Below are 56,572 nucleotides of genomic sequence, written 5' to 3' on the forward strand. Positions count from 1 at the left end.
CGATGCCCAACAAACTGATGCCACCGAGTGCGACGTGTATCGAGCTCTTGTTGGGCATCGCTGCGCTCACCCCAACCTACGGGACCGCGCTCACCCCAACCTACGGGACCGCGCTCACCCCAACCTACGGGGCCGCGCTCACCCCGAACAACGGGGCGTACGCTGTGGGTCAGGCTTTCAGCAGTACCTGTCCTTTCTCGATCTTCACTTCGAAGCTGCGTGTGCAGCCGACGTCCGGTGCGACGGCGTCGCCCGAGTCAAGCTGTATCTTCCAGCTGTGCAGCGGGCAGGTGACGGTGTTGCCATGCACGATGCCCTGCGAGAGCGGGCCGCCCTTGTGCGGACACTTGTCGTGCACTGCGAACACCGCGCTGTCATTGCGGAAGATGGCGATGTCACCGGTGTCGCTGCGCACGACGCGCGAGCCCAGGTGAGGTATGTCTTCGAGCGCGCAGACCGGCGCCCAGGTGGAGGTTTCGATGCTCATGAGGGTTCCTGTATGTGTATCTGGAGGGGCTGGGGGCTAGGGGTGAGGGGCTAGGGAACAGGCGCGGCTTTGCCGCGCGAGAGGTGGTGCTGTTGCCAGCCCCCAGCCTCTGGCCCCTCATCCCTTAATCAAGCCGTCATCGCCTGCTTGATGGCGATGCTGCGGAATTCGCGGCCCAGTTCGGAGTTCGCATCGGCCTGCGCGCGTTCCAGCCACGGGTCCTTGTAGTCCTGCAATGCGAACAGCAGCCGCTCGTACAGTGCCTTGCGGCTCTCCGCGTCGTCGACCACCTTGCCCTTCACGTAATCGAGGCCGACGCGGTCGATGTAGTGCACCGTGCGTTCGAGGTACCAGCCTTCTTCGCGATACAGCTGCAGGAAGGCGCCGGAGTACTCCATCACCTCGTCGTCGCTGGCCACCTTGCAGAAGAACTGCGCGACTTCGGTCTTGATGCCGCCGTTGCCGGCGACATAGATTTCATAGCCGGATTCCACACCGATGACGCCCACGTCCTTGATGCCGGCTTCGGCGCAGTTGCGCGGGCAGCCGGACACGGCCAGCTTCACCTTGTGCGGGCTGTACATGCCGAACAGCATCTTTTCGAGCTTGACGCCCAGACCCATCGACAGCTGGGTGCCGAAGCGGCAGTGCTCGGCGCCGACGCAGGTCTTCACGGTGCGCAGGCTCTTGCCGTAGGCGTGGCCCGACACCATGCCGGCCTGTGCGAGGTCGGCCCACATGGCGGGCAGGTCGTCCTTCTTCACGCCCAGCAGGTCGATGCGCTGGCCGCCGGTCACCTTGACGGTCGGCACCTGATACTTCTCGGCCGCGTCGGCGATGGCGCGCAACTCATTCGGCGTGGTGAGTCCGCCCCACATGCGCGGCACCACCGAATAGGTACCGTCCTTCTGGATGTTGGCGTGCGCCCGTTCGTTGATGTAGCGGCTCTGCGGATCGTCCTTCGCTTCGTGCGGCCAGCTCGACTGCACGTAGTAGTTGAGCGCCGGCCGACAGCTGGCGCAGCCGTTGGGCGTTTTCCACTGCAGTTCGCGCATCACGGTCGGGATTTCGATGTAATGGCGGTCGCGGATCGCGGCGCGCACGTCGCCGTGGTTCATGTCGGTGCAGCCGCACATCGGCTTCGAGGTGGAACTGGCGGGCGTGTAGGCGCCGCCGATGCACGAGGCGAGGATCTGTTCGACCAGGCCGGTGCATGAGCCGCAGGAACTTGACGCCTTGGTGTGCTTGCGTACGTCGTCCAGCGAGAACAGGCCCTTTTCCTTGATCGCCTTGACGATGGTGCCCTTGCACACGCCGTTGCAGCCGCACACTTCGGCCGTGTCCGGCATCGACGCGGCCTGGGTCTGGCCCTTGTGGCCGACGTCGCCCAGATGGTTCTGGCCGAACATCAGGTGGTCACGCACCGCGTGGATGTCCTGGCCGTCCTTGATCAGCTGGAAGTACCAGGCGCCATCCGCCGTGTCGCCGTACAGGCAGGCGCCGACCAGACGTTCGCCTTCCAGCACGAGCCGCTTGTAGACGCCACCCGACGGGTCGTGCAGCACGATGTCGTCGCAACCCGGGCCGCCGGTGAAGTTGCCGGCCGAAAACACGTCGATGCCGGTCACCTTCAGCTTGGTCGAGGTGACCGAACCCTTGTAGGTGCCGATACCGTATTGAGCGAGGTGATTGGCACACACCTTGGCCTGTTCGAACAGCGGTGCAACCAGACCGTAGGCGATGCCGCGATGGCTGACGCATTCGCCGACCGCATAGATCTTCGGGTCATAGGTCTGCATCGTGTCGTTGGCGACGATGCCGCGGTTGCAGTGAATGCCGGCCGATTCGGCCAGCGTGGTGTTCGGGCGGATTCCCGCCGCCATCACGACCAGATCGGCCGGAATCGTTTCGCCGCTCTTGAAGCGCACGGCTGATACGCGGCCGTCCGGTCCGGCAATCAGCGACTCGGTCTGTTTCTCCAGCAGGAAGGCCAGCCCCTTTTTTTCCAGCGAGGCCTGCAGCATGTCGGCCGACGGCCGGTCGAGCTGGCGCTCCATGATCCACGCGCCCAGATGCACCACAGTCACGTGCATGCCGCGCAGCGCCAGGCCGTTGGCCGCTTCAAGACCGAGCAGGCCAGCGCCGATCACGACCGCGTGCCGGTGGCTCGCCGCCGCCTCGATCATCGCATCGGTGTCGGCGATGTCGCGATAGGCGATCACGCCCGGCAAGTCCTTGCCCGACACCGGCAGGATGAAGGGATTGGAGCCGGTCGCAAGGAGCAGGCGGTCGTATTCGGCCTCGGTGCCGTCTTCCGCCACCACCTTGCGTGCGATGCGGTCGATCTTCACGACCTTCTTGCCCGCGTGCAGCGTGATGCCGTTGTCACGGTACCAATCCCAGTCGTTCAGGATGATGTCCTGCACCGTCATTTCACCGGCCAGCACCGGTGACAGCAAGATGCGGTTGTAGTTGGGATGTGGTTCCGCGCCGAACACCGTGATGTCGTACATCCCCGGCGCAATCTTGATCAGCTCTTCCAGCGTGCGACAGCCCGCCATCCCGTTGCCCACCATCACAAGACGTTTCTTTTGCATTGTTCGATTCCTGCAGAAAACCGACCGCAAATCGTGCGGTCTGCGATCCCGACGCGGCGCCGCACGTCTCTGGCCGACATTTCCCGACCGCAAGGACGTGCGAAGACCCGCGCCTGCAACATTGCTGGCACCGTCGGGCATTTCGTTTTTCAGGGCCGGATCACGCCGGTCAGCGATTTTTCTGCCGGTGAAAACCCGTCATTGGGCGTCCGAACCGGTTACTGCGAGATTGCGATGGGGGCGCTGGGCGTCCCATCGCACGATCGATAGACACCGATCCGGCCCGGATACGGTGCGTTACGGGTGCGGGCAAAGCCGCTGTTTCGAGTTCTGGCCTGTCTCGATCAACCCGCACCAGCCCGGGCACGATGCGGCGTTGCATCGTGTGTGCGCGGGCTGTTCAGAAAGGCTGCCGACCGTTGAGCCGTGCCGAAGCCTTCTTGAATGTGCGGGTTCGATGCAGACCCGTTGCGTGTCGACCGCGTCACGCGGTCCGACTCGTCTCCAATCGTGAAGCAAGAACGTTGCCAGTTGGGGCAGGTGCTGCGGGGGTGCAGAGCCGACTTGCAAGTCTCCGATTTTAAAAAGGTAATTGGTTCTCGGCTTTTCGCAGGTACTGCTCCGCGCGAGGCTGACATGCATTTATGCACGATTTCGGTGCGTAAATTCTTGGTGCAGGTGCGTCAAGGAAAAATGCCCGATGCCGTTAAGTTCAACATGAACGGCCAGACAAGCATCAGCCCTCATCACCGCTGCAGCACGCGCCGACATGTGCTCGCCTGGTGCCTGCTGGCTGGCTGGCTGCTTTCGGCCGGCGGCCTCCTGCTGACGCACATGCAGCAGAACCCTGCCGGCGTTTGCGTAACGCGAAGCTGAGTTTCCGCATCTCACCGGAGCCACAAATGAACGATCAGATACTCCATTCATTCAACGTCAGCGCCGACAAGGTCATGCTTGCCTCGGCCGGGCTCGGCGCGCTCGTGTGCGTCGCGGTCGGCGCCACAACCGGTCATCTGTTCACCTCGCTGCTGGTGGGCATACCGGCCAGTCTGATCCCGTTCGCGCTTTACAAGTTGTTGCCGGGGTCGCTTGTATCGAGACTGGCGTGCGCCAGTTCGTTCATGGTGCTGGCGGCGCTGTTGATCCAGATCACGGGCGGCATGGCGGAAGCGCATTTCAGCATCTTCGTGCTCCTCGCCTTTCTGCTTTATTACCGCGACTGGAGGCCCGTCGTGATGGCAGCCGCGCTGATCGCGGTGCATCATCTTGCCTTCAACTTCATGCAGGCTGCCGGTCTGGGCGTATCCGTCTTCAGCGACGGCGCCAGTTTCAACACGGTTCTGGTGCACGCCGCCTTCGTCGTCGTCGAGGCGGGCCTGCTCGTCTACATGTCGGTCGGCCTGCGCCGGGAAGCCATACAGGCGGCCCGTGTAGGCGAGGCCGCCGAACGCATCGGGTCGGGCGATCTGGCGTCGGCCATCGTGCCCGACGCCGGCATGCCGCTGCTGGCCAGAATGGAAAGCATGCGCAACCGTCTGGCCCAGACCGTCAGTCTGCTCGTGACCGAGTCGGCCAGTGCGCAGAAAGTCGCCGACGCGTTGCTGGTGAATGCAGAAAACGTAACCGCAGCGACCGGCCAGCAAAGCGAGGCGACACAGCGCATGGCATCGGCGGTGCAGGAACTGACGGCATCGATCCAGCAGATTGCGCAGAATGCCGAGGACGCGAGCGACCGCGTTCAGCGCAGCGGGCAATCGGCCGATCGTGGCGTGGCCGTGATGGACGAACTCGCCGGCGAAATACGTCAGACAGGCACGGCGATTCTCGAGGTCGAAACCAGCATGCAGCAGATCGGTTCACAGTTCGAGAGCGTGAAAGCCATCGTTGCACTGATCAAGGACATTGCTGATCAGACCAATCTGCTCGCGCTCAATGCCGCCATCGAGGCGGCTCGGGCTGGCGAACAGGGCCGAGGGTTTGCAGTGGTGGCAGACGAAGTGCGAAAGCTCGCGGAACGCACACGTCTGGCAACAGAAGATATCGCGCGCACGGTCGTCAGCATGCAGGCGAGCAAGGACTGTGCGCTGTCCAGCGTGGCCAACACGGTGAGCACCGCGAAACGCGGTGTCGACCGGGTGGGGGAAGTCGGCGTGTCGATTGCATCTGTCTCGACCGACATCAGTGAAATGATGTCCATCGTGATCGGCATTTCCGAATCGATGAAGGAGCAGACTCAGGCGGCTGCGGATATCGCGGCAGGGGTCGAACAGGTTGCCGCTCTGGCGGACAGCACGGCATCCACCGCAGCGGAAGACCGCGCCACCGCGGCACAGCTGAACACCATGGCGCAGGCGCTGGTCGCCGCGGGCAGTCAGTTCAGGGTGCGTTGAGCACCTCGCGTCCCCGGGGCGCCGTTGCCAGCGTCAGGCAGGCCTCGAACTGGGCGCGCAGCGACTCCGGCAACGGCAGTCGTCCATGCAAAAGATCGGACACCTGACGTGCATTGGCCTCGGCCTCTATGCCGTCTTCGGGCTGGGTCGGCGCGACGCCTGCGTCCTGCGCATCGCAAAGCACCCGTACCTCGCCATCGAAGAAGCCGGTCATCGGCGGCCGGCGCGCCGGATTGGCATAGGCCTCGCCTTCGGTTCCGCGCAGCAGCATCGAATGGCCGCCATCCAGACGCAGGAACTGCGTCATCTTGTCCAGATACTCCGGATGCGTCACCGGCACGACGCGCACGCTGCGTCCAGGCAGCGGATCGATCATCTTGGTCATCGAATGCGCCGAATTGCGCACGCCCAGCTGCGGCCGCAGCGACAGCAGCGCGTCCAGCCCCGGACTGAGTTTTGCGACCTGGATGCAGGCGATGCGCCCGTGCGCGAGCAACTCGCCTGCGTGTGCGGCGCTGTCGGCCAGCGGCAGGTCGAGCGCGGCCAGCAGCGCAAACGGATCGGCCCGGCTGTCGAAGTCGAAGTGGCCGTGGATCAGCACCGGCACCCCTTCGCGCGCCAGCATCATGGCCAGCAGCGGCATCAGGTTGGGACGGCGGCGCGCGCCGTTGTAGGTCGGCAGCACCACGGTACGCGGGCCGGGCGGGGCGTCGATGCGCGTCAGGCGCGCGTCGAGCGCGGCTTTGAAACCCAGCAACTCGTCCACTGATTCGCTCTTGATGCGCATCGCGAGCACGATGGCGCCAAGCTGCAGCGGGGGCACGCGACCGTCGAGCATGTCGCCGAACAGCGCCTGTGCGTCTTGGTGCGACAGCGCGCGCGCGCCCTTTGCGCCGCGGCCGATTTCCTTGATCTGTTTCGTGTAGTCCATGGGCCGGATTATGCCCGCGCGGGCGCTGCGGTCGGCTGCGTTATAGTCGTCAGTCCCTGCAGCGCCGGTACAGTCGCGCACAACGAATCGAGGAGAACAGCATGAAGATTGGTTTCATCGGACTGGGACTGATGGGGCGGCCGATGGCCGGCCACCTTGCTGCGGGCGGCCACAGCCTGCATCTGTGGGCACGACGTCCGGAGTCGCTGGCGCCGTTCCGCGACAGCGCTGCGACGCTGCACACGTCGATCGCCGAAGTGGCGCGCGAGGCCGACATCGTATTTTCGATGGTCGCCGACGCGCCCGACGTCGAAGCGGTCGCGCTCGGCCCGCAGGGTGTGGCCGAAGGTGCGGCCGGGCGTACGGATATGATCTTCGTCGACATGAGCACCATCGCGCCCGACGCCGCGCGCTCGATCGCGGCACGGCTGGCGGCCAAGGGCGTGGCGATGATCGACGCACCGGTATCGGGTGGTGAAGTGGGCGCCATCAACGCGGCGCTGACCATCATGGCCGGCGGACCGCAGGACGCCTTCGACCGTGTGCTGCCCCTGTTCCAGCTGATGGGCAAGAACGTGACCCGGGTTGGCGACAGCGGTGCCGGACAGGTGGCCAAGGCGTGCAACCAGATTCTCACCGGTGTCGGCGTGCTGGCGCTGGCCGAAGCCTTTGCCTTCGCCGAAAAGAGCGGCGTCGACGCGGCACGCGTACGCGAGGCGCTGCTCGGCGGCTTTGCCTACAGCCGCATCCTGGAGAATCACGGCCAGCGCATGCTGGACCGCAATTTCAAGCCGGGCTTCAAGTCGTGGATGCACCAGAAGGATCTGCGCATCGTGATGAACGAGGCGCACCAGATGGGGCTGGCGCTGCCGGCCGCTGCGGCTGCGGCGCAGATGCTCAATGCCATGGTCGGCCAGGGCCTGGGCGAGGAAGATTCCATCGCCGTACTCAAGGTGCTGGAAGGTCTCGGCGGCATCGAAGGATGAAGGCCGGCTTCATCGGCCTGGGCGCGATGGGGCGCGCGATGGCCGCCAATCTGCTGCGCGCCGGCCATGACGTCGCCGTTTGGGCGCGTCGCGCCGAGTCGATGGCGCCGCTGGTCGCGCTCGGCGCCCGTGCTGCCGCCTCACCTGCGGACTGCGCGCGCGGGGCGGATGCCGTGCTGTGCATGGTGACGGCGGGACCGGACGTGCGTCAGGTCGCGCTCGGCGCCGACGGCGTGATCGAAGGCGCGTCGCCCGGCTGCGTGTTCATCGACCACAGCACGATTCCGCCCTCCACCGCGCGCGACATCGCCGCTGCGCTGGCCCGACGCGGCATCGACATGCTCGATGCCCCCGTGTCCGGCGGCGAACGGGGCGCAATCGACGCCAGCCTGTCCATCATGGCGGGCGGCGATGCGGCGGTGTTCGAGCGCATGCGGCCGCTGCTGTCGTCGGTCGGCCGTACGCTGGTGCATGTCGGGCCGAATGGCGCCGGCCAGGTCGCCAAGGCGTGCAACCAGCTTCTGCTGTGTGCCTTCATCGAAGCGGCGGCCGAGGCGGCGCGGCTGGCCAGCGCGAACGGTGTCGATTTCGGCACGGTACGCGAGGCGGTGATGCACGGCTCGGCGGGATCCAGGGCACTCGACCTGTTCGGCGGCAGGATGGCCGCGCGCGATTTTTCGGCCGGCGTTCAGGCACGCCTGCACCACAAGGACATGGGTATCGTAATGGGCGAGGCGGCGTCGCTCGGCCTGGCGCTGCCGCTGTCGGCCGCCGTATGGCAGCAGCTCAATGCGCTGATGGGGCAGGGCGGCGCGAGCCGCGACACCTCGGCGCTGCTGACCGTACTCGAAGCATCACAGACCTGAGGGCGGCGCGCCCGATGCGACTGATTTCAGCCTTGCGTGGGGGTTCCGTCCGGGCGCGCCTGCTGCTGCTGGTGCTGGCGCCACCGTTGCTGATGCTGCCGCTGCTGATCGGGCTGGTGGTGTACTGGGGCAATTCGGCTTACGACCGCTTGCTGGTATACAAGGTGAACGCCGAACTGACGATTGCCCGTCAGTACCTCGACCGGGTGCTCGAAGCGCAGAAGCTGGCGGTGGCCGGGCTGGCCGGATCGGGCCGCCTGCGCAGCGCCCTGGGCGACGATGCGACGCTGGGCGCCATGCTGGCGCAGCAGGCGACGTCGCGCCGCTTCGACTACCTGCACCTGATCGACGATGCCGGCCGCGTCATCGCCAGTTCCACCGACGAATACGGTCCGCATCGTACGCACCCCGGCGACACGCCGCGGAGCCACTGGCCGGTGGTTGCTGCGGCGCTGGCCGGTGAAGCGCAGGTGGCGCTGTCCATCTTCAGCGCGCCGGAGCTTGAGCAGATCGGTCCGCCGCTGCGCGAGCGGGCCCGTCTGGCCATCGTGCCGACCGAAAATGCTCGTCCGGACCCGCGCACTGAGGAAGAGCGCGGCATGATGATCCATGTCGCCAGTCCGGTGGTCGATGCCCAGGGGCGGCAGATCGCGGTGCTCGAAGGCGGTCAGCTGCTGAACCGCAATCTCGACTTCGTCGATACGATCAATGATCTGGTCTACAACGACGGCGCGCTGCCGCTCGGTTCGCGCGGCACCGCCACGCTGTTTCTCGACGACGTGCGCATCGCCACCAATGTGCGCATGTTCGGCGGTGACCGCGCGCTCGGCACGCGCGTGTCGGCGGCGGTGCGGCATCGCGTGCTCGACAATGGCGAGCGCTGGCTGGACCGCGCTTTCGTCGTGAACGACTGGTATGTATCCGGCTACGAGCCGGTGGTCGACGGCGAGGGGAGGCGCGTCGGCATGCTGTACGTCGGTTTTCTCGAAGCACCGTTCCGCGACGTGAAGCAGAACATCCTGGCGGCATTGATCGCGCTGTTCGCGCTCATCATGGCGACCGGGGTCGTGCTGTCGCTGCGCGGAGCGCGCAGCATCTTCCGGCCGATCGAGCGCATGGACGCAACGATCAGCGCGGTCGAGCAGGGCGACGCCGCGGCGCGCACCGGTACCGTATCGGGCGGCGAGGAAGTGGCCCGTCTCGCGGCCCATCTCGACACCCTGCTCGACACCGTGGCGGCGCGCGAGGCGGAACTGAAACAGCTCAACGCCGAACTTGACCACAAGGTCGTCGAGCGCACGGCCGAACTGCGGCAAACCCAGCGCCAGCTGGTCCGCTCGGAGAAGCTGGCAGCGATCGGCCAGTTGACCGCCGGCGTGGCACACGAGATCAACAACCCGATCGCCGTCATGCAGGGCAATCTGGACCTGATGCGCGAACTGCTGGGCGACGCCGCCAGTGGCGTTGCGACCGAAATCCGTCTGCTCGACGAACAGATCAACCGCATCCGGCTGATCGTCACGAAGCTGCTGCAGTACGCGCGGCCGGGTGAATTCGCCGGCTACATCGACGACGTGGACGTGTCTGCGCTGCTGCGCGATACAGTGCCGCTGGTGCTGCACCAGGTGCCGGCACCTGCGGTCGAGATCGTGTTCGATCTGCAGGCGAAGACGCGCGTGCGCATCAACCGCGACGAACTGCAGCAGGTGCTGGTCAACCTGATGGTCAATGCGCTGCACGCCATGCCCGGTGGCGGTACGCTGACACTGGTCAGCCGCGAGCGCGGCGAACCGGCCGGCGCGGGGCATGGTGTCGATATTCTGGTACGCGACACCGGTCACGGCATCGCTGCGGAAAATCTTGGCCGCGTGTTTGATCCGTTTTTCACGACCAAGCGCGCCGAAGGCACCGGACTTGGCCTGTCCGTGTCACTCGGCCTGGTCGAGCGCTACGGCGGCAGCATCACGGTGAGCAGCACACCGGGCGAGGGCAGCTGTTTCACCGTGCATCTGTTGGCCGAGCCGGTGTTCCGCGGCAGCGATGGCGTGCCGCTCAGGTGAGGCGCGCCGGATGGCTCCAGCGCATCCTCCGCGGCGGGCCCCTTACCTCACGATCGAAAAACCGACCCGGAACTGGGCCGGTCCGCTGCGGTTGTAGTCGACCAGGCTTTCGCCATAACCATTGAAATACTGGAAGTGCAGGAAGCCGCCGGCGCCTGCATCTGCGATCAGCAGGCGCCTGAGCCGGTACGACAGATCGATCTGCAGCGAACCCTGGCTGCCCGGATAGCTTTCGGCCTTGAGCAGCCAGCCGTCATCGTTGCCCACCTCGACGCCGAGCAGTGCATAGCCGCGGTAGCGCGAAATGTCGCGGTTGGTCGGGTCGCGGTCGGTGTAGTCGAACACCTTCAGCGAGGCACCGACATGGGTGTTGTGATCAACGTCCCAGCGCCACGACGGCTTCACGAACAAGGTGTCGATCGAGCGGGATTCGTCGGCGTCGCGACCGTTGGACTGGTGCTCGTAACCGGCCTGCGCGGTGAAGGTGTGGCGCGAACCGATCTGCCGGTACGGACCGAATTCGTAGAAAAAGCTGGGCTTGTAGACGCTGTCGCGGAACGGCTTGGAATCGGTGCTCCAGTCCCAGATCGACGTTTGCGTGTAGCCGAAATGCAGGCCGGTCAGCACCTCGCCGACCGGAATTACGGTCGCCCAGCCGTCCGGGTCGAACAGCCGGAATTTGAATGACAGCTGGAAGCGCGCCGTGGTGTCGCCGCGCGAGCCGGCGACGAAATACACCGGTTCGTGCGTGGACAGGCCGAGCCGGGTGCGGCCAAGATTCACGACGCCGGTCGGCTCATCAGCGGCGACGTCTCCGTTCGCGGCCTTGACGGCGGCCGGTGTCGTGACGCCCACGGCGCCGGTTGCCAGCGGCGCCGGCTTCAGTTGCACCAGCAGCACGCTGGACGCCGCGCTGGTCAGTTCGATGCGACCGGTACCTTCGAGATCGGTCGGGAATACCGCCGCATATTCGCGCCGGCCGGCCTCGGCCGGCGCACTCGCGCGCAACGCGACGTCGGCGGCCCGCACGCCGACGATGACGCGTGCCTTCAGATCGTCAGGCAAGGCTTCCCCTGCTGTAGAAATGACGGTCAGTGTCAGCGGCAGGCCCGGCTCGATCTGCGTCTGGCGCGTGGCAAGCAGCAGATCCGCCTGGGCGGGCAGGGTGGTCAGTGCCGCAAGCAGTCCGGCCAGCAGACCGATGGTCGGTCGGGAGAGTAAAAAAGGAGGGCGGGAAGTGCTGTGCATGGGAAAGCTCCGTGGAAGACCGCGCGATTGTGCGCCCTCCCGGCGCCTCCCGCTGTCGCCGGCCCCGCACTCCGACCGTCACCGCCCGCCTACAGGGACCGTCGCTTCACCATGACGTTTCCCGTTCGGGTGACGCGCTGATCCGGTGAATGGCGAGGTCGGCGCCCTCGTGCTCCTGTTCCGGATCGAGCCGGATGCCGACGACAGCCTTCAGCAGACCGTAGATGATGAAGCCGCCGCCCAGTGCGATCAGCACGCCGGCGACGCTGCCCGCCAGTTGCGACAGGAAGCTCACGTTGCCCAGACCGCCCAGTGCCTCCATGCCGAAGATGCCGGCTGCGATGCCGCCCCAGGTGCCGCACAGGCCGTGCAGCGGCCACACACCGAGCACGTCGTCGATCTTCCAGCGGTTCTGGGTCAGCGTGAACATCCACACGAACAGCCCGCCGGCGACCGCGCCGGTTGCCAGCGCACCGAGCGGATGCATCAGGTCCGATCCGGCACACACGGCGACCAGTCCGGCCAATGGTCCGTTGTGCGTGAAGCCCGGGTCATTGCGGCCGGCGACCAGCGCAGCCAGTGTGCCGCCGACCATGGCCATCAGCGAATTGACCGCCACCAGGCCGTTCACGCCTTCGAGCTTCTGGGCGCTCATGACGTTGAAGCCGAACCAGCCCACGGTCAGTATCCAGGCGCCCAGTGCGAGGAAGGGAATGCTCGACGGCGGATGCGCCGAAATGCCGCCGTCGCGCGAGTAGCGTCCGCGTCGGGCGCCGAGCAGCAGCACCGCGGCGAGCGCGATCCAGCCTCCGACGGCGTGCACCACGATGGACCCTGCAAAATCATGGAACGGATGGCCGAATTGCGCCTCCATCCACGACTGGAATCCATGGTTGCCGTTCCAGACCATGCCTTCGAAGAACGGGTAGAGCAGGCCGACGATCAGCGCCGTGGCAGCCACCTGCGGCCAGAAGCGCGCCCGCTCGGCGATGCCGCCGGATACGATGGCCGGAATGGCCGCCGCGAAGGTCAGCAGGAAGAAAAATTTCACCAGGTCGTAACCGCTCGACTGGGTCAATGCGGTCGCGCTGCCGAAGAAGCTGACACCGTAGGCGATGCCGTAGCCAACGAAAAAGTACAGCAAGGTCGATACGCAGAAATCGACCAGAATCTTGACCAGTGCATTGACCTGATTCTTGCGCCTGACCGTGCCGACTTCGAGAAAGGCAAATCCGGCGTGCATCGCGAGCACCATGATGGCGCCGAGCAGTACGAACAGCACATCGGTCGATGTCTTGAAACTTTCCATGATTCCTCCACGATTCACCGTGGCGGTGCGAAAAGCAAAGAGCGCACCAGCTAAAGGCATTCATGACGGAGGGATTGCACCGTTCGTGTGCGGAAACGCTGTTTCATCGAGGGCACGCCATCATATGCACTGCTGCAGTGCGGGAGAATTTCCCGTTTTGGGTTGCCTGTCGCTGCCCACATCACGCGGTATCGCACCAGAAAAGTGCGAATCAACGTAATTTCCCTCAGAATGCGCGCCCTTGGTGCATTGAATGTCCTGACTCTTCCTGGAGAAACGAGTGAAACACAGCAATTTCGGAGCATTCATCGCCCACGTCGACACCCGTAATCCGGGGCAGCCGGAATATCTGCAGGCGGTGACCGAGGTCATGGAAAGCCTGTGGCCGCATATCGAAACGCACCCGCATCTTGCCGAACACGCGCTGCTCGACCGGCTGGTCGAACCCGAGCGGGTGTTGATGTTCCGCGTGTCCTGGGTTGACGACAAAGGTGACGTTCAGGTCAATCGCGGTTACCGCATCCAGCACAGTTCGGCCATCGGCCCGTACAAGGGCGGCATCCGCTTTCATCCATCGGTGAACCTGTCGATCCTCAAGTTTCTGGCTTTCGAGCAGACCTTCAAGAATGCACTGACCACGCTGCCGATGGGCGGCGGCAAGGGCGGTTCGGACTTCGATCCGAAAGGCCGCAGCCCGGGGGAGGTGATGCGCTTCTGCCAGGCCTTCGTGTCGGAACTGTTCCGTCACATCGGGTCCGACACCGACGTGCCCGCGGGCGACATCGGCGTCGGTGGCCGGGAAGTCGGCTTCATGGCAGGCATGATGAAAAAGCTCAGCAACCGCGCCGACTGCGTGTTCACCGGCAAGGGCCTCAGTTTCGGCGGTTCGTTGATCCGGCCGGAGGCGACCGGCTATGGCACGGTGTATTTCGCCGAGGAAATGCTCTGCCATGCCGGACAGTCGATGGACGGCATGCGCGTTGCGGTATCCGGTTCGGGCAATGTCGCGCAGTACGCAATCGAAAAGGCAATGGCCTTTGGCGCGCGCGTCGTGACGGCGTCGGATTCAGCCGGTACGGTGATCGATGAAGACGGCTTCACGCCGGAAAAGCTGGCCATCCTGATGGACCTGAAGAATCGCGCCTACGGTCGCATCAGCGATTACGCGAAGCAGGTCGGCGCGCGCTTCGAAGCCGGTGTGCGCCCCTGGCAGGTGCCGGTCGGGTTGGCCTTGCCATGCGCGACGCAGAATGAACTCGACGAGCGCGACGCCCGCACGCTGATCGCCAATGGCGTGAAGTGCGTGGCCGAAGGTGCGAACATGCCATCGACCCTGGAAGCGGTGCGGGCATTCGAAGCGGCCGGCGTGCTGTATGCGCCGGGCAAGGCGTCGAACGCCGGCGGCGTCGCGACTTCGGGTCTGGAAATGAGCCAGAACGCGATCCGGATGTCGTGGACGCGCGACGAAGTCGACGCCCGCCTGCTGCACATCATGCAGGGCATCCACGCCGCCTGCCTGCAGTACGGCAAGCGACCGGATGGCCGCCTGAGCTATGTCGACGGCGCCAACATCGCTGGCTTCGTCAAGGTGGCGGACGCCATGCTGGCGCAGGGCGTGATCTGACGGACATCGCGCAGGAGCGCCTGTACGCGGTGCGGGCGAGCCTGTGCGTGTGGTCAGGGCTTGTTCGCTGCGACGACGAGCAACTCGTCATCGAGCCAGCGCGCCAGCCAGCCGCCGATCAGGGTCCGGGCATCTTCGGCGGTGACCGATGCGCACGCAGCGGCGAACGGGGTGCCGGATGCCATCGCCTCCAGCATGGCGGCTTCGTCGTCGCCGACCGACCGGAAGTGTGGCTGGAAGCCCTTGCGCCACACGAGCAGGCGGCCCGGCTGCGCCAGCACTTCGACCGGCGGCGGGGCTTCGCTGCGGTCCATCGCATGCCACAGGTCCAGCGTGTTGCGCGTGACAAACAACCATTGCGCCGTCGGGTGCAGGCGGAACACGACCTGCGCCCAGTCGTCGCCGTCGAAACTGCCGAGAATTTCGCCGGTGACCGGTTCGGCGTCGGCACCGTCGAAGGCCTGACGCAGGGCCCAGTCGAGCCGGGCCAGTTCCGACACCTCCGGGTCGTCCGGCCACGCCGCGCCCAGCCAGTCGGCGAAGCTGTCGCCGAAGGGCCGCAGGCTGAACTGGCTTGGCGGGTGGTCGGCGATCCAGGCAAGCGCGGTCGCTTCGAAACGCTCGTCGCCCAGCCACGCCCAGGTCTTGTCGAAGCTGTCCTTGAGCGTGTCGAGCAGGCGGACGCGGTAGGCATTGAAATAGATCTGTGCGCGATCGGCCTTCGCCAGACCGCCGGCGTCGGCCAGGGTGTTCAGGAAGTCGTTCGGCCTGTCGTGCAGGTAATCGATGAATTGCGTCTGCTGGCTGGCGAGCGCGCTCATGCGACGGCCTTTTCGAACGGTGCGCCGCGTTCGGCACGGATCGCGATGCGGCGGGCACGGTCGAGTTCGTGCAGTAGTTCGGGCAGTTCCGGAATGTGGTCGTCGCGTTCGATCATCGTCGCCACGTTGCCGAACATGCCGCAGGCAATTTCATACAGCGCCCACACTTCTTCGCACACCGGATGGTCGTGCGTGTCGACCAGGTGGTCGTCATGCGTCGAATGACCGGCCAGATGGATCTGCTGGATGCGGTTGGCTGGCATCGCTTGCAGGAAGTCGAGCGCGTCGAAGCCGTGATTGACGCTGCTGACATGGATATTGTTCACGTCGAGCAGCAGCAGGCAATCCGCCTCGTCGGCCACCCTGCGGATGAAATCCCACTCGGTCGAGTCCGACATGCCGTAGCACAGATAGCTCGACACATTTTCGAGCACCAGCCGGCGCCCCAGTTCGTGCTGGACCTGACCGATCTTGCGCACCAGCAGGCGGGCGGATTCTTCGGTGTACGGCAGCGGCAGCAGGTCATGCGAATTGCGGCCGTTGAAGCCGGTCCAGCATAGGTGATCGGAAATCCACAGCGGATCGATGCGGTCCGCCAGCCCCTTCAGTCGGGCGAGGTAGTGGCGATCAACCGGTTCGTCGGAGCCGATCGACAGCGCGACGCCGTGCATGGCCATCGGGTAGTCGGCGCGCAGCCGGTCCAGCATGGCCATCGGCTTGCCGCCGTCGACCATGAAGTTTTCGGAAACGATTTCCAGCCAGTCGAGCGGCGCCCGCTGTTCGAGCAACGCGGCGTAGTGGGCAGGGCGCAATCCCAGTCCGAATCCGGGTGATTCACGGGTCAAATTGTTCATGGGAGCGGTCCTGACAACCGGCGACATGGCATGCAAGGAAGAGCCGTTCGCGACCGGGCCCCATGCCCTTGCAGGCGCGGAATCCGTTCGCGAACGGCGCGAAGCGACAACGGGAGCGTTCTTACTTGGCGACCAGATCGCCGATGGTGCCGCCCTGCGTCAGGCAATCCTTGGCCGGAATGCCCTTGAAACCGTGGCCCTTGCAGGCGTTCTGACCCTTGCAGCTGTGCTCTGCAGTGGCGCAGTCGCTGTTGCCCTTGCAGGCGTGCAGGCCGTAGCAATGCACCTTGTCGCTGGCACCGATGGCCATGCCCTTCGAACCTGCCGGGGCATCCGCGGCAAATACCGAACCGGACAGGGCGAGCGCAGCGGCGGCAGCGGCAATCGAAGCACCGAAATTCATTGTGGACATCATGTTCTCCTGGGTAATGGGGGTGTGCCTGTAGGGCTGAGCAAGAACGGCATCCGCCGGCCGTCGGCCCGCGCAATGCGCTCTCCCGCCACTAGACCCGGACGCCATCGCCATGCTTACTTCACCCGGAGATTTTTTTCGCTGCCCTCGCGTCAGGGCTTTTTCAGTACTTCGTCATCGGACGGTGTCGCCCAGGGCAGCTGCTGCTTCTGCGCCTCGTCATGCCAGCGCTCCTCTTCTTCGTGGATGTAGCGCTGCGTCGTGCGTGCGTCGGTATGACGGGCGTCCTTCTGCACGAAGCGTTCGTTCATGCCGCTGTCGAGCTTGGCCGTAATGCCGGTGTGGCGTCCCCAGTGGGCCGAGGCGGCGCGCAGCTTTTCGCGCTTGTGTTCCGATGCCTCGGGCAACAGGTCGGCGGCGGCGTTGAACAGTTTTTTCAGGATCTGGTTGAGCCGGCGCGCGGTGATCGGGCTGCGGTCCTTGATCGACACCAGCAGCGGCGTGAGGTCGGTGCGTTTCGGCATGGCGCTCAAGCCCAGATGTTTCCGGTAGCGCACCAGCGCATGCACCATGTCATCGGCCACCGGCACCCTGGCCTGCTTGCCGCCCTTGCCCACGACATGCCACCACCAGCGGCCGCGCTCTTCGCGAAAGCTGTTCATGCGATGCGATTCCAGTTCGCCGGCACGCGGCGCCAGCATGTAGAGCAGGGCGGCGACGAAGCGCGCGCGTTCGTACTCGTCGCGTTCGCCGTCTGTTTCGCGCGGCAGGGCTTCAATGGCACGGGTGACGGCGTGCCACATTTCGGCGTCGAGAAAACGCTCGATCTTCTGCATTTCCTCGGTCTGCGCGATGACCTGGGCCGGCCCGGTCGCCGCCATGTTCAGCTTGCGCCGGCGCTGCCGGATCAGACCGAGCGGGTTGCCCGAGAGGTAGCCGGCGTCCACCAGGTAGGCCATCAGCGAGTTGATCGCCGCAATCGACGTGAGCACTGCCGAATCCGACAGCGGGCCGACGAAGGGCCGCCATGCGGGCTTCACGCGCGGCACTTTGGGTGCGCACCACAGCTTGGCCGGCTGCGGATCGGCCAGAAAGTGCAGATAGCCTTCGAAGTCCTGCCGGTTCAGGCTGGACAAGGGCTTGCCGCATTCGATCAGCGACCACAGCAGCAGCCGCTCGCACTCGCGCTGGTAGATGCGGTGCGTGCCGGGCGACTGTTCGTACTCGGTCAGAAAGCAGCGGATGGCGTCGACGTCGTTCGAGGCACTGATCTGCAGCCGCGCAGCGTCGGCGCGGTTCACGCCGGCGTGACCGTCGAGCGCGGCCGGCACCGTGATTTCGTCCAGCGGACGGATCGGAACCGGGCTTTCCGGCGTTACGGGCAGGGCGCTTTCGGTATTCATGGCAGCGTTCGGCGGGCAGTGTTGCAGGGGCAGGGCAGGTGGATGGTAACCGGCTTGTGGAACCATCCGGCGATTGCCCGGGTCAGGTTCGCGTCAGCAAACAACGCGATCATCGGGACCGATAAAAACGCAAGCCTGTCGTGCTCCGACCGTCGAGACATGCGGCGCAAACAGGTTATCCTTCGGCCGGTCCGATGCACAGCCCGACCCCGCTTTACCCATGAATCCACTTGCCACCATAGTGCTGCTGCCTCTTCTGGCAGGCACGTTGCTGTGTTTCGGCCTTGGCCGTGACAACTCGTCCGCCCGCCGCACGCTGACCGCTCTGGCGGCGGGGAGCGTGACGGTTGCCGCGCTCGCGCTGCTGTTGTCGCTTGCGCCGCAGATACTGGCCGGTCAGACGCTGATCGCCCACACCGACTGGGTGCCGTCGCTCGGCCTGTCCATCGGCTGGCGGCTCGACGGCCTCGCGCTGTTGTTTGCGCTGCTGATCACCGGCATCGGCCTGCTGATCGTCATCTACGCGCATTTCTATCTGGCGGCATCGGACCCGGCCGGCAAGTTCTACACGCTGCTGATGCTGTTCATGGCCGCCATGCTGGGTGTGGTCATGTCGGACAACATCATGCTGCTGGTGGTGTTCTGGGAACTGACCAGCGTGTCGTCCTTCCTGCTGGTCGGCTACTGGGGCCACAAGGAAGAGGCGAGGGCCGGTGCTCGCATGGCGCTGGCGGTCACCGGAGGTGGCGGTCTGGTCATGCTGGCCGGCTTCGTGTTGCTCGGTCAGGTCGCCGGCACCTACGAACTGAGCGAGCTGCTGACGCGCGGCGACATCATCAAGGCCGACCCGCTGTATCCGCTGTTGCTCGGGCTGATTCTGGTCGGCTGCTTCACCAAGAGCGCGCAGGTGCCTTTCCACTTCTGGCTGCCGGAAGCGATGGCGGCACCGACGCCGGTGTCGGCCTATCTGCATTCGGCCACCATGGTGAAGGCCGGCGTGTTCCTGCTGGCGCGGCTCTATCCGGCGCTCGGCGGTACCGACCTTTTCGAGGCAGTGGTGGCCAGTTTCGGTCTGGCCACGGTCGCCTTCGCCGCCTGGGTGGCAATCTTCAAGCACGACATGAAGGGCCTGCTGGCCTACTCGACGGTCAGCCATCTCGGCTTCATCACCTTCCTGATCGGGCTGGGTTCGCCGCTGTCGGCGGTGGCCGCGGTGTTCCACATCCTGAATCACGCGACCTTCAAGGCAGCGCTGTTCATGAGCGCCGGCATCATCGACCACGAAACCGGCACGCGCGACCTGCGTCGTCTGGGCGGGCTTTACCGGCTGATGCCCTGGACGGCCACGTTCGCCATGACGGCCGCCGCGGCGATGGCCGGCATTCCGCTGTTCAACGGTTTCCTGTCGAAGGAAATGTTCTTCCATGAAGCGGTCGAGTCGACGCTGCCGTGGGGTGTGGCCGTGCCGGTCATCGCCACTTTTGCCGGCATCTTTTCAATGGCGTATTCAGTGCGCCTGGTGCACGCGACCTTCTTCAACGGCGCGCCGAAGGATCTGCCGCCGGATGCGCATCCGCACGACCCGCCGATCGGCATGCTGGCGCCGGTCGCGCTGCTGGCCGTGCTGTGCGTCGTCGTCGGCGTGTTCCCGGCCGTGACCTACGGCCCGCTGGTGCAGGTCGCGGCCAGTGCGCTGCTCGGCACCGCTCCGCCCGAATATCACCTGGCGATCTGGCACGGCTTCAACCTGCCGCTGCTGATGAGCGCCATTGCGGTGGCGGGCGGTCTCGCGCTGTACTTCGCATTGCAGAAATCGTTCGGCCTGCCCGCCTACACACCGCAGCGCTGGTCCGGCAAAGCCAGCTTCACCTGCCTGATGGACAGCCTGTTCACGTTCGCCGGCAAGCTCACCGGCCGCCTCGAAAACGGCTCACTCCAGCGATCGCTGGCACTGATGGTGCTGCTGGTGCTGGTGCTGGCGGCGGCCCCTTTCGGTGCAGCGGACAGCCTGCCCCAGGCCGGCAGCCGTTCGCTGCTGGACGCACCGCCACTGGCCATCGTCGTGTGGGCGCTGCTGCTTGCTACGGGTGCGGCATTGGTCTGGACGCATCACGCACGCTTTCAGGCGGTCGTGCTGACCGGCGTCGTCGGCATGGTGACAGCGCTGACCTTCGTCGCGCTGTCGGCGCCCGATCTTGCGCTGACCCAACTGTCGGTCGAAGTGGTGTCCACGGTGCTGCTGCTGATGGGGCTTGCGCTGCTGCCGCAGACCACGCCGCGCGAATCGACGTCGCTGCGCTATGGCCGCGACGCCGCGCTGGCGCTGGCGGCCGGCGGCGGCGTGGCGGCGCTGGCCTGGCTCATGCTGACACGTGACCATTCATCGATTTCCTGGTTCTTCCTCGACAACACCCTGCCCGGCGGTGGCGGCACCAACGCGGTGAATGTGATCCTGGTCGATTTCCGCGGCTACGACACCTTCGGCGAAATCACCGTGCTCGGCATCGCTGCGCTGGGCGCGCTGGCCCTGCTCGACGGACTGCGCGTGAAGCGGCCGACAGTCGATACGGCGGGGCGTGCCTGGACCTTCGAACAGCAGCCGCTGTTGCTGCGGGTGGCGGCGCGCATCGTGCTGCCGCTGGCGCTGGTCGTATCGGCCTACATTTTCTGGCGCGGGCACAACCTGCCGGGCGGCGGTTTCATCGCCGGGCTGGTCACCGCCGTGGCACTGGTGCTGCAATTCATGGCGCTCGGTCAGGCGCGTGCCGAATCGGCGCTGCATGGTGCGGCCGGGCGGCGCTTCAGCCGCTGGATCGGCAGCGGCCTCGCGATCGCCGGGCTCACTGGTGTCGGCGCCTTTGTCTTCGGCAAACCTTTCCTGACCAGCGCACACGGACACCCGACGGTTGCGGTGCTGGGCGAACTGCCGTTGGCCAGCGCAGCAGTCTTCGACCTCGGGGTGTACATCACCGTGGTCGGTGCAACGCTGCTGATGCTGTCGGTGCTGGGCGCCGCCAGCAAGGAGAATCACGGATGAATGTGAGCATGGAGTTTCTGGTCGCCAGCGGCATCGGGTGGGTCACCGCCTGCGGGGTGTTCCTGATGCTGCGCGGCCGCAGCTTTCCGGTCGTGCTCGGCCTGACGCTGATCGGCTACGCGGTGAATGTGTTCATCTTCGCGATGGGCCGGCTGTGGACCGGCGCGCAACCCATCATCGGCAACGGCGAGGTGGTGGCCGATCCGCTGCCGCAGGCACTGGTGCTGACCGCCATCGTCATCGGTTTCGCCACCACCGGCTTCGTCATCGAACTGGCGCTGCGCAGCCATCACGAGTCGGGGACCGACCAGGTCGACGGCAAGGAGCCTGGCGCATGAGCATGCTCAGCCTGCTTTCGCCGCATCTGCCGGTACTCACCGTGCTGCTGCCTGCCTTCACCGCAATGCTGCTGGTGCTGATCGGCGACAGCCGCGAACGCCTGGTACTGACGCGGCGCATTGCGCTGGCGTCGGTCACGCTCGGCCTCCTGCTGGCGCTCAAGCTTGCGCTCGACGCGAATGGCGGCGAGTTGCGCGTGTATCGCGTCGGCGACTGGCCGGCACCGTTCGGCATCGTGCTGGTGGTCGACCGGCTGTCGGCACTGATGCTGGTGCTCACGCAGGCGGTCGCGCTGCCGGTGCTGCTGTATGCGAGCGGCGGTTGGGACAGTCACGGCCGCCACTTCCATGCGCTGATCCAGTTCCAGCTGATGGGTCTGTGCGGCGCCTTCGTCACCGGTGACCTGTTCAACCTGTTCGTGTTTTTCGAAGTGCTGCTGATCGCGTCCTACGTGCTGCTGGTGCATGGTCAGGGCAAGGAGCGCTTCCGCGTCGGCGTGCAGTACGTGGCGATCAATCTTGCCGCGTCGGCGCTGTTCCTGATCGGCGTGGCACTGATCTATGCGGTGACCGGCACGCTGAACATGGCCGATCTGGCGCAGCGCGTGCCGCTGGTTACCGGCGACGAGGCGCTGGTGCTGAAGGCGGCGGCGCTCATCCTGCTGGTGGTGTTCGGTGTCAAGGCAGCCATGTTGCCGCTCTACCTGTGGCTGCCGGCGACCTATGCCGCGGCCAGCGCGCCGGTGGCGGCACTGTTTGCCCTGATGACCAAGGTCGGCGTGTACAGCATCGTGCGCGTGCACGGCGTGATTTTCGGTGCAGACGGCGGCGCCTCGGCACTGGTGGCCGAGCCCTGGCTGCTGCCGCTGGCGCTGGGCACCAGCGCGCTTGCGGTGTTCGGCGCGCTGGCGGCGCAGACCTTGCCGCGGCTGGTCGCCTACCTCACGATCGCGTCGGTCGGTACGATACTCGCGTCGCTCGGCCTGTTCAGCACCGCAGCCTGGTCCGCCGCGCTGTATTACATGGCGCACAGCACGCTGGTCATCGCCGCGCTGTTCCTGCTGGTCGAACTGGTGGCTTCGCAACGGGGCGACGCCGACAGCCGGCTCGAAGCCGGCGCGCCCGTGGCGCAGCCGGTCCTGCTCGGGCTGATGCTCCTGCTCGCTGCGGCTTCGGCCGCGGGGCTGCCGCCGCTGCCCGGCTTCATCGGCAAGCTGATGGTGCTGCAGGCGTCCAGCGGTCACGATGCGCAGGTGTGGATCTGGATCGTCGTGCTGTCGGTGGGTTTCCTGACACTGGTCGGGCTGGCGCGCGCCGGCAGTCTGCTGTTCTGGAGCACACGACCCGAACTGGCCGGCACGGGCACGGCCGCCGGCGCCAGCAGCAAGCTGGTGCTCGCCACGATCGCTCTGCTGGTCGGCGGCGTTGCGATGACAGTGCTGGCCGATCCGCTCAAGCGCTACACCGATGCCGCGGCCGCACAGCTGACCGACCATCGCGCCTACTCGCTCGGTGTGCTGGGCGGCGAGGGCGTCGACACCACGCGGCCCTATGTTTTCCCGCGACCGGCGGCAGGCGCGCCAGCCGGGCAGGGTACGGAAGGAGGGCCGTGATGGCGACCGAAACATCCCACCCCAAGCGCTGGCTGGCGCACCCTTTCATGTCGGCCATCATCGCTGCCAGCTGGCTGCTGCTGCAACAGTCGTTCGCCGTGCCGCAGCTGATCACCGCCACGGTGCTCGCGCTGCTGCTGCCACGCGTACTGGCGGGTTTTCTCGGACCGCAGGTGAAGGTTTCGTCCTGGGCAACCGTTGTGCGCTTCACCGGCATCGTGCTGTGGGACATCGTGGTGTCCAACATCACGGTCGCGAAGATCGTGCTCAATCCGATGCGCGAACCGCGCCCCGCGTGGGTGCCGGTTCCGCTGGACATCCGGCACCCGAACGGCATCGCCTTGCTGGCGACCATCATCACGACCACGCCGGGCACGGTGTCGTGCGTGATCGACGAGGCGCGCCATGAAATCCTGGTGCATGCGCTCGACTGCAGTGACCCGGCCGCGATGGCGCAGGACATCAAGAACCGTTACGAACGACCGCTGCGGGAGATTTTCGAATGATGCCGCTGGCCCTCGACATTGCCGTCGCCGCTGTTGCACTGGCCATGCTGCTGTGCGCATTCCGCCTGTTCCGCGGCCCTGAAGTGACTGACCGCCTGCTGGCGCTCGATACGCTCTACATCAATGTGGTGGCATTGGTCGTGCTGCTGGGCATCCGCCAGCAGACCGAACTGCTGTTCGAGGCGGCGTTGATCGTCGCCATGCTGGGTTTCGTGTCGACGGTGGCGCTGGCGCGTTATCTGACGCGCGGCGACGTGATCGAGTAAGGCATCTATATATGGACACACTGCATCCACTGGTCGACGCCCTGATATCGCTGATGCTCATCATCGGCGCGCTGTTCACGCTGGTCGGCGGCATCGGTCTGGCGCGCTTCGGCGATTTCTTCATGCGCCTGCACGCACCGACCAAAGCCACGACGCTGGGCGTTGGTGGCGTGTTGATCGCCGCGATGGTCTACAGCTGGGCCAGCGGCCGCTTCGGGGTGCCCGAACTGCTCATCACATTGTTCCTGTTCATTACCGCGCCCGTATCAGCCAATTTGATGGCGAAGGCTGCGCTGCATCTGAAGGTGCAATCAAAGGCAGGTCGTCCGGCGGGTATGAACGACGGAGCGGCAGCCCCGGGCAAGCAAGGCTGAGCGGGCGAATGGGTCTTTACCAACCTTCGCTGCCCGGAGGCTTATGTTCTGAAAATTACTGTTTTCAGAAGTGATAAAGATGTTGGCGCGTCAGTGAATTCGGGCTGTCCAGTTCGGTTCTTTCACTGGCTGGCCGGTAGCTCCATGTTCCGCGCGGCAGGTGCGACCGGTCGATCGGCTCCGGACTGAATGGATTCGGATCGGAAGTGATCAGACTGCAATCGTCATCCTGCAGTAATCGCACGCCGGATTGCCGCCTGCGGCGCAGCGTCATCCAGCCTGACCTCGCCACCGAGCGGAATCACGCCGAGCGTCGCCCAGAGCGCGGTCAGATCGACCGGTGCCGGCGTGTCCTTCATCTGCGCATACAGAGTGGCCAATACGGATGTTCCGGTGGCGGCATCGGCGACCGACAGCAACTGTTCGACCGGCCAGCGATGCTCGATCGAACCCCCTTCAGCAAGCACGCCGCGCAGTGCATGCTGCAGCCCGTGATGGTTGCCCGTGGCCTCGCGGATGGCGATATCGGCCAGCAGACAGAACAGCGCACCGCCCCAGTAGGTTCGGCCCCACGTGTGTGTATGGTTCAGCCCCTCGTCACCCGGCTGTGGCAGCCCATGCGGCATGCCTCGCACAAAGCCGCTCCATAGGCTCGCCGGCGTCGACTGACCGATGCGCACGCGCGCAACCGATTCGACATAGGTGGCGGTGCCCTCTTCCAGCCACACCTGATCGTCAGCCAGCGACGGCAGTGCCAGATGCGCCATTTCGTGCATCAATACCCAGCTGTCGAGCATCGCCGCCGGGGTGACCGAGCGGCCGATCGGCATGCGGATGGCTGGGCCGCGATAGCTCCAGGTGGTGCCATTGATCCGGGAGCCGTCGGCAGAAATGAACAGCAGCCGGGTCTGCGGCACCGGAAAGCATCCGTAGAAATCGGCGATCGCGCGGGCGCTATGCGTCACCCAGCGCTCGATCACCGCACGCTGAGCTGCTGGCAGATCGGCCGCGGCGGCCAGCCGTATGACACCACCCCTGACGTGCAGCTCGCGCACCGGCATCGTGTCGAAAGCGTCATAGGGCATGCCGAAGCCGGACAGGCCCTCCGACCGCCAATCAGTGTGCGCAGGCGTGGCCGCGTGCAGCAATGCCGGAAGTCCGGCCACTGCGAGTGCTTCGAGACAAGTCCTGCGAGCGCGTTTCATGCGGTCCCTCCCTCCCGGCCATTCCGGGCAGGCCGCCGCAATCACATGATCAAGGTCGCCGCGCATCCGGTACCGAAACGACCCGAATGCCCGCAGTTTCCTTACTTGTCGCAGCGCCGACCCGCCCGCGGTAGTGACTGCTGCACTGCAGTGCGTACGAAGGACGCGCGTCATTCAATTCGGCGCAGTTCATGCCGTAAAGAAAGACTGACCGTTCACCTTTCCCCTCGTCGGCGGCTCTGCAACCCATGCGCTTTCTGTCGAATACCCGGATCGCCACCCGCCTGTCGCTCGCCTTTGGCGCCGTGCTGGCAACGATGGGTTTCATGATCCTGTTCTCGCTCGGTCAGATCGAAAACACGACCGGCTCCAGCCAACGGTTGGCGACCGCGAGCCTGAACATGGTCACGCTGGCGCGCGATGCTCAGGCCGCGGCGCAGGCGGGGGCCGTGCATCTGCACGAACTGTTCATCCTGCCAGCGCAGGCTCAGCGCATTCCGGTCTACCCATTGATCGACGCACAGGCGCGCAAGCGCGAGGCGGCGATCGCCGCCCTGCTCGCCTCGGAAGATGCTGCGTACTACCGCAGCCAGCTCGACAGCGTGGTGCATTACCGCGACCGCTACGTGGAGGCCTTCGACGCGACGGTCGAGGCGGTCGAACTCAATGCAGACCAGGCGCGTGCGCCGATGATCGAACGCACCATGCCGGCACTGGAAAACATGCTGGCTGCACTCGATGCGCTGGTCACCGCTCAGTCGGAGCGCGCCGACCAGAAGCTGCTCGGCATCAACACGCTCAAGGCGCAGAGCCGCAATGCCATCTTGTCACTCGGCGGCGTGGCGGTGCTGCTGGCTTGCCTGTCGGCGCTGACCATCACGCGCTCGATCGCACGGCCGCTCGCGCAGACCGAAAAGCTGGCGCGCGACATTGCCGCCGGAGAACTGTGCAGTACGTTGCCGCCCGCCGGGAAGGATGAAGTCGGCGGATTGATCCGTGCGCTGGACGACATGCGCCATGGCATTGCGGCGCGCGAAACGCGGATTGCCGACCTCGCGTACAAGGACGGGCTGACCGGTCTGCCCAACCGCACACTGTTCATCGATCGACTGCAGCAGGCGCTGGAGGTGGCGCGCCGCAACGCGCATCCGCTGTCGCTGCTGGTGCTCGACATTGACCGTTTCAAGACGGTTAATGACGTGCTCGGACATCCGGTGGGTGACCGTCTGCTGATGCAGATCGCGCAGCGCCTGCAGTCAGTTGGCCTGAGTGATTCGGACCTGCTGGCACGCATTTCCGGTGACGAGTTCCGGCTGCTGCTGCCCACGCAGGATGTCGATCAGGCGGTACAGGTAGCGCGCCGGCTGATCGGTGCGCTGCATCAGCCGATCGAACTGGATGGTCACGCAATCGATGTCAGTGCCAGTGTGGGCATCTCCAGTTTTCCGGCACATGGCGAAAGCGCCGATGTGCTCATGTCGCGCGCCGACCTCGCAATGTATGTGGCGAAACAGGGTGGTGACGGCTTCGTATGCTTCGACAGCATGCTGGAACGCAGCACCGATCAGGGTCTTTCTCTGCTCAGCGACCTCCGCCGTGCGGTCGAACGCGACGAATTGACACTGCACTTCCAGCCCAAGATCAAGCTGCCGGGACGGACCTGCGAATCGGTCGAAGTGCTGGTGCGCTGGCAGCACCCGACACGCGGCATGATTCCGCCGGACCAGTTCATTCCATTCGCTGAAGAGACCGGCTTCATCCGCAACATCACCTGTTGGGTGCTCGAAAGGGCCTGCTCTGTCGCAGCGGCGTGGGCGCTCGACGGCCGGTCGCTGGGCATCAACGTGAATGTATCGACCCGCGACCTGGTGAGCATGGACCTGCCGTCGGTGGTCGCCGGTGTGCTGGCACGCCAGGAACTGAACCCGGCCCTGCTGTGCCTCGAAATCACCGAGAGCGCCATCATGGGTGACCCGGCGCTGGCGCTGGCTTCGCTTTCACGGCTCAACGAGATGGGCGTGCGGCTGTCGATCGACGACTTCGGCACCGGCTATTCGTCGCTTGCCTATCTGAAGAAGCTGCCGGTGCAGGAGCTCAAGATCGATCGCTCCTTCGTCATGAATCTCGACCGCGACAGCGGCGATGCGATGATCGTGCGCTCGACCATCGAACTGGCGCACAACTTCGGTCTGAAAGTGGTCGCCGAGGGCGTCGAGAACGAACACATCTGCCAGACCCTGATCCGCCTGGGCTGCGACGAGGCGCAGGGTTATCACTTCGGCCGACCGATGCCAGCCGACGAATTCGAAGTCTGGTACCGGCAGTCGGCGACCTTCGCCGACGCCGTTCAGCGCGTCGCGCGCCTGTAGGTCACCACCAGCACATCGCGCCAGGCCGGCTTCGACGGGTCCAGCGGATGGATGGGCGTCACGCCGTGCAGCGCGCGCTGGTCGTTCACCAGTGCCGCGTCGCACGGTGCAGTCAGCGTGAAGCTGTCCAGAGGATCACCGTCGGGCGAAAAGATTTCGGTGGTGCCGCTTTCGACGTTCTCACGCCGCACCATCATCACCAGCACGAAATCGACGCCGTCTCGATGCACGCCTTCCGGCGTCGGCTTGCCGGCACCGTCCGGCAGCGCCTCGATGCGGAACTGGTGCACCTCGATGTGCGCAGCCGAGCCCGGATGCAGGCGCTGGAACACGCCCAGGCCAAGCCGGATCGCGGTCTGCATCGTCGCGCCCTGCATCACCTCGGGCGCGATCGGCGCGAAATGGCGCGCGACGCCGCCGTTCAGATTGTTGTAGTCGAGGCTCTGGTAATGCGGCTGATGCGCTTCGAGCACCGCGTCGAGGCTGTCGGCCGGCGCGCTCAGCACCGCGTAGCGCCGGCGCCGGTAGCGGCCGCCGTCCGCCATATAGGTATCGCGCTCCAGCGAGCCCCAGCTGGCAGCGAAACGGTCCCAGTCGTTGTTCCAGCCCGCTTCGAGGCTCGCCAGACCGTTCTTCGTGTGGTCAGCCGGCAGGAAGCAGAAATCATGCGTGGCAATACAGTCCGCGAGGGCATGCGGATCGTTGCCGTGAGTGGTGTGTGCGGGCATGAACGGAGACCGGGCGAAAAACGCGAAGCCGCAGACGATACTCCGCGCAACCGGACTACGCATGTCCGCCGCCAATTAGAATCAGCGCCTCACCCGGAATGACGTCACATGCCCCGCTTCTGCGCCAACCTGTCACTGCTGTTTACGGAACAGCCCTTCGCAGGGCGCTACGCGGCCGCCGCGCGCGCCGGCTTCACCGGCGTCGAATGCCACTTTCCGTACGCCGAGCCGGCCGACGAGCTGACCGAAGCCTTGGGTGTCCATCGGCTCGAACAAGTGTTGTTCAATCTGCCGCCCGGCGACTGGTCGGCCGGCGAGCGCGGCATCGCCTGCCTGCCGGACCGGGTGGATGAATTCGAAACCGGTGTGGCGCAGGCGCTCGACTACGCGCGGGCGCTGGGTTGCCGACGCATCAACTGCCTGGCCGGTCTGGCGCCGGCCGGTGCCGAACGTGGCGAACTGCTGGCCGTGCTGGAACGCAACGTGCGCTTTGCCGCGCGCGCGCTGTCGCGCGAAGGCATCGAACTGATGGTCGAGCCGATCAACACGCGCGACATGCCGGGCTTCTTGCTGAATCGTTCGGCCGACACACTGGCGTTCATCGAACGGGTAGGCGAGCCGAATGTGAAGCTTCAATACGACGTCTATCACATGCAGATCATGGAAGGCGACCTCGCCCGCACCCTGCAGCGCGAACTCGCTCGCATCGGCCATGTGCAGATCGCCGACAACCCCGGCCGCCACGAACCGGGCAGCGGCGAAATCAATTACGCCTTCCTGTTCGACTGGCTCGATCGCATCGGTTACACCGGCTGGGTCAGCGCCGAATACATCCCGGCCGGCGACACTGCGGCCGGGCTGGGCTGGATGCCACCCCACCATCACGTTCGAGGCTGAGCAGGTCGCGTGCGTTGTTGGGCATCGCTGCGCTCACCCCAACCTACGACCCCGCCAGCACCTTGCCCGGCACCGACCGTAGGTTGGGGTGAGCGCAGCGATGCCCAACACCCGAAGCCGCCCCCGCCCCCACCGCAGGTCGGAGGAAGCGCAACGATGCCCGACAACCAAATCCCCCGCCCCGGCACCGACCGTAGGTTGGGGTGAGCGCAGCGATGCCCAACGCCCGCCTCAGATCGGCAGCGCCCTACTTCACCGCATTCGGAAAGAACAGCTGCTGACCGTCGATCCTGTAGTCGGCGATGGCAGCCTGCCCGTCAGCCGACACGACCCAGTCGATGAACGCCTGACCGTCGGCCTTCTTCACGTGCGGGTGCTTGTCCGGATTGACCAGAATCACGCCGTACTGGTTGAACAGCCGCTTGTCGCCTTCGACCGTCACGGTCAGGTCGGCGCGGTTTCTGAACGACAGCCAGGTGCCGCGATCGGCCAGGATGTAGGCGTTCATTGACGCTGCGGTGTTCAGCGCCGCTCCCATGCCGGACCCGGTGTCGCGGTACCAGGCGCCCTTGACCGCGTCGAGGTCGATGCCGGCGGCCGTCCACAGGCGCAGCTCGGCGGCGTGCGTGCCGCTCTTGTCGCCGCGCGACACGAACGGCGCCTGCGCCGCCTGTATCGTTTTCAGCGCATCGGTGATGTCCTTGACGCCAGCGGCTTTCGCCGGATCCGACTTCGGGCCGACCAGGATGAAGTCGTTGTACATGACCTCCTGGCGCTTCACGCCGAAGCCTTCGGCGATGAATTTCTCTTCCGCCGCCTTGTCATGCACGAACACGACGTCGGCGTCGCCGCGACGTGCCATGTCGAGCGCCTGACCGGTGCCGAGGGCGACCACTCGCACTTCGATGCCGGTCCTGGCCTGGAACACCGGCAGCAGATGCTTGAACAGGCCCGACTGTTCGGTGGACGTGGTCGAGGACACCGTGATGAAACGGTCGGCCGCGCGGGCGAAAGGCGCGCCCAGCGTGATCGCGGCGGCCACTGCCGTGGCGATGAAGGAACGGCGGATCATGCCCATGCAAGCTCTCCTCTGAGGTAATTCCCGGCTTCGGCCGAGCGCGGTGCAGTAAAAAAATCGGCGACCGGCGTGTGTTCGGTGATGCGGCCGCTGTCGACGAAAACGATGTCGTCGGCCAGCCGACGCGCCTGGCCGAGGTGATGGGTAACCATGACGATGCTGCAGCCTTCATCGGCGATGACGCGGATCAGGCGTTCGACTTCGGCCGCCGCACCCGGATCGAGGCTGGCGGTCGGCTCGTCGAGGAAGAGCACGCGCGGGCGCAGCGCCCAGGCGCGGGCCAGTGCCGCGCGCTGCTGTTCGCCGCCGGACAGCACGCGCGCGGGCCGGTCGGCCAGCGCGGTCAGACCGACGCGTTCGAGCACATCGAGCGCCCGCGCGCGGCGCTCGGCCGACGGAACGCCGGCCAGATCGAGCGCGTAGACGACGTTGTCGAGCACGCTTCGGCGCAGCATGACCGGCCGCTGGAACACCATGGCCTGCGCCGGGCGACCGCTGCCGCCGTTCCACAGGATGCGGCCGGCGCTCGGTTCGATCAGGCCGTGCATCAGGCGCATCAGCACGCTTTTGCCAGCGCCGTTGGGGCCGAGGATGAGCGTGCGCCGCCCTGCTTCGATGCGCAGCGACACGTCGCGGATGAGCGTGCGATCACCCGCGTCGTAGCGCAGAGCGTCGAGCGTGAGCAGTGCGTCAGCCATGGCGACGTACCGCCCATTCGCGTACCGCGTGCGCCAGTGCGTTGAGCAGCAGCACGATGGCAATCAGGATGAAGCCGAGTGCCAGCGCCAGCGGCAGGTCACCCTTGCTGGTTTCCAGCGCAATGCTGGTGGTCATGACGCGGGTGACGCCGTCGATGTTGCCGCCGACGATCATCACCGCGCCCACCTCCGCCACCGCCCGTCCGAGGCCAGCCAGCACTGCCGTGCTGAGCGAGAAACGGGTGTCGACCAGCAGGGTGAAGGCGGCGCGCGGTGTCGAGGCGCCGAGCGAGCGCAGTTGTTCTTCGTAGTCGCGCCAGGCGTCGGCCACGATCTGACGCGACAGCGCGGCAACGATGGGTGTGATGAGAACCACCTGCGCGATCACCATCGCGGTCGGTGTGAACAACAGGCCGAAAGATCCGAGCGGGCCGGCACGTGACAGCAGCAGATAGACCAGCAGACCGATGACCACCGGCGGCAACCCCATCAGGCCGTTCAGGATGACGGTCAGCGGCTTGCGACCGGGAAAGCGTCCGACCGCCACCGCCGCGCCGATCGGCAGGCCGACGCAGGACGCGAAAAAGACCGCCGTCAGGCTGACCTGCAGGCTGAGCGTCACGATGCCCAGCAGTTGCGGATCGGCGGCGAGCACCAGCCCGCCCGCGGTCAGGAAGCTTTCGCTGAGTGTGCTCATGCCTGGCGGTCACCGGGCATGGTCCTCGGTAGTTTGATTCGCCGCCCTCGAAAACTCATTATCTGCATTCTGAAACACATAAGATCCGGGAAGCTATCGCTCTACGACGAGGCTTCCTATATGTCAGAGATTGCCGTAACACCTCCGCGACTCGGAATCGAGTGGGATTTCGGCCCGGATGCGCCGGCCGGCATTGGCCGGCTGCTGTCGCTGCTCGCCGCGATCGAGGCGACCGGATCGATTGCCGGCGCCGCGCGCCAGAACGGTTTGTCGTATCGCAATGCGTGGGGGCTGATCAATGCCTGGCAGGGTTATTTCGGCCAGACCTTGATTTCGACCGCGCGCGCCAGTGGTTCGACGCTGGAGGACTTTGCCCGCCAGTTGCTGGCGGTCGACCGCGACGCCCGGCAGTCGCTCGCTGCCGCGCTGCGCACGGCCAGCCAGCCGATGCGTGCATTGCCGCGGCACGCATCCAGTGGTGTCGCGGGCGCCCTGCGCATCGCTGCCAGCCATGATCCACTGCTGAACGACCTGATCCGCCAGTTGCGCCACGACGGCCGGAGCGCAACCCTGAGCACGCACGGCAGCCTGGAATCGCTGCTCGCGTTGGCAGCACGCCGCTGCGACATCGCCGGCTTTCACTGTCCGATCGGCGAACTGGGTCGCGATATCTGGACGCTCTACCTCGCGCAGCACGGTCTGCCGCGTCTGCGTCTGCTGGGTTTCGCGCGCCGCAGGCAAGGCCTGATCCTCGCCCGCGGCAATCCCCGGGGTGTGCGCGGGATGAGTGATCTGATGCGTGCCGACCTGCGCTTCGTGCATCGCCAGCCCGGCGCCGGCACACGGCTCGCGTTCGACCAGCTGGCGCGTCAGGCCGGACTCGATACCCGAGCGCTGAACGAGGGCGACGAAGAGCACACCCATGCTGCGGTGGCGGCACTGATCGCCAGTGACGAAGCCGATGCGGGGCTGGGGCTGGAGGCCTTTGCGCGACGGCTGGGCCTGGAATTCCTGCCGCTGTTCGAGGAAATGTACTTTCTGGCGCTGCGCGACAGCCCGGCGTCGCGTCAGACGCTCGATGTGCTGGGTAGCCTGTTGCGCCAGCGCGACTGGCGGACGCGGGCGCAGGACCTGAGCGGTTACACGCTGGACGAGGCCGGCGTCGGATACGGCGTGCCAGAGGCCGAACACCTGCTGTTCGGGCGCTGATCCGCTGCCCGTCAGCCCTGGCTGTCGCGGGTCTGCAGCAGTCTCGCGCGCACCGGATGGTGGCGCGGCAACAGTTCGACCAGGCGCTCCACCGCATCGACCGCTTCGGGCGACTGACCGAGATGGGTCAGCAGCAGGTCCGGGTCATCGATGCGGAAGATGGCATCCGACAGCCGTGATTCGAGACAGTCGCGCCAGGTGCGCAGCAGCGGGCTTTCGGTCCGTGGCAGAAAGTCGCCGCGGTAACCGGCCAGCGCCGCCTCGACGCGACCGGCAGTGAGCGCCTGTTCCAGATCCATGAAGTCAGCCTGCCAGTTCACCAGCAGTCGATACGGGCGCGAGCCGATCGCCCCGCCGAGGCGTTCGCGCAGTTGCGACACTTCGGTCTTCAGCGTGGCCACACCGACCGAGCGGTCGCCGTAGATGGCTGCGTGCAGGCGTTCCAGATCCAGACCTTCCGGATGCAGCGCCAGCAGGCACAGGATTTCGATCTGCCGCGGCGACAGTGGCAGCACCTTGCCGTGTATCGAGACCTGCGGCGTACCGAGCATGCGCAGGCGCAACACCGGCGCCTGACTGACCCCCTGAAGGGCCTGCGATACCCGCGCAGCGAAACGTTCGACCGCATGCAGCGCCAGCGGTGAATGGCGGTTCCACGTGGTCGACAGGTCGACCACGCCCATCACCTCACCGCTGACCGTGTCGCGAACCGGGGCGGCGTAGCACACCCAGTCCTGCACCGCCGGAATGAAATGTTCGGCCGAAAAAACGCTTGCCGGGCGGCGATGACGCAGCGCAAGCGCCAGCGCATTGGTGCCGACGGAACGTTCGTCCCAGCGCCCGCCGGGCACGAAATGCACGCGCTCGGCGCGGGTACGCATGCTGCGGCTGCAGCCGGTCCACAGCAGGCGGCCATCGGCGTCGCTGACCGCTGCCACCATGCCGCTCTCGATCGCCACCGTTTCCAGTTCGTCGACGCAGGCGACCAGCGCCTGACCGTAGGCAGAGCCGGACCAGTCCGGTGCGGTGTCGTCGAGCGGCGCCGCCGAGCAGGTTTCGGACACGGCTTCGCGCGAGCGTTGCCACGAGCCGGCGATGTCCATGCCCACCACGACGATGTGTTCGCCGGTGCTGCGTTCACCGCGACGCAGCGATTCGATGCGCCGCCGGCGATCCGCCAGCCGGCCTGCCGTATTGTTCATATGCCTCCTCCACCTACCGGATACCTACCCCGCACGGACTAGCGTGCAGGCCGACCCTGTGTTCTTGTGCCGCGCATTCGACGTCGGCCGCAGGGCAACCGATCATTCGAGGAGACAGATCATGCGCTATGCCGACCCCGGTCAACCCGGTTCGAAACTCACTTTCAAGGCCCGCTACGACAATTTCATCGGCGGCGAGTGGGTACCGCCAGTTGAAGGCCAGTACTTCGACAATACGACACCGGTCACTGGCAAAGTGTTCTGCCAGGTTGCCCGTTCGCAGGCCGCCGACATCGAACTTGCGCTGGATGCCGCTCACAAGGCGCGCGAAGGCTGGGCCCGCACTGCGCCAGCGCAACGCGCCGCCGTGCTGTTCAGGATCGCCGACCGCCTCGAAGCCAATCTTGAGTTGCTGGCCGTCGCCGAAACCTGGGAAAACGGCAAACCGGTGCGGGAAACCCTGGCTGCCGACATCCCGCTCGCGATCGACCACTTCCGCTACTTCGCCAGCTGCATCAGGGCGCAGGAAGGCGCGCTGTCGGAAATCGACGAAACCACCGTCGCTTACCATTTCCACGAACCGCTGGGCGTTGTCGGGCAGATCATTCCGTGGAACTTCCCGATCCTGATGGCTGCGTGGAAAATCGCACCGGCTCTGGCTGCGGGCAACTGCATCGTGATGAAGCCGGCGGAGCAGACCCCGGTCAGCCTGCTGGTCCTGATCGAACTGATCCAGGACCTGCTGCCGCCGGGCATCCTGAACATCGTCAATGGTTTCGGCATCGAAGCCGGCAAGCCGCTGGCCACCAACAAGCGCATCGCAAAGATCGCCTTCACCGGGGAAACTACGACCGGGCGACTGATCATGCAATATGCTTCGCAGAACATAATCCCCTCGACCGTGGAGCTGGGCGGCAAGTCACCGAACGTGTTCTTCGACGATGTGATGGACGCCGACGACGACTACTTCGACAAGTGCCTGGAAGGTTTCGCGATGTTTTCGCTGAACCAGGGTGAAGTGTGCACCTGCCCGAGCCGAGCGCTGGTCCAGGAAAACATTGCTGACAAGTTCATCGAGCGCGCCATCGCCCGCGTGAATCAGGTGCGCGGCGGTCACCCGCTCGATACCGACACCATGATCGGCGCCCAGGCCAGTTCCGACCAGCACGAAAAGATCCTGTCCTACATCGACATCGGCCGTCAGGAAGGCGCGGAAGTGCTGACCGGCGGCAGCGTGCGCAAGGAAGCGGAAGCGGGCGGTTACTACATCCAGCCGACCGTGCTGAAGGGGCACAACAAGATGCGCGTGTTCCAGGAAGAAATCTTCGGCCCGGTGCTTGCGCTCACCACCTTCAAGGACGAAGCCGACGCGCTGGCCATCGCCAACGACACGCTGTACGGTCTGGGTGCCGGCCTGTGGTCGCGTTCGGTGCATCGCACCTACCGCATGGGACGCGCCATCCAGGCCGGCCGCGTATGGACCAACTGCTACCACCTGTACCCGGCGCATGCCGCTTTCGGTGGCTACAAGCAGTCGGGCATCGGCCGCGAAAACCACAAGATGATGCTGGACCACTACCAGCAGACCAAGAATCTGCTGGTGAGCTACTCGACGAAGGCGCTCGGATTCTTCTGATCCTGCGAGGTGGCAGCGCGGTCCGGATCGCCGCGGCAAGGTGAGCCGGATCGGTGAAGGGGCGGACGGTCAGATCGTTCGCCTCTTCGTCCATCCGAGACTGTATCATTCATACAAAATATCAATTAATCATTGGTTTGAAGCTGTTATCTCGATTCAATTTCATGATTTGCGAGGCAACATCATGGTGACCCGCGTATCCGCCACACCGCTGGCGCTGGACTGGATAGACCGGCTGGCGCGCAAGCACGGCCCGCTGATGTTCCATCAGTCGGGCGGCTGCTGCGACGGCAGCGCGCCGATGTGCTACCCGCAGGGCGAATTCACGCTCGGCAATTCCGATGTGCAGCTGGGCGAAATCGGCGGCATGCCTTTCTGGATGAGCGAATCGCAGTTCGAGTACTGGCAGCACACCCACCTGATCATCGATGCAGTGCCCGGACGGGGCGCCGGCTTTTCGATCGAAGCGCCTGAAGGCATCCGCTTCCTGACCCGCTCGCGGCTGTACGAACCGCACGAAGAGGCCGAACTGGTGCTGCTGGGCGCGCCGGCGCACGGCTGAGGTGTGCGCCGCCGCCTTCCGACGGACTCAGTCGGACTGCAGGAAGCGCTCGACCAGTCGCGTCCAGTAAGCCACGCCGAGCGGAATGACCGCATCGTTGAAGTCGTAGCGCGGGTTGTGCAGCATGCAGCCGCCGCCTTCTTCATGGCCGGGGCGCGACCCGCCATCCGGCCCGCCGCCATTGCCGAGCCAGATGTAGCAACCCGGCCTGCATTCGAGCATGTAGGCGAAATCTTCCGCTCCCATGCTCGGTGGATAGTTCGTGCGTACCGCCGCCTCCCCCATCAACTCGTGCCCGACGGCCGCGCAGAATGACGCCTCGGCCGGGCTATTCACGGTCGGTGGATAGCCGCGCCGGTAGCTGACCGCAACCGTCACGCCATGCGCCGCCGCCACACCTTCCGCGACACGCCGGATGCCCGCTTCGAGCTGGTCGCGCACCTCGGGCGAAAACGCCCGTGCCGTGCCGCGCAGCGTGGCCGACTGCGGAATGACGTTGTAGGCCTCGCCGGCATGAAACTGCGTGATGCTGACCACGCCGCAATCCACCGGCGACACATTGCGCGACACGATGGATTGCAGCGCCTGCACGATGGCCGCGCCGGCCAGCACCGGGTCGGCGCCCAGATGCGGCATCGCGGCATGTGCGCCGCGACCTTCGATCACGATTTCGATCTCGTCGCTGCTGGCCATGGCCGGCCCGTCATGCACCGCCATTTCGCCGACCGGCAGGCCGGGCCAGTTGTGCAGCCCGAACACCGCCTGCATCGGAAAGCGCTCGAACAGGCCGTCCGCGATCATCGCCGCAGCGCCGCCCCTGCCCTCCTCGGCCGGCTGGAAGATGAAATTCACCGTGCCGTCGAAACAGCGGGTCGCCGCCAGATACTCGGCCGCGGCCAGCAGCATCGCGGTATGGCCATCGTGGCCGCAGCCGTGCATGCGCCCGGAATGGGTCGAGCGATGGGCAAAGGTGTTCTGTTCGGTCATCGGCAGCGCGTCCATGTCGGCGCGCAGTCCGATGGCCGCCTTGCCGTGGCCTGCGCGAAGCACGCCGACCACACCGGTGCGGCCGATGCCCTCATGCACTTCGATGCCGGACGCGCGCAGCGTGCGCGCCACGATCGCGGCGGTGCGCGTTTCCTCGTAAGCCAGTTCCGGATGGGCATGCAGGTCGCGCCGGATCGACGTCCAGCGGGCATGCCGTTCGCCCAGTGCGTCGACCAGCGGATGCGCGCTTTTGTGGGCGCTGCTCATTGCAATGATCTCACTGCAATTCCTCGACTTCCGAAAACATCGCCGCCTGTCCGCAGAACTGGCCGTCCGCATCGAGCACCTTCCACACCGTGGCGTGGCTGATGCGGAAAAGCGTGCCGTCGCGGCGCACCCGCACGCCGCAGTAGTCGCTGATATAGCCCTGCTGGGTCACCATTTCGAGCAGGCGTGCCCGTTCGTCGCGTTCCGGCTCGCGCGCCGACAGGCGCGACGGCAGCGTGACGAATTCGTCCCACGCGTAGCCGAACAGTCGCTGCGCGAACAGGTTGGCGTAATTGAATACCGGATCGCGCTGGGTGCCGTGCGACACCAGCGCGAAATGCGCGTTGTAAAGCGTGAGCGCATCCGACGGCAACCGCTGGCCGGTCAGGCGCTCGAAGCTCTCGGCCAGCAGACGGCTGTGTTCGCGCAGGAACTTGTGATCGGGCATTACGCTCATGACGCGAACGATACCATCGCCACCATGCGCCGCGACCTCATCACCCTGCGCCCTGAAGGGCTTTACTGCCCTGCCGGCGACTTCTTCATCGACCCCTGGCGGCCGGTCGAACGCGCCGTCATCACGCATGCCCACGCCGACCATGCGCGCACCGGGCACCGCCGCTATCTGGCCAGCGCCGAGGGCGAGCGGGTGCTGCGCGCGCGGCTGGGCGACATCACGCTGCAGACGCTGCCCTGGGGCGAACGCATATATATAGGGGATGCGGCAGTGTCGCTGCACCCGGCCGGTCACGTGCTCGGTTCGGCACAGATCAGGGTCGAGGTCGCTGGCGAGGTTTGGGTCGCCTCGGGCGACTACAAACTCGAGCCGGACGCGACCTGCACGGCATTCGACCCGGTGCGGGCGCATACCTTCATCACCGAATCGACCTTCGGTCTGCCGATCTACCGCTGGCCGGCGCAGGACACGCTGTTCGCCGAACTCAACCAGTGGTGGCGCGGCAACGCCGACGCCGGGCGCGCCAGCGTGGTGTTCGCCTACGCGTTCGGCAAGTCGCAGCGCATCCTGGCCGGCCTCGATCCCGCAATCGGCCCCATCGTGTGCCATGGTGCGGTCGAGGCGCTGAACCGCGCCTACCGCGACAGCGGCGTCGCCCTGCCCGCCACCGTCATGGTGTCGGACGGCCTGGACGCCGCGGCGCTGCGCCGTGCGCTGGTCATCGCACCGCCGTCGGCGCAGTCCACATCGTGGATGAAGCGCTTCGCCGACTACGCCGACTGCTTCGCGTCAGGCTGGATGCAGGTGCGCGGCGCGCGCCGGCGGCGCGGCGTCGATCGCGGTCTGGTGATGTCGGACCACGCCGACTGGCCGGGGCTGCTGAGCGCCATCGGCGCCACCGGCGCCTCGCGCGTCATCGTCACCCATGGTCATGTGCAGCCGCTGGTGCGCTGGCTGACCGAACACGGGCTTGAAGCCGGCGCCTTTGCGACCACCTTCGGCCAGGATGCCGACGACGAAGATCCGCCGGCGGGCGTCGGTGCACCGACCGGCAACAGCGAGTGACCGGCCACGGTCTCGCGGCCGATTGACGCCCGGTCCAGCGTCTGACTCCCATCGAAGGTGCCGACACCCCCGCCGGCATCTCGGGTCAGAGATAGTCCGAGAGGACTATCTGCTTTCATCAACCGGCAATACTCCTGCGTCACCGTCCGGGCTCTTTCACGCGTCCCGGTGTCATTCCATGTTCCGCAAACATCTCGCGGCCGCGCTCGTCCTGATTGCCTCTGGCTCTGCATCTGCCGCCATCAATCAACTTGATCTGGCCGACTACCGTCTGGTCGCCACCTATGACCTGCCGTCGGTTCAGGCGTCCGAAGCGTCGGCGGTTACCTGGAACTGGGATACCGACACGCTGTTCGTGCTCGGCGACGAAGGCGATTACGTCGTCGAGGTGAACAAGCAGGGTCAGCAGATCAGTTCGATGAACCTGTTCGGCTTCGACGACACCGAAGGGCTGAGCTATATCGGCAACGGTCAGTTCGTTCTCGTCGAGGAACGGCTGCAGGACGTCTATCGCTTCAGCTACACGGCGGGCGGCGCGATCGGTCGCAACACGCTGCCTTCGGTGTCCGTTGGTCCGACGGTCGGCAATGTGGGGCTGGAAGGCCTGTCATACGACCCGCTGAGCGGCCGCTTCATCCTGGTGAAGGAAAAGACGCCGCAGGCGGTTTATGACGCGTCGCTCGACTTCACCACAGGCAGCGCCAGTGTGACCGAGCTGGTGCCGCCGGCCAACCCGTTCGTACGCCTGTTCGGCACGCTGGACCTGTCCGACGTGCAGACGCTGACCACTGTCGCGTCGCTGCGCGGCACCGCTGACCAGGACAACCTGCTCATCTACAGCCAGGAAACGCCGCGTCTGATGGAAGTCACGCGCAGCGGCGAGGTGCTGAGCCAGTTCGACTTCTCTGCCATCGCTGACGACGCCGAGGGCGTGACCATCGACGGCAACGGTGTCATCTACATCGTCGGCGAAACGCCCCGCCTGTATGTGCTGGCGCCCATGGCACCCGTTCCCGAACCTGAAGGCTGGGCGCTGCTGCTGGCAGGTCTCGGCCTGATCGGCGTCACCGCCCGCCGCCGTCTGTCCTGATCCGTTCAATCCAACAAGGAGGTCACACCATGAACAAGCTTCTCGCAGCACTGCTCGTCGCCGGTTTCGCATCGCAGGCCCAGGCCGATGTCCGCATCACGGAGTGGATGTACTCGGGCGGCAGCGGCGAATTCATCGAATTCACCAACCTGGGCACCTCGGCGGTCGATTTCACCGGCTGGAGTTATGACGACGACAGCCGTCTTGTCGGCGGATTCGACCTCAGCGGCTTTGGTCTGGTGGGTGCAGGCGAATCGGTCATCATCACCGAGATCGACGCAGCGACCTTCCGTCTCGACTGGACTCTGGCCGGCAGCGTGAAGGTGCTGGGTGGCTACACCAACAACATCGGTCGCGCCGACGAACTGAACCTGTTTGATGGCGCCGGCTCGCTGGTCGATCGCCTGACCTATGGCGACAACGCTGCTGCCGGTGGCCCGCGCACCCAGAACTTCAGCGGCCGAGCCACCTCGGCTGCCGCACTCGGTGCCAACGACGCAACGCTGTGGGTGCGGTCGTCGGTCGGCGACGTCGAAGGTTCATATGCATCGCTCAGCGGTGCTGTAGCCAGCCCCGGCGTCACGGCCTTTGCCGCTGCAGTGCCGGAACCCGAAACCTATGCCATGTTGCTGGCCGGTCTCGGTCTGATCGGCTTCATGGCCCGTCGCCGCGCCTGATCTTTCTGCGCGCAGACAGACGCCGGCCGCTGGCCGGCGTTTTTCGTAGACTGATCAACTGTTGCTGCGCCCATCCCAATTGACTTGCTGCCCCGTAGGTTGGGGTGAGCGCAGCGATGCCCAACGATCCCGCTGTGCCCGTTGGCGAGCGCGGCGCGCAGGGCCTCGCGGTCGAACTGCGCGCGCAGCGGCGGGATAGTGCGGCACTGCGGATCGAAGTGGCCGAACCACTGCACTGGCGCGCCATCAAACCGGCGTCCCCCGGTTACGATGATCCGATGCAGCGTTTCGCCGCCCTCTACCTCTCACTCGACAGCAATACTTCGACCCGCCATCGCGTGCAGGCGATGCAGGACTACTTTGCGCAGGTGCCGGCGGAAGACGCCGCGTGGGCGGTCTACTTCCTCGCTGGCGGCAAGCCACGGCAGGCGGTGGGCACCCGCGTGCTGCGCGAAACCGGCGCCCGTGCGGCCGGCATGCCGGACTGGCTGTTCGACGAATGCTACGAGGCGGTCGGCGATCTGGCGGAAACGCTGGCGCTGATCCTGCCGCCTCCGGGAGCCGTCAGCGACCTGCCGCTGCATCACTGGGTCGGCGTGCTGGGCGCCCTGCGCGCCTCATCCCCCGACGAAAAGCCCGGCCAGCTGATCGAAGCCTGGCACGTGCTGGGCAGCGGCGAGCGCTTCCTGTTCAACAAGCTCATCACCGGCGCGCTGCGCGTCGGCGTGTCACGCCTGCTCGTCACTCGGGCGTTGGCGGCGTTCGCGCGGGTGCCGGCCGAACTCGTCGCGCAGCGCCTGATCGGCTATCTGGCGGCCGACCCGGCGCGCACCGGCATGGGTGCCGCGCGTTTTGCCGCGCTGGTAGCCCCTGCCGGCGACGACGAAACCGGCATGCAGCCCTACCCTTTCTTCCTCGCCCATCCGCTGCAGACCGCTCCCGCCGAGTCGCTCGGGGATCCCGCCGACTGGCTGGCCGAGTGGAAGTGGGACGGCATCCGCGCCCAGCTGGTGCGCCGCGCCGGCGAGGCCGCGCTGTGGTCGCGCGGCGAAGAACTGATCAGCGAACGATTTCCGGAATTGATCGAGGCGGCGGCTTCGCTGCCCGACGGCTGCGTGCTCGATGGCGAAGTGCTCGCCTGGCGTGGCGACGTACCGCTGCCGTTTGCGCAGCTGCAGACCCGCATCACCCGCAAGCGCCTGACGCGCCGCCTGCTCGACGAAGTACCCACTGTTTTCATGGCGTACGACCTGATCGAACACGACGGTGCAGACCTGCGTTCAGAGACGCAGTCCGCCCGACGCGGGCGGCTCGAAATTGTGCTCGCCGACACGGCGACGCCGGTGCTGCGCTTGTCGCCGTTGCTGCGCGGCGATTGGCGTGCGCTCGCCACAGAGCGGGATCTCGCCCGCGAGCGCGGCGTCGAGGGCCTGATGCTCAAGCGTGCCGACGCGCCTTACGGCATCGGCCGCACCAAACTCGACCCGCGCGGACAGTGGTGGAAATGGAAGATCGACCCCTACACGATCGACGCCGTGCTGATCTACGCCCAGCGCGGCCACGGCCGACGCGCCGGGCTTTACAGCGACTACACCTTTGCGCTCTGGTCGGTCGCCGCCGACGGCACGCGCACGCTGGTGCCGTTCGCCAAGGCCTATTCCGGCCTGTCGGACGCCGAAATGCGCGAGGTCGACGCCTTCATCCGCAGTCACACGATCGAACGCTTCGGCCCGGTCTGCTCGGTCACGCCCGAACTGGTATTCGAACTGGGTTTCGAAGGCATACAGAAGTCGCCGCGCCACAAGTCCGGCATCGCGGTGCGCTTCCCGCGCATGCTGAGGCGGCGGCTGGACAAGCCTGCTGCCGAGGCGGATACGATTGACGCGCTGCGCGCGCTGATCGGCGTGTGACGGAACGGGGCGGGAAGACTGGTCATTTCGGACTATGGACGGTGTGTATCGATGCGTTTATCCTATGCTTGATCGATTCCTCCGGAATATTTCAATGCGTAAGTTATTCCATGCTGTCGGTTTGGCAGTCACTGTCTTCATGCCGGTGCCGGCACTTTCTTCCGTGTCGGGCAGCGTCGTCTGCAGTGGCGTCATGAACGTGTTCGAGGGCGATTCGACGAACCTCGTCTGCGGCGGCGACCTGTCGCTGAACGACGCCGTCATCAACGACCCGCTGAAGGTGGTGATCGAGGCCACCGGCAGGCTGACGCTGTTGCGCCTGCATGTTCAGGCGCCGCTGATCGAACTGGTCGCGTCCGCCATCGAGGTCGATGGGGCGTCGGTACTTTCCGGCGACGATATTCGCTTCATCAGCGGTCCGGGCGATGATCCGTCACTCCCTTCACAGCCCCTGTCGCCCTCCTCTCATCCGATTGACTGGCAGGTTTTCAACATCGGTGACGTGATCGACCGGAGTGAAACTCTCGCCGGCCCGGGGGGTAATACGCTGTCCAGCCTGATTGTTCGGGGAGGTGCCTCGCTCCAGATGGGCGGTGGCAGTCCCGGCGACAGTGGCCGCATCGTCTTGATCAACAGCGGCGGCGTTCGCGTCCAGGGTGGCAGCCTCGTCGTTGCAGGGGCGCTGGAGGGGGCTGGCGGTGATGGTACGCCTCCCGTCTTCATCGCCGGCAATGTGCCCGAGCCATCGCCTGCCCTGCTTCTCGCTGCCGGTCTGGGTGTCCTCATACTGCAGCGGCGAATGAAAATGGATTCCTGATAGCCAGACCTTTCCCTGTCCGGCGTATGCTTGGCCGATGAGTACGTTGTACGGCATCGATTTCACTTCGTCTCCGTCGTCGCGCAAACCGGTCACCGTAGCCCGCGGGCACCTCGCCGACGACGGTATCCTGATCCTCGAATCGATCGAGCGACTCCCCGCGTGGAGCGCCTTCGAAGCCTTCCTGATGCGACCCGGCCCGTGGCTGGGGGCGTTCGACTTTCCGTTCGGTCTGCCGCGCGAATCGGTGCTGGAACACGGCTGGCCGACCGACTGGGCTGGTATGGTGCGTGCCGTGTCGCAGCTTTCACGCAATGAATTCAAGGCTTTGGCCGATGCGGAACGGGCGCCTCGGCCTGTCGGACAGAAATATACCCATCGCGCGACGGACCGGCCGGCGGGCTCGCACAGCCCGATGAAATTCGTCAATCCACCGGTCGGCCGGATGTTTCAGGAAGGTGCGCGCCGCCTCCTTGAGGCCGGCGTACATCTGCCAGGCATGCATGGCGGAGACGGATTGCGCGTGGCCCTGGAGGCCTACCCGGGCTGGCTGGCGCGCCGCATCGTACCGGCGTCGTACAAGAGCGAATCGGCCGTCGGCCAGACGCAGGCTCGGCTGGCCAACCGCATGCTCATCATCGAAGCCTTGCAGCGCGGCGCACATCCGCTGGGTATCGTCCTGCGCTGCGACGACACAGCGCTGCTCGATTCGATGGCCACCGACGGCACCGGCGATCTGCTCGACTGCGTGCTGTGCCTGATCCAGGCGGCCTGGGCCTGGACACGGCGCGATGCGGGCTACGGGTTGCCGCTGCAGATCGACCCGGTGGAAGGATGGATTGTCGGCGTTCAGCCCGCCAGTGCGCCGGACGGGCGGCAGCACTGAACCGTTTCGTCCTGGCATAGATGGCGGTTTGTCCAGCTGAAGTTGGCCTGCCGTTTCCCGATCGGCGACGGCGCGCGCTCAACTTTCGCATCGCGGACAGGGTCTGCTCCTACGACAGACCGGTACGATCCGATTCTTGCTGGCCGAGCACCTTCTGCACCAGCGGATGCTGCACGCGACGCTCGGCGGAAATGGCGTAGAAGTGCTCGACCACCTCGTCGCAGCGGCCGAGCAGCTGCAGGCCTCGCTGGCCGGTGAGTTCGTCGTGCGACCACTCGGTCGCCGGAAACGCCCCCAGACCGCTTTCGCCGAAGGTGGCCAGCAACGCGCTGTCCTCGAATTCGCCCGCCACTCGCGGGCGCAGTGACTTGCGATCGAACCAGTCGTCGATGCGGGCACGCACCGCGGCGTGGCGGCTCGGCAGCAGCAGCGGCATCTGGTCCAGACAGGCCGGAAACGCCGCATCGGACAAGGCGCGCAGCGCGGGTGAGGCGTACCACATCAGCGCAGCTTCACCGAGCGCGTGGCTGTACACCTTCAGATTCGGATTGACCGGCGCCGGGCGGTCGGCCAGCACCACGTCAAGCCGGTGCAGCGCGAGATCGGCCAGCAGGTCATTGAACTCCCCCTCGCTGCACAGAAGATGCAGGCCTTCGGTGTCGGTCGCAGGCAAGAGCAGATGGCGCGCCACCGGCTTTGGCAGGCCGTCGGAAATGCCAACCGACAGACGCACGCCCTGTGACGACGCGGCTTCCCGCACCGCCAGCGGCAGCTGTTCGCCAAGCTGGAATATCTGTTCGGCGTAGCGCAGTGCCACGACGCCCGCGGCGGTCAGTTCAACACTGCGTCCGGATGGCTTGAACAGCGCGTGGCCAAGCGCAGCTTCGAGCGTGTGAATCTGCGTGCTGACGGTCTGCACCGCCATGTCGAGTCGCTCGGCCGCGCGCGCAATGCCGCCTTCCTTCGTCGCAACCCAGAAGTAATACAGATGACGGTAGTTGAGCACAGATACACCCGAGTTCTAAAAATACGAAGTCAAAGTACTACAAAGGTGTGTTTAAAGGAACCCAAACGGCGCGTAAGGTAAGCGCTCGTTCATCCACAGGAGGACTGTCATGCAAGTCATCGTCGAATCACGAAGTGCCGAAGCAAGTGCCCTGCGCAGCGTGGCCGAAAACCGGCTGCGCGTGGTGCTGCGGCGTCTCGCCTGGCGAATCCCGAAGGCGCGGGTCAGTCTGTCCGACCTGAATGGGCCGAAAGGTGGCGAAGACAAGCACGTGCAGGTGGAACTGAGGCTGACCGGCGCCCGCCCCGTCGTCGTGTCTGCCACCGGACGCAACTGGCGCAAGGCGATCGATACCGCCCTCGCCCGGGCGAGCCAGCGTGTGGTACGCACCATGCGCCGCGCCCGCCAGGCAACGACGATGGCAGCGCCGCACCACGAACTTGAAGCGATCTGAATTCACAGGAGATATCTACATGGAACTGCGATCGAAACGCGGCGCCGACATCACCACGCTGCCCTATGAAGAAGCTGGCTCGATGCTGGCCGATGCGCCGCGCAAGGTGTTGCGCAATACCTACATGCTGCTTGGCATCAATCTGGCCTTCAGCGCGCTGATCGCCGGTACCGCCGCAGCGATGGCGTGGCCGGCGCCTGGCATCCTGCTGACGCTGGCCGGCTTTTTCGGCCTGCTGTTCGCCATCAACCGCTTTCGCGACAGCGGCGTCGGCGTGCTGCTCACGTTCGCGCTGACCGGCTTCATGGGCTACACCATCGGCCCGCTGCTGTCGTCGGTCGTCGCATTGCCCGGCGGCGGCCAGATCGTGACGATGGCGCTCGGCGCCACAGCCGGCGTGTTCCTCGCGATGTCGACGTGGGCCAGCGTCACGAAGCGCGATCTGAGCGGCATGGGTGGCTTCCTGTTCATCGGTATGGTGGTGGCGATCCTGGCCGGTCTGGGCGCGATCTTCTTCCAGATGCCTGCGCTGTCGCTGACGGTGTCTGCGGCGGTGGTGCTGCTGATGGCCGGCATGATCGCCTTTGAAACCCAGCGCATCGTGCGCGGCGGCGAGACGAATTACGTCATGGCCACAACCGGCCTGTTCGTGTCGATCTTCAACCTCTTCACATCCTTGCTGCAGCTGTTCGGCTTCATGAGCAGCAGCGACTAGTCTTCCAGCCGGACATTCCCCTTATCCGCGCGCGGCTTGTCCGCCCGCGGATTTTTTTCGTCCGGACCGCGCTGATACGGCCTTTTGGCAGAGCTGACCTCAAGCCGACCTGCCGATCATCCGTAATCAGAAGTTTGGGACAGATGCGCGGGCCGTCGTTCGCCATGTCGTCGTGCAGGGGAAAGACATGCTTGAGAATTTGAGCGTGAAAAAGGCGTTCACGCTGTTCGGGGCGTCGTCGGCGCTGATCTGCTGCGCTGCATTCAACATGGTTTCGGGCGGTGGCAACTGGCCGGTACAGATCGCCGTGTCGCTGCTGCTGCTTACGGGCGGCGCGCTGACCGGTCACTTCATGGGCCGCTTCTACGGCGCACGCGCGGAAATCATCGTCGGCGGCCTTCATGCGCTGGCCAAGGGGCGGCTCGACCATCCGATCAATCTCGACGGCAAGGACGATTTCGCCTGGCTGGGCTACGAGTACAACTCGGCGCGCAAGGCAGTCAAGCAGCTGGTCGAACGGCTGCAGGCGCTGTCGACCACGCTTACCGGCTCGGCGGTGGAACTTTCACAAGCGTCGGGCGAAGCACGAGAAACGGTTACGCGTCAGCTCGATTCAATCCGCGCAGTGGGCAGCGCAATCGAACAGATGAGCGGCAAGATCCAGGATGTGGAGTCGCTGTCACGCGAAGCCAGCGACCTGTCGCAGGCCGCAGGTGCCGCGTCTCAGACCGGCAAGCGGACGCTCGAAAGCGCGCTCGACAGTGTGCACGCAGCGTCCGGCAAGATGGCCGATTCCCTCACCGTGATCGAACGGCTGGTGGATGATTCGCGCGCCATCAACCGCATCAACGAACTGATCAAGGAACTGTCGGACCAGACCAATCTGCTGGCGCTCAATGCGGCCATCGAAGCCGCACGCGCCGGCGAACAGGGACGCGGCTTTGCGGTGGTGGCCGATGAAGTCCGCCAGCTGGCGCAGCGCAGCCAGGCCTCGTCGAACGACATAAGCGAACTGGTGGTGCGCATTCGCGATGATGCGGAAGAGACCATCACCCTGGTGCGCGGCTCCAATGACGAAGTGACGGTGGCGACGCAGAACACCGCCGCCGCGGTGAGCGAGTTCGACGGCATCCTGCAGCGGCTGCAGGCGCTGTCCGGCAAGTCGGCGACCATCAGCGACAGCCTCGGCGCACAGAACGCGTCGGTCGGTGAAATCGTGCGCAATACCGAATTGCTGTTTTCGCTGTCCGAACAGAACGCGAATGTCGCCGAAGAAACTGCCCGTCAGGGTACCGAACTGGCCAGTTCGGCGCAGAACCTGCAGGATGCGGTACAGGTGTTCCGCGTCTGAGCACGCATATCACGCAAAAAAAAGGCGCTTCGTTCTGAAGCGCCTTTTGCATGCTTCAGCGCAATTACGCTGAAGACTGTTCGCTGCTCATCGCCAGCATCAGCTGATTCATGCGGCGCACGAATATCGCCGGATCTTCGAGCGCGCCGCCTTCGGCCAGCAGGGCCTGATCGAACAGTACGGCCGCCCAGTCGTCGAAATGCGCGTTTTCATTGCGCAGCCGCTGCACCACCGGGTGCTGCGGGTTGATTTCCAGCGTGGGCTTCGACGCCGGCGCGTCGCGGCCGGCCGACTTCAGGATGCGCGCCAGATTGCCGCCGATCTCGAATTCGTCCGACACCAGGCAGGCCGGCGAATCGGTCAGGCGGTGCGTGATGCGTACCTCCTTCACCTGTTCGGCCAGCGTCGCCTGCAGGCGTTCGACCAGCGGCTTGAATTCGCCCTCGTCGCGTTCGCGCGCCTGCTTCTCGGCTTCGTCTTCCATCGCGCCCAGATCGAGCCCGCCCTTGGCGACCGACACCATCGGACGACCTTCGAACTCGGTCATGTTGCCGACCACCCACTCGTCGATGTGCTCGTGCATCAGCAGCACTTCGATGCCCTTCTTGCGGAACACCTCCAGGTGCGGGCTGTTCTTTGCCGCCTTGAACGTCTCGGCGGTGACGTAGTAGATCTTGCTCTGGCCGTCCTTCATGCGCGACAGGTAGTCGGTCAGCGACACCGACTGCTCTTCGGTATCGAGATGTGTTGACGCAAAGCGCAGCAGCTTCGCGACGCGCTCGCGGTTGGCCGTGTCTTCGCCCACGCCTTCCTTGAACACATTGCCGAAGGCCTTCCAGAAGGTGGTGAATTTCTCCTTCTGCGCTGCGTCTTCGTTGTCGGCCAGGTCTTCCAGCACCGACAGGATCTTCTTCGTGCAGCCGGAGCGGATGGTGTCGATGTCACGCCCTTCCTGCAGGATTTCGCGCGACACGTTCAGCGGGAGGTCGGCCGAATCGACCACGCCGCGCACGAAGCGCAGATAGCCCGGCAGCAGCTTGTCGGCGTCGTCCATGATGAACACGCGGCGCACGTAGAGCTTCAGACCGTGCTTGGTCTTGCGGTCCCACATGTCGAATGGCGCGCGCGCCGGGATGTACAGCAGCTGGGTGTATTCGTGCCGGCCCTCGACACGCGCGTGCGACCAGGCCAGCGGCTCCTGGAAGTCGTGGCTGACGTGCTTGTAGAACTCCTGGTACTGCTCTTCGGTGATGTCAGACTTCGAGCGGGTCCACAGCGCATTGGCCTGATTGACCGTTTCGTCCTCGTCGGTCGTGATCTGCTCGCCCTCTTTCCACTCTTCCTTCTTCATCACGACCGGCTGCAGGATGTGGTCGGAGTACTCGCGGATGATATGGCGCAGCTTGAAACCGGACAGCAGTTCGTCCTGGTCTTCGCGCAGGTGCAGCACGATTTCGGTGCCGCGCGCCTCGAGTTCGATCTGTTCGACGGTGTACTCGCCTGCGGTGTCACCGGTCATCGAGCACGACCAGCGCACGCCGTCGGCGGTCGGCAGGCCGGCGCGCCGCGTGGTGACGGTAACCGTGTCGGCGACGATGAAGGCGGAGTAGAAACCGACGCCGAACTGGCCGATCAGATTCGCGTCCTTCTTCTGGTCGCCGGTCAGGCTGGAGAAAAATTCCTTGGTGCCGCTGCGGGCGATCGTACCGAGGTGGGAAATCGCCTCCTCGCGCGACATGCCAATGCCGTTGTCGGTGATCGTGATGGTGCGTGCGTCCTTGTCGAAGGCGACGCGGATTTTCAGGTCAGAGTCGGATTCGAGCAGCGCCGGATCCGCAATCGCTTCGAAACGCAGCTTGTCGCAGGCGTCCGACGCATTGCTGATCAGTTCGCGCAGGAAAATGTCGCGGTTGCTGTACAGCGAATGGATCATCAGATGAAGCAGTTGCTTCACCTCGGCCTGGAAATTCATGGTCTGTGCGGCGGTGGCGGTTTCCGACATGGCGACTCCGTGATAAGAAATGACAATCGCGGAAGGTTGAGACTTCCCCCCGACATTTCAAGTCCCCGCTATGCTGTGCGGTCCACAGATTGTTGACTTCACGATGACCACTCGTCCGAAACTGGGTTTGCCGAGCAAATCCGACAGCCCGACCACCTCGGACCGCGACCCGGCCCGCAAGCCGGTGCGCAACAGCACCGCCAAATCCCGGACATTGAGCCGCAATACCACCCAGGTTGCGCCCGCCGCCAAGACTCCTCGCGGCCGTGACGGCGCGCCGGCACATTCCCGTGCTGCGCCGGGTGAAAAAAGTGCGCGCGCGCCGGGCACTCGTCCGCCAAGGCGCGACGGCGATGAACGCGCACCGCGCCGCGACATGGGTGACCGGCCGCCCCGCAAGGATTTCTCCGATCGTCCCCCGCGCACCGATCGTGGCGAGCGCCCCGCCCGCGCCCCCGGTGCCGACGACGCGCCGAAGCGCCCGTGGACGCCGCGCCCCGAGCGCGACAGCCGTCCGCCACGTGCCGAAGGTGGCGAACGCGCGCCGCGCGGCAATTTCGCTGATCGCCCGCCGCGTACCGATCGCGGTGACCGCCCGGCCCGTGCGCCCGGCGCCGACGACGCGTCGAAGCGCCCGTGGACGCCGCGCCCCGAGCGCGACAGCCGTCCGCCGCGCGCCGAAGGTGGCGAACGCGCGCCGCGCGGCAATTTCTCCGATCGTCCCCCCCGCACCGATCGCGGTGAGCGCCCTGTCCGAGCGCCCGGTGCCGACGACGCGCAGAAGCGCCCGTGGACGCCGCGCTCCGAGCGCGACAGCCGTCCGCCGCGTGCCGAGGGCAGCGAGCGCCCGCGCAGCGCAAAGCCCGCCGCTGCGCCGCTGCGCCCGGCCAAGCCGTGGGAAGAGCGCGACATGGACAAGAAAGGTCGCGTAAAGGCCGTGCCGGCCGAAGAAGGCGACGATCACCCGAAGGACGGCATCCGCGTGTCGCGCTGGCTGGCCGACCGTGGGGCGGCGTCGCGCCGGGAAGCGGACGACTGGATCGTGCGCGGCTGGGTGACGGTCGATGGTGAAGTCGCCGTGCTCGGCCAGCGCGTGCTGTCGCATCAGAAGGTCGAGGTGAACAAGGAAGCGCGCGCCGACCAGGCGCTGCGCGTCACCGTGCTGATGCACAAGCCGGTCGGTTTCGTCAGCGGTCAGGCCGAAGACGGCCACGAGCCGGCCAGTGTGCTGTTCGTGCCGGAAAACCAGTGGATGGGAGACAAGTCGGGGCAGACATTCAATCGCAACCATCTGCGCGGTCTGGCACCGGCCGGCCGGCTCGACATCGATTCCCACGGTCTGCTGGTGCTGACGCAGGACGGTCGTGTCGCCCGCGTGCTGATCGGCGAGGATTCGACGATAGAAAAGGAATACCTGGTGCGCGTGCGGGCGACGAAGTCGTTCGGCAACGGCCCGCTGTCCGAAGTCTTTCCGGCCGAATCGATTGCGCTGCTGAATCACGGTCTCGAGTTGGACGACCAGCCGCTCAAACCGGCGAAGGTGAGCTGGCAGAACGAAGAACAGATGCGATTCGTGCTGCGTGAAGGCAAGAAGCGGCAGATCCGCCGCATGTGTGACGCGGTCGGCCTTGAAGTGGTTGCGCTCAAGCGCGTGCGCATCGGCCGCATCCCGCTCGCCGACCTGCCGGTCGGCAAGTGGCGCTATCTGCGACCGGACGAAGCTTTCTGAAGGTCGGTACCCTGTCACCAAGATGTAGACGAACTGCATTCTTCGTGTAACGCCTCGTTCGTAGTCTTCACACACTACGGAGGCGTTACATGAACGAATTTCTGAAGGCCCTGCACGTCCAGCGCTGGGATGACCACCGCTACTACCACCACAGCCGAATCAATCAGAGCCTGCACCTGATCAGTGCGCTCAGCTTTCTTGCGGCCTACGCAATGCTGTTCGTCGATCCGGCCGCCGCTGCGCTGCTCAGTTGGGGCGTCGCCATGGTGTCACGCCAGTCCGGCCACTTCTTCTTCGAACCCAAGGGTTACGACCACGTCAATCAGGCGACCCATGAATTCAAGGAAGACATCAAGGTCGGCTACAACCTGCGACGCAAGATCGTGCTGATGGCGGTCTGGGCGCTGGCCCCGGTCGTGCTGTACGTCGATCCGGCGCTGTTCGGTCTGCTCGAGCCGCATGCCGATACGCGCGGCTTCGTGCACAACACGTCGCTGATCTGGCTGGCGGTGGGCATCGGCGGTCTGCTGTTCCGCACCGTGCATCTGTTCTTCATCCGCGACGTGCAGACCGGTCTGGTGTGGATGACCAAGATCCTCACCGATCCCTTCCACGACGTGAAGCTGTACTACCGCGCCCCGCTGCACCTGCTGCGCGGCGAGCTGATCGACCCGCGCCACGCACAGCATTCGGCGCAGGCCTGAGGCTTTGCTTTCGCGGCGGCGACGCTGCTCCCATGAAAGATGCAGCAGGAGACCATCTGCGGGAGCGACGATCCACGGTTCGCTGTATCGCCAGCGGGCTCCGCGATCAGTGCTCGCAGAATTCCCCGCTCCGGTCCCGTCGCGATCGTTGGTCTGACCCTCGCCTTCACCGCGTGTCACGTCATGCGTTCAACCGCGCCGCGCAAACCGCTCCGCCAGCATTTCCCGCAGGATGCGGCGCTTGACCTGCTTGTTGCTCGCCCCATCGGGTACCCACCACCAGCCATCGGCCTGCATGCGCTGCGCGGCTGCGACAAATCGTTCGCACACGGCATCGAATTCGACATCGCCGTAATTCAGGCTGAAGATGAGCCGGCCGGTGCCGACCCAGCTCAGCGCAAGACCTTCGGCGCGCAGGTAGTACTGCAGCATCCAGTTGTAGCGCGACGGCACGCTGTAGGTCACGGTCCAGATCGACGACAGGTTCACCACCCGCACCGGCAGACCCGCCTCGCCCAGCAGGGCGTTCAGCTTCTCCGCGCGCGCATTCCAGCGTTCATCGAGGCCGTCGTACAGCGCAGCGATCTGCGGCGTGTCGAGCGCGAGCAGGAACTCGTTCATCGCGGCCATCACGTGCGGATGCGAATTGAAGGTGCCGCGCGCGAAACAGATGTCGGCCGGCCGGTCGTCGCGGTAGCGGCGCATCAGCGCCGCCTTGCCGCACACCACGCCGACCGGGTAGCCACCGCCGAGTGTCTTGCCGTAAGTGACCATGTCGGCGCGCACGCCGAAGTACTCCTGTGCGCCGCCAGGCGCGAGCCGGAAGCCGACGAACACTTCGTCGAAAATCAGCACGATGCCGCGCGCCGTGCACACCTCGCGCACCTGGCGCAGCCAGTCGGCGTAGGCGGCGCGATCGAAATGGGCGCGCCGGCCGCCATCCACCAGCGACGAGTCACCGGGCGCACCGGCATTCGGATGCAGGGCCTGCAGCGGATTCACCAGTACGCAGGCAATGTCGCGCCGGGTGCGCAGCACGTGCAGCGTATCGGCGTGCATGTCCTTCAATGTGTAGGTGTGTTCGGCCGCAACCGGATTGCCGACGCCTGGCTGCACGTCGCCCCACCAGCCGTGATAGGCGCCGCAGAAGCGCACCAGGTGGCTGCGCCGTGTGTGGTAGCGCGCCAGACGTACCGCCTGCATGACCGCCTCGGTGCCGGACATGTGGAACGACACTTCATCCAGCCCGGAAATCGCGCACAGCCGTTTCACGTTGTCGGCCAGCAGCGGGTGAAAGCTGCCGAGCACCGGTCCAAGTGCTTCGACCTGCGCGTTGCCGCGCGCCATGCAGCCCTTGTAGAAATCGTAGCCGAACACATTGACGCCGTACGAGCCGGTCAGGTCGTAGGCGACGTTGCCGTCGAGGTCGGTGACGGTGACGCCGGACGACGACGCAACGAAATTGCCGGCCTTCAACCGCTCGCGCACATGGCGGCTGAACGGGAACGGCACGCGGTAGGCGCTGGTGAATTGCAGGTCGGACAGCATGGGCTGGACTTCTGCGGTCAGGGCGCGCGTCTTTGCGTAGCGCTCGCCGTACAGCGCGGCCAGACGTTCGAAGGCGAGGCGGCGCTGTTCGACCACGGCGGGCGGCGCGTCATCTGCCGCGAACACGTCAGCCGCGTCGAATTCGTAGAAAGGCAGCAGCTTGGCCACCCGCCGCGACATCTTGGAGTGGCCGGCGAGCGAGCGGTGCTTGGCGCGCGACAGTTCGAGCCGGCGCTTGACGCGCGGCAGCAGCGCCAGCAGCGCAGCGGCGCCAGCGACATAGAAAGGGAGGGCTTCGGTCATGCCTCACGGAAATATCAGCGCGAGGTTACGGCAACATGAATGACGCCAATCTGCCGGCCCGTCGGCGGCTGCGTGACGCGCTGAACTTCGCGCTGACCAACCGCGTGCCGCGCGCCGCACTGACCCGCTTCGCCGGCTGGTTCAGCCAGATCGAGCAGCCCATGGTGCGCGACGCGTCGATCGCGCTGTGGCGGATGTTCGGTGACGTTGATCTGTCGGAGGCGAAAAAGACGCGCTTCACCAGCCTGCACGACTGCTTCATACGCGAGCTGCGCGACGGCGCGCGACCGGTCGATGCCGATCCGCACACGCTGGTCAGCCCGTGCGATGGCATCGTCGTGGCCTGCGGCCGAATCGACGGCGACACGCTGCTGCAGGCCAAGGGCCTGCACTACACGCTGGAAGAGCTGCTGGGCGACGCCGCGCTGGCGGCTCGGTTTCACGACGGCTGCTACGCAACCGTGCGCATCACGGCGTCGATGTATCACCGCTTCCATGCGCCGCACGATTGCCGGGTGTCGCACGTCACCTACTTTCCGGGCGACACCTGGAACGTCAATCCACCGGCGCTCGCGCGGGTGGACAAGCTGTACTGTCGCAACGAGCGCGCGGCGATCACCACCGCGCTGGCCGATGGCACGCCTGTCCTGCTGGTGCCGGTCGCGGCCATCCTGGTGGCCAGCCTGCGACTGCACTGTCTCGACCTGCTGCTGCACGCCGGCTATCGCGGCCCGCACCGGCTGGCCTGCGATGCCACGCTGCACAAGGGTGAGGAAATGGGCTGGTTCCAGCACGGCTCGACCATTATCGTGCTGGCGCCGTCGACCATGGCGCTGCACCCGCTGACGGTCATCGGCCGACGCATCCGGGCCGGCGAGGCGCTGATGCAGCTGCCGGGCCGGTAATCAGATCGGTGATCAGCCCAGCTTCTTCCCCTTGGTCGCGCGCACGCCGCGCCACGCCATCAGCGCGGCTTCGTCCAGCGTCAGCGCTTTCGGGCGCCCGCGCGAACCGGGTACGTTCAGCACCAGCCGGCCGCGAAACAGATCCAGCAGGGCCAGCGACTCGCCATCGGGCAGGGTCATGATCTTCACGCCCTTGCCGCCGGACAGCGTCTTCATTTCATCGAGCGGGAACACCAGCAGGCGGTCACCGGCCATCGCCACGACCCAGGCGTCGTCCGGCTGCAGCCGCAGCGGCGGCAATGCAAGCGTGCCGTCGGTATTCAGGAAGGCCTTGCCGGCGCGGTTGCGGCTCACCATGTCTTCGATCGTGCAGACGAAGCCATAGCCGCCGTCCGACGCGACGAGGTAGCGGCTGCCGGGTTCGCCGGTCAGCACCGCGACCAGCTTCTTGCCCGCCAGATCGGCCAGCGACGACACCGGCACGCCGTCGCCCTTGCCGCTCGGCAGATCGGTCGGCTTGATCGTGTAGCTACGGCCATCGGCGTCGAGCAGGATGACTGGCCACACGGTGCGGCATTTCAGCACCGCCAGCGGACCGTCGCCCGCCTTCCAGGTCAATGCAGCCTCATCGACGTCATGACCGGCACGCAGGCGGCCGAAACCGCTGCGCGACACGATGACGGTGACGGCCTCGTCAATCTGCGGCACTTCGCGCGAGCGTGTCGCCTGCACGTCGGCATTCACCCGGGTGCGCCGTTCGTCGCCGAAGCGTTCGACGTCGGCTTTCACCTCGTCGCGCACGAAGCGGCGCAGTGCGGTGTCGCTGCCCAGGATGCCGAGCAGGCCGGTGCGTTCGGCATCAAGTGCGTCGCGCTCGGCCTGCAGCTTGATCGCTTCGAGCTTCGCCAGCTGGCGCAAGCGGATTTCCAGCACGTCTTCGGCCTGCCGCTCGGTTATGCCGAAACCGGCCATCAGGTCGGCCTTCGGATCGTCGGCGGCGCGGATGATGGCGATCGCGCGGTCGATGTCGAGCAGGATGGCCAGTCGGCCATCGAGAATGTGCATGCGCTCGTCGATGTCGGCGATGCGCTGGGTCAGCCGGCGCGACACGGCGGCGAGCCGGTAGTCGCACCACTGGCGCAGCACCGCCGGCAGGCCGATCTGGCCCGGCCGGCGGCGCGTGTCGAGCAGCGTGAGGTTCAGGCTGGTGTTGCACTCGAGGTCGGTATAGGCGAACAGGAAAGCCAGCAGGTCTTCCTGGCCCACCGCGCGCGACTTCGGTTCGATCACCAGTCG

At 65.6% G+C, this 56,572-nt stretch carries 50 protein-coding genes (1 of these 50 cut by a window edge); 29 read left to right on the plus strand and 21 right to left on the minus strand.

Translation table 11 applies throughout. The features are described from left to right. Positions 1-169: 169 nt before the first annotated feature. Together nirD and nirB are read right to left on the minus strand one after the other, a co-directional pair. Complete coding sequence (gene nirD / locus Q8R75_RS13400; RefSeq protein ID WP_305612118.1) at positions 170-487, minus strand: nitrite reductase small subunit NirD; 318 nt, start codon at positions 485-487, stop codon at positions 170-172. 128 nt (positions 488-615) lie between these two features. Continuing rightward, positions 616-3,084, minus strand: coding sequence for a nitrite reductase large subunit NirB (gene nirB / locus Q8R75_RS13405; RefSeq protein ID WP_305612116.1), 2,469 nt, complete (start codon positions 3,082-3,084; stop codon positions 616-618). 564 nt (positions 3,085-3,648) lie between these two features. Here nirB and Q8R75_RS13410 point away from each other — a divergent pair. Both Q8R75_RS13410 and Q8R75_RS13415 read left to right on the plus strand, forming a co-directional pair. Then, positions 3,649-3,960: a hypothetical protein gene (locus Q8R75_RS13410; protein WP_305612113.1), complete on the plus strand. Its 312-nt coding sequence runs from the start codon at positions 3,649-3,651 to the stop codon at positions 3,958-3,960. 26 nt (positions 3,961-3,986) lie between these two features. Further along, a complete protein-coding gene (locus tag Q8R75_RS13415; RefSeq protein ID WP_305612112.1) occupies positions 3,987-5,474 on the plus strand; it encodes a methyl-accepting chemotaxis protein in 1,488 nt (495 codons plus the stop codon). Here the strand turns inward: Q8R75_RS13415 and ybiB are convergent. Further along, positions 5,461-6,405: a DNA-binding protein YbiB gene (gene ybiB / locus Q8R75_RS13420; protein WP_305612110.1), complete on the minus strand. Its 945-nt coding sequence runs from the start codon at positions 6,403-6,405 to the stop codon at positions 5,461-5,463. The genes Q8R75_RS13415 and ybiB overlap by 14 nt on opposite strands. A 101-nt stretch (positions 6,406-6,506) precedes the next feature. On the opposite strand from ybiB, the gene Q8R75_RS13425 reads away from it, so the two are divergent. The 3 genes from Q8R75_RS13425 to Q8R75_RS13435 are packed head-to-tail and all read left to right on the plus strand — an operon-like array spanning position 6,507 to position 10,317. Then, complete coding sequence (locus Q8R75_RS13425; RefSeq protein ID WP_305612108.1) at positions 6,507-7,391, plus strand: NAD(P)-dependent oxidoreductase; 885 nt, start codon at positions 6,507-6,509, stop codon at positions 7,389-7,391. Then, on the plus strand, positions 7,388-8,257 hold the full coding sequence (locus Q8R75_RS13430; RefSeq protein WP_305612106.1) for an NAD(P)-dependent oxidoreductase: 870 nt from the start codon (positions 7,388-7,390) through the stop codon (positions 8,255-8,257). Before Q8R75_RS13425 ends, Q8R75_RS13430 begins: the two co-directional genes overlap by 4 nt. Before the next feature lie 14 nt (positions 8,258-8,271). After that, positions 8,272-10,317 carry a HAMP domain-containing sensor histidine kinase gene (locus tag Q8R75_RS13435; protein WP_305612105.1) on the plus strand — a complete coding sequence of 682 codons (2,046 nt, stop codon included), beginning with the start codon at positions 8,272-8,274 and terminating at the stop codon, positions 10,315-10,317. A 42-nt stretch (positions 10,318-10,359) separates the two neighbouring features. On the opposite strand, the gene Q8R75_RS13440 is transcribed toward Q8R75_RS13435, so the two are convergent. Both Q8R75_RS13440 and Q8R75_RS13445 read right to left on the minus strand, forming a co-directional pair. Further along, a complete protein-coding gene (locus Q8R75_RS13440; protein ID WP_305612103.1) occupies positions 10,360-11,565 on the minus strand; it encodes a phospholipase A in 1,206 nt (401 codons plus the stop codon). Positions 11,566-11,671: 106 nt separating this feature from the next. Beyond that, positions 11,672-12,874: an ammonium transporter gene (locus tag Q8R75_RS13445; protein WP_305612102.1), complete on the minus strand. Its 1,203-nt coding sequence runs from the start codon at positions 12,872-12,874 to the stop codon at positions 11,672-11,674. A gap of 280 nt (positions 12,875-13,154) precedes the next feature. Here Q8R75_RS13445 and gdhA point away from each other — a divergent pair, with 280 nt between their 5' ends. Then, positions 13,155-14,498 (plus strand): NADP-specific glutamate dehydrogenase, encoded by a 1,344-nt coding sequence (gdhA, locus tag Q8R75_RS13450; RefSeq protein ID WP_305612100.1) that lies wholly within the window; start codon positions 13,155-13,157, stop codon positions 14,496-14,498. Positions 14,499-14,551: 53 nt separating this feature from the next. On the opposite strand, the gene Q8R75_RS13455 is transcribed toward gdhA, so the two are convergent. From Q8R75_RS13455 to Q8R75_RS13470, 4 genes are all read right to left on the minus strand, one after another. Further along, positions 14,552-15,319 carry a DNA-binding domain-containing protein gene (locus tag Q8R75_RS13455; RefSeq protein ID WP_305612099.1) on the minus strand — a complete coding sequence of 256 codons (768 nt, stop codon included), beginning with the start codon at positions 15,317-15,319 and terminating at the stop codon, positions 14,552-14,554. Further along, complete coding sequence (locus tag Q8R75_RS13460; RefSeq protein ID WP_305612097.1) at positions 15,316-16,173, minus strand: DUF692 domain-containing protein; 858 nt, start codon at positions 16,171-16,173, stop codon at positions 15,316-15,318. Before Q8R75_RS13460 ends, Q8R75_RS13455 begins: the two co-directional genes overlap by 4 nt. 121 nt (positions 16,174-16,294) lie before the next feature. Next, positions 16,295-16,585 carry a hypothetical protein gene (locus Q8R75_RS13465; protein ID WP_305612096.1) on the minus strand — a complete coding sequence of 97 codons (291 nt, stop codon included), beginning with the start codon at positions 16,583-16,585 and terminating at the stop codon, positions 16,295-16,297. A gap of 152 nt (positions 16,586-16,737) precedes the next feature. Continuing rightward, complete coding sequence (locus tag Q8R75_RS13470; RefSeq protein ID WP_305612094.1) at positions 16,738-17,988, minus strand: site-specific integrase; 1,251 nt, start codon at positions 17,986-17,988, stop codon at positions 16,738-16,740. A 220-nt stretch (positions 17,989-18,208) separates the two neighbouring features. Here Q8R75_RS13470 and Q8R75_RS13475 point away from each other — a divergent pair, with 220 nt between their 5' ends. From Q8R75_RS13475 to Q8R75_RS13500, 6 genes are read left to right on the plus strand one after another with little or no spacing between them, the layout of a single operon-like run. Next, on the plus strand, positions 18,209-21,025 hold the full coding sequence (locus Q8R75_RS13475) for a monovalent cation/H+ antiporter subunit A (RefSeq protein ID WP_305612091.1): 2,817 nt from the start codon (positions 18,209-18,211) through the stop codon (positions 21,023-21,025). Further along, positions 21,022-21,363, plus strand: a complete 342-nt coding sequence (locus Q8R75_RS13480) for a Na+/H+ antiporter subunit C (RefSeq protein ID WP_069040260.1) — start codon at positions 21,022-21,024, stop codon at positions 21,361-21,363. The genes Q8R75_RS13475 and Q8R75_RS13480 overlap by 4 nt, the downstream gene beginning before the upstream one ends. After that, positions 21,360-22,976 (plus strand): monovalent cation/H+ antiporter subunit D, encoded by a 1,617-nt coding sequence (locus tag Q8R75_RS13485; protein WP_305612089.1) that lies wholly within the window; start codon positions 21,360-21,362, stop codon positions 22,974-22,976. The genes Q8R75_RS13480 and Q8R75_RS13485 overlap by 4 nt, the downstream gene beginning before the upstream one ends. Then, entirely contained in the window at positions 22,976-23,482 is a 507-nt protein-coding gene (locus Q8R75_RS13490) for a Na+/H+ antiporter subunit E (RefSeq protein WP_305612087.1), read from the plus strand. The genes Q8R75_RS13485 and Q8R75_RS13490 overlap by 1 nt, the downstream gene beginning before the upstream one ends. Beyond that, positions 23,479-23,748: a K+/H+ antiporter subunit F gene (locus tag Q8R75_RS13495; protein WP_257078582.1), complete on the plus strand. Its 270-nt coding sequence runs from the start codon at positions 23,479-23,481 to the stop codon at positions 23,746-23,748. Before Q8R75_RS13490 ends, Q8R75_RS13495 begins: the two co-directional genes overlap by 4 nt. 11 nt (positions 23,749-23,759) lie before the next feature. Continuing rightward, the gene (locus Q8R75_RS13500; RefSeq protein ID WP_305612085.1) at positions 23,760-24,122 is read left to right on the plus strand and encodes a Na+/H+ antiporter subunit G; all 363 of its coding nucleotides are present in this window, start codon (positions 23,760-23,762) and stop codon (positions 24,120-24,122) included. A gap of 224 nt (positions 24,123-24,346) precedes the next feature. Here the strand turns inward: Q8R75_RS13500 and Q8R75_RS13505 are convergent, their stop codons facing one another. After that, on the minus strand, positions 24,347-25,327 hold the full coding sequence (locus Q8R75_RS13505) for a hypothetical protein (RefSeq protein WP_305626122.1): 981 nt from the start codon (positions 25,325-25,327) through the stop codon (positions 24,347-24,349). Positions 25,328-25,575: 248 nt separating this feature from the next. Here Q8R75_RS13505 and Q8R75_RS13510 point away from each other — a divergent pair, with 248 nt between their 5' ends. Continuing rightward, a complete protein-coding gene (locus tag Q8R75_RS13510) occupies positions 25,576-27,696 on the plus strand; it encodes an EAL domain-containing protein (RefSeq protein WP_305612080.1) in 2,121 nt (706 codons plus the stop codon). On the opposite strand, the gene Q8R75_RS13515 is transcribed toward Q8R75_RS13510, so the two are convergent. After that, positions 27,675-28,424 carry a 2OG-Fe dioxygenase family protein gene (locus Q8R75_RS13515; protein ID WP_305612078.1) on the minus strand — a complete coding sequence of 250 codons (750 nt, stop codon included), beginning with the start codon at positions 28,422-28,424 and terminating at the stop codon, positions 27,675-27,677. The genes Q8R75_RS13510 and Q8R75_RS13515 overlap by 22 nt on opposite strands. A 108-nt stretch (positions 28,425-28,532) precedes the next feature. Here Q8R75_RS13515 and hyi point away from each other — a divergent pair, with 108 nt between their 5' ends. Then, positions 28,533-29,321, plus strand: coding sequence for a hydroxypyruvate isomerase (gene hyi / locus Q8R75_RS13520; protein WP_305612076.1), 789 nt, complete (start codon positions 28,533-28,535; stop codon positions 29,319-29,321). A 247-nt stretch (positions 29,322-29,568) separates the two neighbouring features. Here hyi and Q8R75_RS13525 read toward each other — a convergent pair whose 3' ends face one another. Genes Q8R75_RS13525 through Q8R75_RS13535 form a run of 3 tightly spaced genes read right to left on the minus strand, consistent with a single transcriptional unit; the run spans position 29,569 to position 31,794 of the window. Next, positions 29,569-30,399: an extracellular solute-binding protein gene (locus Q8R75_RS13525; RefSeq protein WP_305612586.1), complete on the minus strand. Its 831-nt coding sequence runs from the start codon at positions 30,397-30,399 to the stop codon at positions 29,569-29,571. Continuing rightward, positions 30,390-31,097, minus strand: a complete 708-nt coding sequence (locus Q8R75_RS13530) for an ATP-binding cassette domain-containing protein (protein ID WP_305612591.1) — start codon at positions 31,095-31,097, stop codon at positions 30,390-30,392. Before Q8R75_RS13530 ends, Q8R75_RS13525 begins: the two co-directional genes overlap by 10 nt. Next, entirely contained in the window at positions 31,090-31,794 is a 705-nt protein-coding gene (locus tag Q8R75_RS13535) for an ABC transporter permease (protein WP_305612593.1), read from the minus strand. Before Q8R75_RS13535 ends, Q8R75_RS13530 begins: the two co-directional genes overlap by 8 nt. 120 nt (positions 31,795-31,914) lie before the next feature. On the opposite strand from Q8R75_RS13535, the gene Q8R75_RS13540 reads away from it, so the two are divergent. Continuing rightward, positions 31,915-33,003: a substrate-binding domain-containing protein gene (locus Q8R75_RS13540; protein WP_305612595.1), complete on the plus strand. Its 1,089-nt coding sequence runs from the start codon at positions 31,915-31,917 to the stop codon at positions 33,001-33,003. An 11-nt stretch (positions 33,004-33,014) separates the two neighbouring features. Here Q8R75_RS13540 and Q8R75_RS13545 read toward each other — a convergent pair whose 3' ends face one another. Continuing rightward, positions 33,015-34,205: a helix-turn-helix domain-containing protein gene (locus Q8R75_RS13545; protein WP_305612597.1), complete on the minus strand. Its 1,191-nt coding sequence runs from the start codon at positions 34,203-34,205 to the stop codon at positions 33,015-33,017. 121 nt (positions 34,206-34,326) lie between these two features. Here Q8R75_RS13545 and Q8R75_RS13550 point away from each other — a divergent pair, with 121 nt between their 5' ends. Then, complete coding sequence (locus tag Q8R75_RS13550; protein ID WP_305612599.1) at positions 34,327-35,841, plus strand: aldehyde dehydrogenase family protein; 1,515 nt, start codon at positions 34,327-34,329, stop codon at positions 35,839-35,841. Between the two features lie 184 nt (positions 35,842-36,025). Beyond that, entirely contained in the window at positions 36,026-36,403 is a 378-nt protein-coding gene (locus Q8R75_RS13555; RefSeq protein ID WP_305612600.1) for a DUF779 domain-containing protein, read from the plus strand. Positions 36,404-36,430: 27 nt separating this feature from the next. On the opposite strand, the gene Q8R75_RS13560 is transcribed toward Q8R75_RS13555, so the two are convergent. Together Q8R75_RS13560 and Q8R75_RS13565 are read right to left on the minus strand one after the other, a co-directional pair. Then, the gene (locus Q8R75_RS13560) at positions 36,431-37,657 is read right to left on the minus strand and encodes a M20 aminoacylase family protein (RefSeq protein WP_305612601.1); all 1,227 of its coding nucleotides are present in this window, start codon (positions 37,655-37,657) and stop codon (positions 36,431-36,433) included. A 10-nt stretch (positions 37,658-37,667) separates the two neighbouring features. Then, positions 37,668-38,114, minus strand: coding sequence for an MEKHLA domain-containing protein (locus Q8R75_RS13565; protein ID WP_305612603.1), 447 nt, complete (start codon positions 38,112-38,114; stop codon positions 37,668-37,670). Between the two features lie 24 nt (positions 38,115-38,138). Between Q8R75_RS13565 and Q8R75_RS13570 the strand changes: the two genes are divergently transcribed. The 6 genes from Q8R75_RS13570 (at position 38,139) to Q8R75_RS13595 (ending at position 44,559) form a co-directional block, all read left to right on the plus strand. Further along, positions 38,139-39,179, plus strand: coding sequence for a ligase-associated DNA damage response exonuclease (locus tag Q8R75_RS13570; protein ID WP_305612605.1), 1,041 nt, complete (start codon positions 38,139-38,141; stop codon positions 39,177-39,179). Between the two features lie 178 nt (positions 39,180-39,357). Further along, positions 39,358-40,269 carry an SdiA-regulated domain-containing protein gene (locus Q8R75_RS13575; protein ID WP_305612607.1) on the plus strand — a complete coding sequence of 304 codons (912 nt, stop codon included), beginning with the start codon at positions 39,358-39,360 and terminating at the stop codon, positions 40,267-40,269. Between the two features lie 29 nt (positions 40,270-40,298). Continuing rightward, positions 40,299-40,946 (plus strand): FxDxF family PEP-CTERM protein, encoded by a 648-nt coding sequence (locus Q8R75_RS13580; protein WP_305612608.1) that lies wholly within the window; start codon positions 40,299-40,301, stop codon positions 40,944-40,946. Positions 40,947-41,062: 116 nt separating this feature from the next. Beyond that, a complete protein-coding gene (locus tag Q8R75_RS13585) occupies positions 41,063-42,856 on the plus strand; it encodes an ATP-dependent DNA ligase (RefSeq protein ID WP_336623624.1) in 1,794 nt (597 codons plus the stop codon). Between the two features lie 64 nt (positions 42,857-42,920). Then, positions 42,921-43,673, plus strand: coding sequence for a PEP-CTERM sorting domain-containing protein (locus tag Q8R75_RS13590; RefSeq protein ID WP_305612609.1), 753 nt, complete (start codon positions 42,921-42,923; stop codon positions 43,671-43,673). A 37-nt stretch (positions 43,674-43,710) separates the two neighbouring features. Next, positions 43,711-44,559, plus strand: a complete 849-nt coding sequence (locus Q8R75_RS13595; protein ID WP_305612610.1) for a DUF429 domain-containing protein — start codon at positions 43,711-43,713, stop codon at positions 44,557-44,559. Between the two features lie 109 nt (positions 44,560-44,668). Here Q8R75_RS13595 and Q8R75_RS13600 read toward each other — a convergent pair whose 3' ends face one another. Continuing rightward, on the minus strand, positions 44,669-45,565 hold the full coding sequence (locus Q8R75_RS13600; protein WP_305612612.1) for a LysR family transcriptional regulator: 897 nt from the start codon (positions 45,563-45,565) through the stop codon (positions 44,669-44,671). Positions 45,566-45,674: 109 nt separating this feature from the next. On the opposite strand from Q8R75_RS13600, the gene Q8R75_RS13605 reads away from it, so the two are divergent. The 3 genes from Q8R75_RS13605 (at position 45,675) to Q8R75_RS13615 (ending at position 48,085) form a co-directional block, all read left to right on the plus strand. Next, on the plus strand, positions 45,675-46,019 hold the full coding sequence (locus Q8R75_RS13605; protein WP_305612613.1) for an HPF/RaiA family ribosome-associated protein: 345 nt from the start codon (positions 45,675-45,677) through the stop codon (positions 46,017-46,019). 19 nt (positions 46,020-46,038) lie between these two features. Then, positions 46,039-46,734: a Bax inhibitor-1/YccA family protein gene (locus tag Q8R75_RS13610; RefSeq protein ID WP_305612614.1), complete on the plus strand. Its 696-nt coding sequence runs from the start codon at positions 46,039-46,041 to the stop codon at positions 46,732-46,734. 187 nt (positions 46,735-46,921) lie between these two features. Next, complete coding sequence (locus Q8R75_RS13615; RefSeq protein ID WP_305626413.1) at positions 46,922-48,085, plus strand: methyl-accepting chemotaxis protein; 1,164 nt, start codon at positions 46,922-46,924, stop codon at positions 48,083-48,085. A 64-nt stretch (positions 48,086-48,149) separates the two neighbouring features. On the opposite strand, the gene htpG is transcribed toward Q8R75_RS13615, so the two are convergent. Beyond that, entirely contained in the window at positions 48,150-50,087 is a 1,938-nt protein-coding gene (htpG, locus tag Q8R75_RS13620) for a molecular chaperone HtpG (protein ID WP_305612383.1), read from the minus strand. A 70-nt stretch (positions 50,088-50,157) separates the two neighbouring features. Here htpG and Q8R75_RS13625 point away from each other — a divergent pair, with 70 nt between their 5' ends. Together Q8R75_RS13625 and Q8R75_RS13630 are read left to right on the plus strand one after the other, a co-directional pair. After that, positions 50,158-51,816, plus strand: coding sequence for a pseudouridine synthase (locus Q8R75_RS13625; RefSeq protein ID WP_305612384.1), 1,659 nt, complete (start codon positions 50,158-50,160; stop codon positions 51,814-51,816). An 89-nt stretch (positions 51,817-51,905) separates the two neighbouring features. Then, the gene (locus tag Q8R75_RS13630; RefSeq protein WP_305612386.1) at positions 51,906-52,520 is read left to right on the plus strand and encodes a hypothetical protein; all 615 of its coding nucleotides are present in this window, start codon (positions 51,906-51,908) and stop codon (positions 52,518-52,520) included. 189 nt (positions 52,521-52,709) lie between these two features. On the opposite strand, the gene Q8R75_RS13635 is transcribed toward Q8R75_RS13630, so the two are convergent. Beyond that, positions 52,710-54,371, minus strand: a complete 1,662-nt coding sequence (locus Q8R75_RS13635; RefSeq protein ID WP_305626415.1) for an aminotransferase class III-fold pyridoxal phosphate-dependent enzyme — start codon at positions 54,369-54,371, stop codon at positions 52,710-52,712. A 35-nt stretch (positions 54,372-54,406) separates the two neighbouring features. On the opposite strand from Q8R75_RS13635, the gene asd reads away from it, so the two are divergent. After that, a complete protein-coding gene (asd, locus tag Q8R75_RS13640) occupies positions 54,407-55,276 on the plus strand; it encodes an archaetidylserine decarboxylase (RefSeq protein WP_305614687.1) in 870 nt (289 codons plus the stop codon). A 12-nt stretch (positions 55,277-55,288) separates the two neighbouring features. On the opposite strand, the gene parC is transcribed toward asd, so the two are convergent. Further along, positions 55,289-56,572, minus strand: partial view of a DNA topoisomerase IV subunit A gene (parC, locus tag Q8R75_RS13645; RefSeq protein WP_305614686.1) — the 3' portion only. 966 nt of this gene lie beyond the right edge of the window; 1,284 of the gene's 2,250 nt are visible here — the last part of the coding sequence; its start codon lies beyond the right edge, outside the window; the stop codon is at positions 55,289-55,291.

Source organism: Methyloversatilis sp. (assembly GCF_030696805.1).
GTDB lineage: Bacteria > Pseudomonadota > Gammaproteobacteria > Burkholderiales > Rhodocyclaceae > Methyloversatilis.

Excerpts from the sequence above, each read along its gene's own strand:
- asd (WP_305614687.1), top strand. The coding sequence starts at position 54,407 with ATGAATGACGCCAATCTGCCGGCCCGTCGGCGGCTGCGTGACGCGCTG.
- Q8R75_RS13595 (WP_305612610.1), top strand. The coding sequence starts at position 43,711 with ATGAGTACGTTGTACGGCATCGATTTCACTTCGTCTCCGTCGTCGCGC.
- Q8R75_RS13625 (WP_305612384.1), top strand. The coding sequence starts at position 50,158 with ATGCTGTGCGGTCCACAGATTGTTGACTTCACGATGACCACTCGTCCG.
- Q8R75_RS13590 (WP_305612609.1), top strand. The coding sequence starts at position 42,921 with ATGCTTGATCGATTCCTCCGGAATATTTCAATGCGTAAGTTATTCCAT.
- Q8R75_RS13485 (WP_305612089.1), top strand. The coding sequence starts at position 21,360 with ATGAGCATGCTCAGCCTGCTTTCGCCGCATCTGCCGGTACTCACCGTG.
- Q8R75_RS13515 (WP_305612078.1), bottom strand. The coding sequence starts at position 28,424 with ATGCCCGCACACACCACTCACGGCAACGATCCGCATGCCCTCGCGGAC.
- Q8R75_RS13460 (WP_305612097.1), bottom strand. The coding sequence starts at position 16,173 with ATGAACAATTTGACCCGTGAATCACCCGGATTCGGACTGGGATTGCGC.
- Q8R75_RS13430 (WP_305612106.1), top strand. The coding sequence starts at position 7,388 with ATGAAGGCCGGCTTCATCGGCCTGGGCGCGATGGGGCGCGCGATGGCC.
- Q8R75_RS13425 (WP_305612108.1), top strand. The coding sequence starts at position 6,507 with ATGAAGATTGGTTTCATCGGACTGGGACTGATGGGGCGGCCGATGGCC.
- Q8R75_RS13435 (WP_305612105.1), top strand. The coding sequence starts at position 8,272 with ATGCGACTGATTTCAGCCTTGCGTGGGGGTTCCGTCCGGGCGCGCCTG.
- Q8R75_RS13440 (WP_305612103.1), bottom strand. The coding sequence starts at position 11,565 with ATGCACAGCACTTCCCGCCCTCCTTTTTTACTCTCCCGACCGACCATC.
- Q8R75_RS13565 (WP_305612603.1), bottom strand. The coding sequence starts at position 38,114 with ATGAGCGTAATGCCCGATCACAAGTTCCTGCGCGAACACAGCCGTCTG.
- Q8R75_RS13635 (WP_305626415.1), bottom strand. The coding sequence starts at position 54,371 with ATGACCGAAGCCCTCCCTTTCTATGTCGCTGGCGCCGCTGCGCTGCTG.
- Q8R75_RS13605 (WP_305612613.1), top strand. The coding sequence starts at position 45,675 with ATGCAAGTCATCGTCGAATCACGAAGTGCCGAAGCAAGTGCCCTGCGC.
- Q8R75_RS13495 (WP_257078582.1), top strand. The coding sequence starts at position 23,479 with ATGATGCCGCTGGCCCTCGACATTGCCGTCGCCGCTGTTGCACTGGCC.
- Q8R75_RS13615 (WP_305626413.1), top strand. The coding sequence starts at position 46,922 with ATGCTTGAGAATTTGAGCGTGAAAAAGGCGTTCACGCTGTTCGGGGCG.
- Q8R75_RS13510 (WP_305612080.1), top strand. The coding sequence starts at position 25,576 with ATGCGCTTTCTGTCGAATACCCGGATCGCCACCCGCCTGTCGCTCGCC.
- Q8R75_RS13545 (WP_305612597.1), bottom strand. The coding sequence starts at position 34,205 with ATGAACAATACGGCAGGCCGGCTGGCGGATCGCCGGCGGCGCATCGAA.
- Q8R75_RS13475 (WP_305612091.1), top strand. The coding sequence starts at position 18,209 with ATGAATCCACTTGCCACCATAGTGCTGCTGCCTCTTCTGGCAGGCACG.
- Q8R75_RS13580 (WP_305612608.1), top strand. The coding sequence starts at position 40,299 with ATGAACAAGCTTCTCGCAGCACTGCTCGTCGCCGGTTTCGCATCGCAG.
- Q8R75_RS13500 (WP_305612085.1), top strand. The coding sequence starts at position 23,760 with ATGGACACACTGCATCCACTGGTCGACGCCCTGATATCGCTGATGCTC.
- Q8R75_RS13465 (WP_305612096.1), bottom strand. The coding sequence starts at position 16,585 with ATGTCCACAATGAATTTCGGTGCTTCGATTGCCGCTGCCGCCGCTGCG.
- Q8R75_RS13490 (WP_305612087.1), top strand. The coding sequence starts at position 22,976 with ATGGCGACCGAAACATCCCACCCCAAGCGCTGGCTGGCGCACCCTTTC.
- Q8R75_RS13455 (WP_305612099.1), bottom strand. The coding sequence starts at position 15,319 with ATGAGCGCGCTCGCCAGCCAGCAGACGCAATTCATCGATTACCTGCAC.
- Q8R75_RS13610 (WP_305612614.1), top strand. The coding sequence starts at position 46,039 with ATGGAACTGCGATCGAAACGCGGCGCCGACATCACCACGCTGCCCTAT.
- Q8R75_RS13540 (WP_305612595.1), top strand. The coding sequence starts at position 31,915 with ATGTCAGAGATTGCCGTAACACCTCCGCGACTCGGAATCGAGTGGGAT.
- Q8R75_RS13555 (WP_305612600.1), top strand. The coding sequence starts at position 36,026 with ATGGTGACCCGCGTATCCGCCACACCGCTGGCGCTGGACTGGATAGAC.
- hyi (WP_305612076.1), top strand. The coding sequence starts at position 28,533 with ATGCCCCGCTTCTGCGCCAACCTGTCACTGCTGTTTACGGAACAGCCC.
- Q8R75_RS13535 (WP_305612593.1), bottom strand. The coding sequence starts at position 31,794 with ATGAGCACACTCAGCGAAAGCTTCCTGACCGCGGGCGGGCTGGTGCTC.
- Q8R75_RS13505 (WP_305626122.1), bottom strand. The coding sequence starts at position 25,327 with ATGAAACGCGCTCGCAGGACTTGTCTCGAAGCACTCGCAGTGGCCGGA.
- nirB (WP_305612116.1), bottom strand. The coding sequence starts at position 3,084 with ATGCAAAAGAAACGTCTTGTGATGGTGGGCAACGGGATGGCGGGCTGT.
- ybiB (WP_305612110.1), bottom strand. The coding sequence starts at position 6,405 with ATGGACTACACGAAACAGATCAAGGAAATCGGCCGCGGCGCAAAGGGC.
- Q8R75_RS13570 (WP_305612605.1), top strand. The coding sequence starts at position 38,139 with ATGCGCCGCGACCTCATCACCCTGCGCCCTGAAGGGCTTTACTGCCCT.
- Q8R75_RS13630 (WP_305612386.1), top strand. The coding sequence starts at position 51,906 with ATGAACGAATTTCTGAAGGCCCTGCACGTCCAGCGCTGGGATGACCAC.
- Q8R75_RS13560 (WP_305612601.1), bottom strand. The coding sequence starts at position 37,657 with ATGAGCAGCGCCCACAAAAGCGCGCATCCGCTGGTCGACGCACTGGGC.
- Q8R75_RS13445 (WP_305612102.1), bottom strand. The coding sequence starts at position 12,874 with ATGGAAAGTTTCAAGACATCGACCGATGTGCTGTTCGTACTGCTCGGC.
- nirD (WP_305612118.1), bottom strand. The coding sequence starts at position 487 with ATGAGCATCGAAACCTCCACCTGGGCGCCGGTCTGCGCGCTCGAAGAC.
- Q8R75_RS13470 (WP_305612094.1), bottom strand. The coding sequence starts at position 17,988 with ATGAATACCGAAAGCGCCCTGCCCGTAACGCCGGAAAGCCCGGTTCCG.
- Q8R75_RS13575 (WP_305612607.1), top strand. The coding sequence starts at position 39,358 with ATGTTCCGCAAACATCTCGCGGCCGCGCTCGTCCTGATTGCCTCTGGC.
- Q8R75_RS13550 (WP_305612599.1), top strand. The coding sequence starts at position 34,327 with ATGCGCTATGCCGACCCCGGTCAACCCGGTTCGAAACTCACTTTCAAG.
- Q8R75_RS13525 (WP_305612586.1), bottom strand. The coding sequence starts at position 30,399 with ATGGGCATGATCCGCCGTTCCTTCATCGCCACGGCAGTGGCCGCCGCG.
- Q8R75_RS13415 (WP_305612112.1), top strand. The coding sequence starts at position 3,987 with ATGAACGATCAGATACTCCATTCATTCAACGTCAGCGCCGACAAGGTC.
- Q8R75_RS13585 (WP_336623624.1), top strand. The coding sequence starts at position 41,063 with ATGCCCAACGATCCCGCTGTGCCCGTTGGCGAGCGCGGCGCGCAGGGC.
- Q8R75_RS13530 (WP_305612591.1), bottom strand. The coding sequence starts at position 31,097 with ATGGCTGACGCACTGCTCACGCTCGACGCTCTGCGCTACGACGCGGGT.
- Q8R75_RS13480 (WP_069040260.1), top strand. The coding sequence starts at position 21,022 with ATGAATGTGAGCATGGAGTTTCTGGTCGCCAGCGGCATCGGGTGGGTC.
- htpG (WP_305612383.1), bottom strand. The coding sequence starts at position 50,087 with ATGTCGGAAACCGCCACCGCCGCACAGACCATGAATTTCCAGGCCGAG.